The sequence below is a fragment of the Culturomica massiliensis genome, assembly GCF_900091655.1.
Classification (GTDB): domain Bacteria; phylum Bacteroidota; class Bacteroidia; order Bacteroidales; family Marinifilaceae; genus Culturomica; species Culturomica massiliensis.
In genome coordinates this window covers 57,672-115,342 of sequence record NZ_LT594620.1, presented here as the reverse complement: position 1 = coordinate 115,342, position 57,671 = coordinate 57,672, and the positions used below count along the sequence as shown (strand labels likewise).

42 protein-coding genes, 2 tRNA genes, 1 other RNA gene and 1 pseudogene (1 of these 46 only partly in view) are annotated in these 57,671 nt (G+C 41.3%); 24 read left to right on the top strand and 22 right to left on the bottom strand.

Annotation, left to right across the window (positions count from 1 at the left end):
- Nucleotides 1-340 precede the first annotated feature (340 nt).
- From BN8908_RS00890 to BN8908_RS00865, 7 genes are all read left to right on the top strand, one after another.
- A complete protein-coding gene (locus BN8908_RS00890) occupies nt 341-1,072 on the top strand; it encodes a hypothetical protein (protein WP_068688443.1) in 732 nt (243 codons plus the stop codon).
- A gap of 641 nt (nt 1,073-1,713) precedes the next feature.
- Nucleotides 1,714-3,168 (top strand): S41 family peptidase, encoded by a 1,455-nt coding sequence (locus BN8908_RS00885; protein ID WP_082989190.1) that lies wholly within the window; start codon nt 1,714-1,716, stop codon nt 3,166-3,168.
- A gap of 191 nt (nt 3,169-3,359) precedes the next feature.
- Nucleotides 3,360-4,649, top strand: a complete 1,290-nt coding sequence (locus BN8908_RS00880) for a serine hydrolase domain-containing protein (protein ID WP_068688439.1) — start codon at nt 3,360-3,362, stop codon at nt 4,647-4,649.
- Nucleotides 4,650-4,716: 67 nt separating this feature from the next.
- Nucleotides 4,717-5,589 carry a TraB/GumN family protein gene (locus BN8908_RS00875; protein ID WP_068688437.1) on the top strand — a complete coding sequence of 291 codons (873 nt, stop codon included), beginning with the start codon at nt 4,717-4,719 and terminating at the stop codon, nt 5,587-5,589.
- A 446-nt stretch (nt 5,590-6,035) separates the two neighbouring features.
- Nucleotides 6,036-6,530 (top strand): hypothetical protein, encoded by a 495-nt coding sequence (locus BN8908_RS00870; protein ID WP_068688435.1) that lies wholly within the window; start codon nt 6,036-6,038, stop codon nt 6,528-6,530.
- 74 nt (nt 6,531-6,604) lie between these two features.
- Complete coding sequence (locus tag BN8908_RS18390; protein WP_021987038.1) at nt 6,605-6,781, top strand: peptidase S41; 177 nt, start codon at nt 6,605-6,607, stop codon at nt 6,779-6,781.
- A 341-nt stretch (nt 6,782-7,122) separates the two neighbouring features.
- Nucleotides 7,123-7,863, top strand: coding sequence for a toll/interleukin-1 receptor domain-containing protein (locus BN8908_RS00865; protein ID WP_074042450.1), 741 nt, complete (start codon nt 7,123-7,125; stop codon nt 7,861-7,863).
- Here the strand turns inward: BN8908_RS00865 and BN8908_RS00860 are convergent.
- Complete coding sequence (locus BN8908_RS00860; RefSeq protein WP_068688431.1) at nt 7,835-9,202, bottom strand: SIR2 family protein; 1,368 nt, start codon at nt 9,200-9,202, stop codon at nt 7,835-7,837. The two genes, BN8908_RS00865 and BN8908_RS00860, sit on opposite strands and share 29 nt — an antisense overlap.
- Nucleotides 9,203-10,180: 978 nt before the next feature.
- On the opposite strand from BN8908_RS00860, the gene BN8908_RS00850 reads away from it, so the two are divergent.
- The 5 genes from BN8908_RS00850 to BN8908_RS18060 all read left to right on the top strand — a co-directional run bounded on the left by BN8908_RS00850 (nt 10,181) and on the right by BN8908_RS18060 (nt 15,405).
- The gene (locus tag BN8908_RS00850) at nt 10,181-10,915 is read left to right on the top strand and encodes a lipoate--protein ligase family protein (RefSeq protein ID WP_068688426.1); all 735 of its coding nucleotides are present in this window, start codon (nt 10,181-10,183) and stop codon (nt 10,913-10,915) included.
- Nucleotides 10,916-11,023: 108 nt separating this feature from the next.
- Complete coding sequence (locus tag BN8908_RS00845) at nt 11,024-12,340, top strand: dihydrolipoamide acetyltransferase family protein (RefSeq protein WP_068688424.1); 1,317 nt, start codon at nt 11,024-11,026, stop codon at nt 12,338-12,340.
- A gap of 23 nt (nt 12,341-12,363) precedes the next feature.
- Nucleotides 12,364-14,397 carry an alpha-ketoacid dehydrogenase subunit alpha/beta gene (locus BN8908_RS00840; protein WP_068688422.1) on the top strand — a complete coding sequence of 678 codons (2,034 nt, stop codon included), beginning with the start codon at nt 12,364-12,366 and terminating at the stop codon, nt 14,395-14,397.
- A 20-nt stretch (nt 14,398-14,417) separates the two neighbouring features.
- Complete coding sequence (locus BN8908_RS00835; protein ID WP_068688421.1) at nt 14,418-14,921, top strand: flavodoxin; 504 nt, start codon at nt 14,418-14,420, stop codon at nt 14,919-14,921.
- Between the two features lie 97 nt (nt 14,922-15,018).
- Nucleotides 15,019-15,405, top strand: a complete 387-nt coding sequence (locus BN8908_RS18060; protein WP_074042449.1) for a thiol-disulfide oxidoreductase DCC family protein — start codon at nt 15,019-15,021, stop codon at nt 15,403-15,405.
- Nucleotides 15,406-15,415: 10 nt separating this feature from the next.
- Here BN8908_RS18060 and BN8908_RS00830 read toward each other — a convergent pair whose 3' ends face one another.
- The 4 genes from BN8908_RS00830 to ffs all read right to left on the bottom strand — a co-directional run bounded on the left by BN8908_RS00830 (nt 15,416) and on the right by ffs (nt 17,588).
- A complete protein-coding gene (locus BN8908_RS00830; protein ID WP_068688419.1) occupies nt 15,416-16,705 on the bottom strand; it encodes a hemolysin family protein in 1,290 nt (429 codons plus the stop codon).
- Between the two features lie 487 nt (nt 16,706-17,192).
- A tRNA-Thr gene (locus BN8908_RS00825) sits at nt 17,193-17,264 on the bottom strand.
- A 149-nt stretch (nt 17,265-17,413) separates the two neighbouring features.
- Nucleotides 17,414-17,487: transfer RNA gene (locus BN8908_RS00820), tRNA-Thr, on the bottom strand.
- Between the two features lie 7 nt (nt 17,488-17,494).
- Nucleotides 17,495-17,588: signal recognition particle sRNA small type (gene ffs, locus BN8908_RS00815), an RNA gene on the bottom strand.
- A 200-nt stretch (nt 17,589-17,788) separates the two neighbouring features.
- Between ffs and BN8908_RS00810 the strand changes: the two genes are divergently transcribed.
- Together BN8908_RS00810 and BN8908_RS00805 are read left to right on the top strand one after the other, a co-directional pair.
- Nucleotides 17,789-18,385, top strand: a complete 597-nt coding sequence (locus BN8908_RS00810) for a hypothetical protein (protein ID WP_021987029.1) — start codon at nt 17,789-17,791, stop codon at nt 18,383-18,385.
- Between the two features lie 85 nt (nt 18,386-18,470).
- Nucleotides 18,471-19,520 (top strand): hybrid sensor histidine kinase/response regulator, encoded by a 1,050-nt coding sequence (locus BN8908_RS00805; protein ID WP_235837399.1) that lies wholly within the window; start codon nt 18,471-18,473, stop codon nt 19,518-19,520.
- On the opposite strand, the gene BN8908_RS00800 is transcribed toward BN8908_RS00805, so the two are convergent.
- Together BN8908_RS00800 and BN8908_RS00795 are read right to left on the bottom strand one after the other, a co-directional pair.
- Nucleotides 19,503-20,087 (bottom strand): 3'-5' exonuclease, encoded by a 585-nt coding sequence (locus BN8908_RS00800; RefSeq protein WP_021987027.1) that lies wholly within the window; start codon nt 20,085-20,087, stop codon nt 19,503-19,505. The two genes, BN8908_RS00805 and BN8908_RS00800, sit on opposite strands and share 18 nt — an antisense overlap.
- Nucleotides 20,088-20,090: 3 nt before the next feature.
- Entirely contained in the window at nt 20,091-20,630 is a 540-nt protein-coding gene (locus tag BN8908_RS00795; RefSeq protein ID WP_021987026.1) for a DUF5063 domain-containing protein, read from the bottom strand.
- A gap of 276 nt (nt 20,631-20,906) precedes the next feature.
- Between BN8908_RS00795 and BN8908_RS00790 the strand changes: the two genes are divergently transcribed.
- Complete coding sequence (locus tag BN8908_RS00790) at nt 20,907-22,154, top strand: DEAD/DEAH box helicase (protein WP_021987025.1); 1,248 nt, start codon at nt 20,907-20,909, stop codon at nt 22,152-22,154.
- 74 nt (nt 22,155-22,228) lie between these two features.
- Here BN8908_RS00790 and BN8908_RS00785 read toward each other — a convergent pair whose 3' ends face one another.
- The 3 genes from BN8908_RS00785 to BN8908_RS00775 all read right to left on the bottom strand — a co-directional run bounded on the left by BN8908_RS00785 (nt 22,229) and on the right by BN8908_RS00775 (nt 24,082).
- Nucleotides 22,229-22,708 carry a low molecular weight protein-tyrosine-phosphatase gene (locus BN8908_RS00785; protein ID WP_021987024.1) on the bottom strand — a complete coding sequence of 160 codons (480 nt, stop codon included), beginning with the start codon at nt 22,706-22,708 and terminating at the stop codon, nt 22,229-22,231.
- Between the two features lie 9 nt (nt 22,709-22,717).
- On the bottom strand, nt 22,718-23,668 hold the full coding sequence (gene ftsY / locus BN8908_RS00780; protein ID WP_068688417.1) for a signal recognition particle-docking protein FtsY: 951 nt from the start codon (nt 23,666-23,668) through the stop codon (nt 22,718-22,720).
- A gap of 126 nt (nt 23,669-23,794) precedes the next feature.
- Complete coding sequence (locus tag BN8908_RS00775; protein ID WP_074042448.1) at nt 23,795-24,082, bottom strand: nitrous oxide-stimulated promoter family protein; 288 nt, start codon at nt 24,080-24,082, stop codon at nt 23,795-23,797.
- 171 nt (nt 24,083-24,253) lie between these two features.
- Between BN8908_RS00775 and BN8908_RS00770 the strand changes: the two genes are divergently transcribed.
- A complete protein-coding gene (locus tag BN8908_RS00770; protein WP_068688415.1) occupies nt 24,254-28,117 on the top strand; it encodes a TIM-barrel domain-containing protein in 3,864 nt (1,287 codons plus the stop codon).
- 145 nt (nt 28,118-28,262) lie between these two features.
- On the opposite strand, the gene BN8908_RS00765 is transcribed toward BN8908_RS00770, so the two are convergent.
- The 5 genes from BN8908_RS00765 to BN8908_RS00745 form a co-directional block, all read right to left on the bottom strand.
- Nucleotides 28,263-28,691: a hypothetical protein gene (locus BN8908_RS00765; RefSeq protein WP_068688413.1), complete on the bottom strand. Its 429-nt coding sequence runs from the start codon at nt 28,689-28,691 to the stop codon at nt 28,263-28,265.
- A gap of 143 nt (nt 28,692-28,834) precedes the next feature.
- A complete protein-coding gene (locus BN8908_RS00760; RefSeq protein ID WP_068688411.1) occupies nt 28,835-29,263 on the bottom strand; it encodes a hypothetical protein in 429 nt (142 codons plus the stop codon).
- A 29-nt stretch (nt 29,264-29,292) separates the two neighbouring features.
- The gene (locus tag BN8908_RS00755; protein ID WP_068688409.1) at nt 29,293-30,486 is read right to left on the bottom strand and encodes a hypothetical protein; all 1,194 of its coding nucleotides are present in this window, start codon (nt 30,484-30,486) and stop codon (nt 29,293-29,295) included.
- 330 nt (nt 30,487-30,816) lie between these two features.
- Nucleotides 30,817-32,472 (bottom strand): tetratricopeptide repeat protein, encoded by a 1,656-nt coding sequence (locus BN8908_RS00750; protein WP_068688407.1) that lies wholly within the window; start codon nt 32,470-32,472, stop codon nt 30,817-30,819.
- Nucleotides 32,473-32,818: 346 nt separating this feature from the next.
- Nucleotides 32,819-33,664 carry an AraC family transcriptional regulator gene (locus tag BN8908_RS00745; protein ID WP_021987016.1) on the bottom strand — a complete coding sequence of 282 codons (846 nt, stop codon included), beginning with the start codon at nt 33,662-33,664 and terminating at the stop codon, nt 32,819-32,821.
- Nucleotides 33,665-33,815: 151 nt separating this feature from the next.
- Between BN8908_RS00745 and BN8908_RS00740 the strand changes: the two genes are divergently transcribed.
- From BN8908_RS00740 to BN8908_RS00715, 6 genes are all read left to right on the top strand, one after another.
- A complete protein-coding gene (locus BN8908_RS00740) occupies nt 33,816-34,928 on the top strand; it encodes an efflux RND transporter periplasmic adaptor subunit (protein WP_021987015.1) in 1,113 nt (370 codons plus the stop codon).
- 9 nt (nt 34,929-34,937) lie between these two features.
- Complete coding sequence (locus BN8908_RS00735; RefSeq protein WP_068688405.1) at nt 34,938-38,117, top strand: efflux RND transporter permease subunit; 3,180 nt, start codon at nt 34,938-34,940, stop codon at nt 38,115-38,117.
- A gap of 38 nt (nt 38,118-38,155) precedes the next feature.
- Complete coding sequence (locus BN8908_RS00730) at nt 38,156-39,523, top strand: TolC family protein (protein WP_068688398.1); 1,368 nt, start codon at nt 38,156-38,158, stop codon at nt 39,521-39,523.
- 4 nt (nt 39,524-39,527) lie between these two features.
- Nucleotides 39,528-40,106, top strand: a complete 579-nt coding sequence (locus BN8908_RS00725) for a TetR/AcrR family transcriptional regulator (protein WP_068688396.1) — start codon at nt 39,528-39,530, stop codon at nt 40,104-40,106.
- 239 nt (nt 40,107-40,345) lie between these two features.
- Nucleotides 40,346-41,194, top strand: a complete 849-nt coding sequence (locus BN8908_RS00720) for a helix-turn-helix transcriptional regulator (protein WP_235837398.1) — start codon at nt 40,346-40,348, stop codon at nt 41,192-41,194.
- A gap of 25 nt (nt 41,195-41,219) precedes the next feature.
- Nucleotides 41,220-43,952 carry a hybrid sensor histidine kinase/response regulator gene (locus tag BN8908_RS00715; RefSeq protein WP_068688393.1) on the top strand — a complete coding sequence of 911 codons (2,733 nt, stop codon included), beginning with the start codon at nt 41,220-41,222 and terminating at the stop codon, nt 43,950-43,952.
- Between the two features lie 506 nt (nt 43,953-44,458).
- Here BN8908_RS00715 and BN8908_RS00710 read toward each other — a convergent pair.
- The 7 genes and pseudogenes from BN8908_RS00710 to mnmE form a co-directional block, all read right to left on the bottom strand.
- Nucleotides 44,459-45,091, bottom strand: coding sequence for a hypothetical protein (locus BN8908_RS00710; RefSeq protein ID WP_068688391.1), 633 nt, complete (start codon nt 45,089-45,091; stop codon nt 44,459-44,461).
- A 30-nt stretch (nt 45,092-45,121) separates the two neighbouring features.
- Nucleotides 45,122-46,060, bottom strand: coding sequence for a HipA domain-containing protein (locus tag BN8908_RS00705; RefSeq protein WP_068688389.1), 939 nt, complete (start codon nt 46,058-46,060; stop codon nt 45,122-45,124).
- A 2-nt stretch (nt 46,061-46,062) separates the two neighbouring features.
- On the bottom strand, nt 46,063-46,392 hold the full coding sequence (locus tag BN8908_RS00700; protein ID WP_068688386.1) for a HipA N-terminal domain-containing protein: 330 nt from the start codon (nt 46,390-46,392) through the stop codon (nt 46,063-46,065).
- Nucleotides 46,389-46,607 (bottom strand): helix-turn-helix transcriptional regulator, encoded by a 219-nt coding sequence (locus tag BN8908_RS00695; RefSeq protein WP_021986457.1) that lies wholly within the window; start codon nt 46,605-46,607, stop codon nt 46,389-46,391. Before BN8908_RS00695 ends, BN8908_RS00700 begins: the two co-directional genes overlap by 4 nt.
- Nucleotides 46,608-46,649: 42 nt before the next feature.
- Complete coding sequence (locus BN8908_RS19110) at nt 46,650-46,952, bottom strand: hypothetical protein (protein WP_068688384.1); 303 nt, start codon at nt 46,950-46,952, stop codon at nt 46,650-46,652.
- A gap of 106 nt (nt 46,953-47,058) precedes the next feature.
- Nucleotides 47,059-47,244, bottom strand: a pseudogene (locus tag BN8908_RS18385) (N-6 DNA methylase); the annotation flags it as partial.
- A 168-nt stretch (nt 47,245-47,412) separates the two neighbouring features.
- Nucleotides 47,413-48,807 carry a tRNA uridine-5-carboxymethylaminomethyl(34) synthesis GTPase MnmE gene (gene mnmE / locus BN8908_RS00685; RefSeq protein WP_068688382.1) on the bottom strand — a complete coding sequence of 465 codons (1,395 nt, stop codon included), beginning with the start codon at nt 48,805-48,807 and terminating at the stop codon, nt 47,413-47,415.
- Between the two features lie 319 nt (nt 48,808-49,126).
- Here mnmE and BN8908_RS00680 point away from each other — a divergent pair, with 319 nt between their 5' ends.
- Nucleotides 49,127-49,732, top strand: coding sequence for a DUF4251 domain-containing protein (locus BN8908_RS00680; RefSeq protein ID WP_021986460.1), 606 nt, complete (start codon nt 49,127-49,129; stop codon nt 49,730-49,732).
- Between the two features lie 453 nt (nt 49,733-50,185).
- Nucleotides 50,186-57,671, top strand: the 5' portion of a protein-coding gene (locus tag BN8908_RS00675) for a S8 family serine peptidase (RefSeq protein WP_068688380.1). It continues 164 nt past the right edge of the window; 7,486 of the gene's 7,650 nt are visible here — the first part of the coding sequence; it begins with the start codon at nt 50,186-50,188; its stop codon lies beyond the right edge, outside the window.

Below are 57,671 nucleotides of genomic sequence, written 5' to 3'. Positions count from 1 at the left end.
ATTAACACTTTTTTATATATATATAAAATAATTATATTTGCACAATCAATCAAGGATTACGTTGTAGAATATATCGTATTTAATATTAAAATTCATCCCTGCAATAATTATTTACAGGATATTACATATAAAAAACGTTAGTTTTTACCGGCTTCTGGAAACTTAAATAACTTCATGGTGTGTAAAATAAAGCGTAAATACTCCTATTCACCTATAGGTTTTATTCCGGCTGGCAGACCCAAAACATCTAAGATTTCAAAAAGCAGATAGAAACATTGTCCCACGTTTTTTATTCATTATTACGAACTGTCGGGGACAGACAGTAACATAACTATTTAAAATGAAAAAAACATTATTAGCTTTTTTGACAGGTCTTCTGTTTTTATTTTCAGCATGCAGCAGTGACAACGGAGGTGATAAAGATGATGTAACTTCAGAAACGATTAGTGCCAAATGGAATGTAAGCAGCCAAAGTAATTATGAATCATTTGAGTTTAATAAAAGCGGTAATTACATTGTTGTAGCAAAATCCGAAGTAAGATCGGAGGATAACAATACGGTTACTTTCGGTACTTACACGATCAAAGACAATGTAATAATAATGTCAGATTTCGGTAAATTAACCGTTACTGATATTTCTTCAAACGCGATCAATTTTACACTGACATTAAATAATAGTTCGGACGCTGTCAATGTTTCAGCTTCAAAGCAGCCGGAAGTAGCCAATACAACAAAAACAGAATTACTATGCCGTACCTGGATCAGTACAGGTGAGCCAGTCGATGGTCTGGATGGCAGTATTACAGAAGAAGGTATTATTGTTATATTCAGTCAGGCAGGAACATATCTCGTATACAATGATGATTTTGTTGACGGAGTAGGACTTGCCCAGTGGAAGTGGAAAGGAAACAATGAAAATGAATTCTATTACTCGTGGGGCAATTGGAACGACAATTGGGAAAATACCCGGGCTGTCATACATGAACTGACAAAGGACAGGATGGTCGTAGTTGAAAAATTCCCGGACGAGGACGATGAAATAACCGTACTAAAGCCGCTTGAAAACCTATAAAGATACAATCATCATAATCCTTGTGTACCTATATTTTTTTATTCTTCATTCACAACAGGGTATACAGACAAATATGCTTCAAAGGCGTAACCGCCTTTGAAGCATACCGAATAATTTGACATTTTCGGAAGAAATAACATCAAAATACCCCATAAAACTCTGCCTTCCCTTTATATCCAGACAAGGTGTTCACGTGAGATTCACACATAAAAGCATATTGTTCGTTATTCGTCAAAAACCGATTGCAAAAAGTATATAAATACAGCATAGAATCGATATACTAAAAGGATAAAGCAATACGGTCAGTAATTAAAATGCGATCTTTCATTCCATGAAACCGGCATTTTTCAATTATTTCAATCCACAGAAAGTTTAATAGAATGTAATCTGAATTATTGATAATTTAAATTAAATTACTAATTTTAGCACACATGCCCGTTAGATAACATTTTTATTCCTGAACATTCGCCACCGGAGAAGCAAAGTAATTGACAGGAGTTTATCAATCCTTTCTATAGTCCGGAGAATGCATTCAAGAATATGAGAATAATAAAGACCGATGATCCGGTGATATTCTATTTGTAGTGTATAAAAAACAGGACTGAGTTCATAAAACTGTATTACAATTATAATCATCGCTTATGAAACTTTGCTTCTTATATTTCGTCTTATGGAGTTGCACTGTACTGGCCGTGCAACCGGTAAAGCTAACAAAAGTACAGATGCTGGAAGATTTTGAATTCCTGCAAAAAACAATAAATGATTATGCTGTATTTATTCCGCTTGTAGAAAAACGCATGGGAATCTCGGTCCGTGATCATTTAAAAGCCCTGCAACAGGAAATAACTTCCGAAACGACCCCGGAAGAATTTGCCGTTTTAGTGAGACACGGACTAAATATTTTATATGACGGACATTCCAATTTTTGCGGAAAAGACGCTCTCAAATGGAATGTTACATCGACATATAATTATTTAAAAGAGGTAAGTAATGCAGAATTAGGCGATACCCTGTATGCCGACTACTATGCCTCTGTCGTTGCTGACCGTATCTACCAAAAAAACAAGAGCAATATCTTTTTTAAATATGCTGACGGGAAATATTATGTCACAAGTCCTTTTACCGTAAACGGTATATCTATAAAATCCGGTGAAGAAGTCACAGCAGTAAATGGGACTCCTATCGATACTTTTGTAAACAACCTGTTTCCCAAACTGTATTATACAGGTTGGGATCCCATTCATAAAAAGCTATACAGCGATATGCTGCTAACCTCTTTGCCTCCGGCCGGATATGAAACCTGTATTTTTACCATCGGCGATAAAAAAACACCTATTGACACACGGACACAAATCCCCGGAGTAGAAAAAATAAAATACGGTTTACCCCGAACACCTTTGGTTACCCTTCTGGAAAATGATATACTGTATATCCGGATGCCCATGATGATGAGTTACGGGTGGTATGTGAACCAAATTAAGGAAATATATCATCCGAAAATCAAAAAGGTAATTTTCGATATACGGCTAAACGGCGGTGGGGATGACAATGTGTGGAAAAAAATTTTAAGCCATTTACTGAAAACTCCTTTTCAATATACCTACCGGGTGGAGATGAACCATCGTGAAAATCTGAAAAATGCAATTGCAAACTTCGGAGAAATTGAAATACAAGGTAATAAGATGACTGTAAGCCGCGACAGGACCATTCTCCCCGACAGTAACAGCGTCGGGTTTGACGGACACATTTATATCTTACAGGGCCGCTATACCTATTCAGCCGCATCAGCTTTTATTTCAGCCGCAAAACAAAACAAGAAAAAATTTACAATTATCGGGGAACCCGGTGCCATGATCTCGGGATACACCTTCCCGGGGATTGTTTTTGTCCTGCCACATTCAAAAATTGTTTATAAAATAGCCTTTTCAACGGATGTAACAGGAGGAACAACCGATCCTTATATGGATCAGCCGGACATTCTCATTACTGAAAACATCGACGATTACCTGGACCGCTTTTTCACTCATAACCCACAGGAAATAAGTTATCTTCAGGAACGGGATAAATGCATAAAGTACGTGAAAGGATTACAATAAAACAGTGTGGTTTAAAATATTCTGCCAACGGAACTTGATTTTTGTCAAAAAAATATTATAATACAAAAATACATGTTATTTCATCCTACATTTGTAAAAACAGGAATTCAATACGTATCCGGGTCGCATATATTATTCCGGAAACAGCCTTTTTCCCCTGGCACAATAAACGGTAATAAATAATTATATTTATGCAAAGATTAAAAACATACGTTATCCTAATCATCATAATTATTACAGGGATTTCGTTTACAGCCTGTACATTTTGCCGAGGGCTTCTATACGGAGGTCCCGGTATTACAGACCATAAACATTTCACTCAGGCTATCATACACAAGGGGGACTGCCCGTTTCATTTTGCCACAGGAGATGATCCTATATGCAAAAAGTTGAAATTCAAGGTATCTCACAAAGGAAAGTTGATCGCCTATGCACCGCTGGACACATTATTATCCTATACTCCGACAGTAGCTTTTGTAATTATTCGCAATGATTCCATTCTGTTTGAACAATATGCCCACGGATATGACCGTGACAAGATTTCAACTATCTTTTCTGTTTCCAAAACACTCACCTGTTTACTCGCAGAAATAGCTATTGATGAAGGAATAATATCTTCTATTGATGATCCTGTGGTAAAATATGTTCCGGAGTTAAGCGAATGTGATCCCACGTGGAATCAGGTTACGATACGTCACCTCATGGATATGCGCGCAGGAATAAAATTCGACGAAAACTACGCAAGCAGATCCCCTTTCGGTAAGATGGCACGAATGTACTATGGAAGTAACAGTCTGGGACAAATAAAAAAAATGAAATTTGAATCCCAACCCGGTACCACATCCAATTACCAAAGTATTTCAACGAATGTGCTGGGACTTGTCATTGAACGTGCAACCGATAAACCGCTGGCAAAATATATGGAAGAAAAAGTATGGCAACCGTTAGGAATGGAATACAATGCTTCGTTGAGTCTTGACAGTAAAAAACATCGTTTCCCGAAAGCGTTCGGCGGTTTTTCCGCAACAGCCATAGACCTTGCCAAAATAGGCCGCCTATACCTGAATAACGGGAACTGGAACGGTCAGAAAATCATAGATTCTACCTGGATCAACCAATCCTCCAGCCCTTATATTGAAAATTACGGTTATCAGCTCAGTTGGCGTACGATTCGGAACACAGTACTCGATACAACAAAGAAGGCTTTCTTTACAGATTCGCTGGCCGTCGTCGCAAGAATCAGAAAACTCGGAGGCAATCCGTCAGAACATACAATTGTAAAATTGGATAAAGGGCGAGGTGCAAAGAAAACGACATGGGTCGGATTTAATTATAATTCGGGAGCCTATTATGCACTGGGTATTCTGGACCAGGTAATATATATAAATCCGGCAAAGCGGATAGTTATGATCCGGACCGGCAAAAAGGACAAAATATATGATTACCCCTACCTCATGCACCGCTTAACAGATTATTTATAAAAAAGAAGATTTTTTGCAGATATTTAGTATATTGCCGATATAACAGTAAAACCTAATAGCAAATTCGATGAAAAAAAGATTGATATTCATTTTGGCCGCCTCAGTCATCCTTACTTTTCAAAGCAATGCCCAACTCCTTTGGAAGATATCTGGAAACGGACTGGAAAAGCCGTCTTATCTTTTCGGCACCCACCACGTAGCGCCTATTCATATTTGCGATAGCATCGCCGGTTTTAATGAAGCATTTAACAGCTGCAAACAACTATACGGCGAACTGGAACTGGATGATATACAAGCCGTATCAAAAGAAATTGCTAAATATACGCTGTTACCCCAAGACAGCCTGCTCGATAAATTATATACTCCGGAAGAATATAAACTGATAGATGAGGTAGTTAAAAAAAATATGGGCGTAAGTGCCGATCAACTGAAAATGCTGAAACCCGTCACCATATCGACCCAATTGTCTGTAATCATCAGTATGCAGGCTTTTAATGATTTTAATCCGACCTTACCATTGGATGCTTTCCTGCAAAAAAAAGCGAAAGAACAAGGCATGTCCGTAAAAGGATTTGAAACATCATTGTTTCAAGCCCAGATACTATTTGGCGAACCCCTGCCCCAACAAGCCAGTGCTTTACTGAAAACAATCAAACATTTCGACAAAATGAAACCTTTTATCATTGAAATGTGTGATGTGTATATGAAACAAAATCTGGACAGCATATTTAAGCTAATGCAAGATCCGGAATTAAGTTTTACTCCGGAAGAAATGAACAGATTGGTTAATAACAGGAATCACAACTGGAGCCAACAATTAAAAGATATTCTCCCGCAGCAACCCACCTTTATTGTGGTCGGAGGCGGACATCTTCCCGGTAGCAACGGGCTGATCGAATTGTTACGTAAGCAAGGTTTTACTGTCACTCCTGTCGAATAGACTCAGGTATCATCCAAGTAATTATTAACCTTGTATATAAGAAAATAATTTACAATCTCTCGAAACCGGCAATATTACATTCAGTATTAAATTAAGGCAGAACTAAAGAAATCGTTTCTCTATTATCAAAATTATCGTTTACATTACAGGATAGTATTCAATTGGAGAAATAATTTTTTATTCAGATCAATCGAAGCGCTATTGCATCTCTTCAGTCTCACGTTACTGAAAAATCTATAAGAATTTATCCGAACAAAAATAATGAGATAACAGTAATTCATTATCTTGCACACAAAACGCTTAACATTATTTAGATGATACGAACAGCCAATATTAATCTCCAAATTATGCCGTTATGAAAAAACGATATCCTTTTTTATTGTGCTTGTTGACATCAGTCCTATTGATAAGCCCTGCAAAGGCTCAAAATTACGATATTAAAAATAATGGCCGATATTTGGGGCGAAGTTTATCTTTTCCATCCCTCAGTCATACGGACAGACAAAGAAGTCAGATGGGAACAGGAATTAATTTCATTTCTCCCCTCTATTAAAAGGGAATTTACTGAAGATGAATTTATACAAACAGTTAATAATAAATTACTTTCAATATTAGACGACCGTTTTACACGAATACAAAAAATTGGAGGGGAAGTACCATATTACAATACCATTCAAAACAACAAAGAATTTGATTATATACGATTTAATGAATCTCAATTATCGAATATCGGTAGTTTAATCACTATTGACAGCAGCATTACTGACCAAAATTCTCAAAAACCGCTTGTCATCGACATTCGTATCAATAAAAAACTAAATACAGATTATCATACCAATACCTTTTTCGACTACTTTATATCAATGTTTTTGTCTGAGCCACTCATGTTAAGCCAGCAGATATCCCGAGAACACTTCGGATGGGACGAATGGAATGATTAGTGGTTTTATGAACCAATGTTGTTTTTATCGGTGAACAAACTCAAGGTACAGACGGCGAGGTTTCTAAAATTCACATGCCGGGTAATGGAGAAATCGCATTTACAGGCCAGCGGATTAAATTCGGCAATGGAAAAGATTTTTATGGAACAGGCATCTCTCCGGATATTGTGGTAAAAAATACAATCGATGGAGTGAAAAGCAACCGGGACGAGATTCTCGAGTGTGCATTAAAGTACATGACGGAAAAATAACAATACCTACGACCATGAAAGTAAACATAATAGTTTAAAATCAACATTTCAAATGTTAACCATCTTGAAAATGCCGTTTTTCTCCTCATTAATGATATATAAAGGATTTAAACGAAAAATTATTTGAAGGCATACTTTTCTTTTATTACTGAATATGATCTAAAATCAATATCCGACAAACACCTGTTCCAAAACGATCTTTCAATACTTTCCCGTATCGGATAAAGATATTATAACAGCCCTTTCAGCAAACTCGGGACAACCAAGTCAAGCAAAATACATATAAAGAAAAGTTTTCAATTAGTCAGGAACAGTTGATAACTATTTATTATCCTTGACCTATGATTTTTCTTTGTTTCTCAAGTAAGGATAGATATACTATTGTAGAATCAATAATGTATCATCTTAAAAACTATGGTTTATCGGTTTGGTACGATTATCATAAGTTAATTCTTGGAGACGACAGAGACTACCGAAACTTAATCGAAGGCATTGAGCAAAACAATTATGCAATAGTGCTATTAACTGAAAATGTTTTTGATTGTGTCTGTGCAAATGACGAATTAAATGTCATTCACCGGCAATATATTAATGGGCGAATACATGTGTTCCCAATTTTTTATAAAATTACAGCTTTGGAATTGCCTTTAAACTACCAATGGCTATGTAAACTTATTTATAATGAAGTCGATGACAAAACAGGAACTTTAATGACATGTAATCAAATTATATTAAAATACTTATTAGATAAAAATGCGTTATATGAAACAAAAGTATTGACAGATTATATAAAAATACCTGTCCAGGATACCTATATAAAAGAAATGATATCAATTTATTTCGAGGTCGATTATGACAATATAAATGTTCGAATGGCCATATTATACTCTATCTTTAAATATCTAACTTGTAAATATGATTCATTTCAATACCCTCATTATTGTTTACGGACTTTCAAAAGACTTTATGAATTAACCAAATTGAAAATTCAAATAGATTTTAAAGAATTATCAATATTAGAAAATTCTCTGTTATTAATGCTCAATACAATAGCTAATCAATATTTTGAAGAATGTCAATAATTATTTCTGCTATTATTTCAGGGTCTTTATTTGTTTTTAATTGATCGATATATCTTTCTAAATAAGGATATAGCGTAATATTGTCTTTTACTTCCTGCCATATTATTTCACTTTGATAACCGGTACTCCCAATAGGAATGATTACTTTTTTCTTAGACTTTGCTATTTCAAATTCTTCTTTTACTCCTATAGAATATTTTAAATCTACACTTTTTCCGAAGATAAAGATAACGGAACTTGAATCTTCTATAAGCATATTTCTGTGTCTGAATTTATCTTCAGAAGGCATTAATTCCTGAAAAGGTCTCATAATCAAATAGCGTTCAATATTGAAAATATTATTGGTCAGCATGTACTGCATCGCATGTCCCGCAAGATAATTTTCAATTTTTCTTCCCATTCCGGTTATAATTCTATAACCAGATGACAATATTTTATTTGATAATTCTTTGCATAATCTGTCTGCAAATTGATTTTCTTCTTCAGGCAAGACGTCGAATGAACCAGAAATAAAAACTTTCTTTAAAGTGACTCTTCTATTCAATTCTCTCAATATTGTATGAATATCGGAATATTCATCAATTAAAAGTGTTTTAATATGATATCTTTGTTCAAGATCTTTTATAAAATAAAAAAAATACGGATTATCTGGTTCATTTTTGATTATTGTATAATGATATCCCATACTATTTCCCAAACAATCATGTATTTTTTTTATGCAATTTAATACCAGAGAGTCGGTAAAGCTATAACCTAAAAATAGAAATGTATCTGAAACCAAAGCCTTTTTTAAAAAGGTAATCATTAACTCACGAGTTTTTTCATGTCCTTCAATATCGTCCTGGGTAATAACTATATTTTGTAAATCACTTATATCTCCATTAAGTTTGAATACATTGACAATATTATCATTAATATGAGTCAAATCATAATTAGAATGAATGGTTTTTGATCGAATGTGTCTTTTCTCTAAATTTTTTTCTATAACCTTATCGAAATTAGTCGTCCATATCTGTTTGAATTTACTTTCAATCAATATTTCTATTATCTCACTTTTATATTCAAGACGATCGATATTCTCTGAAATTACATCAGATAAGGCTGGTGCTCCAAATTCATTTACATAGTATTGGGCTAATTTAAATAAATCAATATCTTTTATATTTGAAAGCTTTAGTTGTTTGAGACAAGGAGCTAAAAGATTCTGCCATGCTGGATAACCTGCTTCTATTGATATACCAGCTCCAACAAAAAGTGAAAGATTTTCATCTAAAAGCTTTTTTGAAAGGATAGATAAGAACTGTTCTTTAGATATATTTTGAGATAATGATAGATGCATAATAAATAGTTATCAGTTATTCAAATTTCATTACTTAGTATGTGTACTTTTACTTGAACTCAAGTAAAGAAAAAGATAGTTATTATTTCCTTTACCGATTGTCAATCAACGAGCAAGTGACGTAAATACAATATATATACTTAAATACAACACCTTCAAATTACAGAATAATTCTTTTTTAGAATACGATTAAAATATAAACCCAAATTAGATTTCGCATAATAAAATTTATATTTGCATAAGCTATCATGCAACAAAATAACTCAACATCTGAATACAACTTCTGTAAATCCGGGGAAACTTTGTATAACACTTAATACGCTTGATTCAAGATAACAATAGATATACATACTTCTCTACATCCTATTAAGCAAATATATAATTTGTTTTTCAAATTTACATAAATAATTCTCCAATATTCAAAACAGTAACAAACATTTTCACTTCATCACAGAAAAATAAGTATAAATAATACAAAACATCTGATTTAACCTAGAATCTGATATTATTCAAAACGTACAATATTTGTAATCTAACGTTACAAACAAAACTGATAAATTATCCGCCAATGTTTCAAAAAGACGGCAGAAATATATAAGGATAACTATAAATGCTCAATAAGTTTATAATTACACAAGCACCAGGTAATCGTATTGAAGAAGAATTACCGGAAGGCCGGTATACTATATATTACTGGGATTGGCAAAAATAAATTTCCGGGGCTCTGAAAACCTGAAAAATCTTCTCTCTTCCGGTATTCCCCATTCACGCATAAATTTGAAATTTACAACCGAAATCAATTTCATATTTCTTGTAGCAGAAGTAATCATCTGTAAAGCGTTTTTCAATAGAAAAACGACCATTTTATGACACGATCAACAAAAAGGCTTTTTAGAAACAGCAACCCAAGCGGATAATATCCGTAAACACAATTACACTTTTATTTGTTCTTTTTGAATAAATAAGGTACAGAATAATATGAACACATTAATTATAAACAATCCTTTTACGGATATTTATTTCAACCTGGCAGCCGAAGAATTTCTGTTGAAAAACCGGCCGGAGAATATCCTTATGTTGTGGCAGAATACTCCGTCCGTCGTTCTCGGTAAACACCAACGGGTAGAAACCGAAATCAACCTGACTTACGTAAAGGATAAACAAATCCGGATAGCCCGGCGATATTCGGGCGGTGGTACGGTTTACCACGATCTGGGCAATCTCAATCTGACATTTATCGAAAATACAAACGTTCCGGACTTTGAAAAATACACCCGAAAGACACTCGAATTTCTGAATTCAATCGGAGTACAAGCTCAAAAAGACACCCGGCTGGGCATAAATATCGGACACTTAAAAATTTCCGGAAGTGCCCAGTGCATCTACAAAACAAGGTGTATGTATCATTGTACCCTACTCTATGACACGAATCTGACAGCCCTGACAGCCTCACTTGCTGTTTCCCGAATCTTACCGGCACCGAAAACCGGATACTCCGTCGCCTCTGTAAAAAGTCCGGTAACCAATATCAGTAAATATTTGCAGTATCCCCCAGACACCGACGACTTTAAAAACCAAGTCCTCGCGTTTTTCCTCAATACAATGCCTCAAAAACAGATTTACAATCTGAATCCCGATGAAATCAATCGGGTCGAACAACTCAAAAACGAAAAATACGCTACCACACAGTGGATTTTCGGTAAAGATTTCTAGGTAATTTATACCCGAACATTCAGGAACGGAAATTCGTTTAACAATAGTCATCAATTCCTAGTTATACTGAATTGATGTTAAATTATAAACATATAAAGTACCACTACCATGTCAATATTCGAAATAAAAATGCCTAAACTAGGCGAAAGCATCACAGAAGGCACCATTACCTCCTGGTCTGCCAAAGTCGGTGACACCATAAAAGAAGACGATATACTACTCGAAGTCAATACTGCAAAAGTAAGTGCCGAGATTCCGTCGCCCGTATCCGGAAAAATCGTCCAGATATTTTTCCAGACCGGAGACGTCGTCCCCATCGGCAAGGTTATTGCTACCGTCGATACAGACGGAAACGGCACAGATAACACAACCGAAGCTGCACCCCCTGAAAAAACAGAAACATCCGTTCCCGAACCAACGGCCACCACTACGGCTGCTCCGGCAAGTATTCCGGTAACAGCACAGGCCGCCAAATCAGAAACCGAAAGATGGTATTCCCCCATTGTACTTCAAATCGCCCAGGAAGCCAAAATCTCAAATGAAGAATTGGCTCATATCAAAGGTACCGGCTATCAGGGACGGTTAAGTAAAAAAGATATCAATGAATATATCGGACAAAAGAAAAAAAGTATATCTGCTACAACTCCTGTTGCCGGAACAAAAGCAGAAGTCCCGATATCTTCCCCGGCGGCTACTCCTTCTCAACATTCATCTACCCCTGATAATGCGGAAAACGAGATACGCCCTATGGACTACGTGCGCCGTCTGATTGCAGACCACATGGTAATGTCAAAAAACGTATCTCCTCATGTCACCAGCGTAATAGAAGTAGACGTTACAAAACTGGTACAATGGCGGAACAAGAACAAAGATGCCTTTTTCCGCCGCGAAGGTGTTAAACTGACATTTATGCCGGTCATAGCCGAAGCTTCAGCCAAAGCTCTGGCTGAATATCCACTGGTGAATTCTTCAGTAGACGGATACAACATCATACTGAAAAAGCACATCCATATCGGTTTCGCCGTTTCGCTTCCGGACGGAAATCTCATCGTACCTGTCGTACACGATGCAGACCACTCCAATCTGAACGGTCTGGCCGTAGCTATGGATACCTTGGCCCTAAAAGCACGGGACAACAAACTACTCCCCGAAGACATTGCCGGAGGTACTTTTACGATCACCAATTTCGGCACCTTCAAAAGCCTTTTCGGTACGCCGATCATCAATCAGCCCCAGGTTGCCATACTGGGAGTCGGTTACATCGAAAAGAAACCCGCCGTCATCGAAACACCGGAGGGTGATGCCATTGCCATCAGACACAAAATGTACCTGTCATTATCTTATGACCACCGTGTGATAGACGGTGCCCTCGGCGGACAATTTTTACGCAGGGTAGGCGATATTCTGGAAAACTGGCAAAGTTAACTTAACCTTTTAGTACAACAAAAATGAAAAAATACGACATAAAAAACACAGATAAGGAAACCCTGAAAAAATGGTTTTACCTTATGACTTTAGGCCGTGCTCTCGACGAAAAGGCTCCGGTCTATTTGCTGCAATCCCTGGGCTGGTCGTTCCACGCCCCCTATGCCGGACACGATGGCATCCAACTGGCCATCGGTCAGGTATTTAAAAAAGAAGAAGATTTTTTGTTTCCCTATTACCGGGATATGCTCACCGCCCTTTCAGCAGGCATTACGGCAGAAGAAATCATATTGAACGGCATTTCCAAAGCCACGGACCCCGGGAGCGGCGGCCGTCACATGTCCAACCATTTCGCCAAACCGGAATGGCACATTGAAAACGTTTCTTCCGCCACGGGCACCCACGACCTGCACGCCGTCGGAGTCGCCAGAGCTATGGTATATTACGGACACAAGGGGGTAGCCATCACCTCTCACGGGGAATCGTCTACTTCCGAAGGTTTCGTTTATGAAGCCATCAACGGTGCCAGTACAGAGTGTCTGCCTGTTATTTTCGTCATACAGGACAACGGATACGGCATATCCGTACCCAAGAACGAACAAACCGCCAACCGCAAAGTCGCAGATAATTTTTCAGGATTTAAGAATCTTAAAATCATTCACTGTAACGGTAAAGACGTTTTCGATTCGATGAATGCCATGACGGCAGCCCGGGAACATGCCATCAACACCCGTAATCCGGTTATTGTACAAGCCAATTGCATACGGATCGGCTCTCATTCCAACTCAGACAAGCATACCCTTTATCGGGATGAAAACGAATTGGCCTATGTGAAAGCTGCCGACCCGCTGTACAAATTCCGCAGAATGCTGCTTCGCTACAAACGGTTTACAGAAGCAGAGTTACTGCAAATTGAAGAAGAGGCAAAAAAAGAACAAAATGCCGCTCACCGCAAAGCTTTGGCAGCCCCCGATCCGACGGCCGACAGTATATTGAAATTTGTTCTGCCCGAACCCTATCAGCCTCAGAAATACAAAGAAGGTATCCAAAACCAGCCAGGAGAAAAGCAAACCATGGTAACCGCCTTAAACGAAACTCTGAAAGCCGAGTTCCGCCATAACCCGGACACCTTTATCTGGGGACAGGACGTAGCAAACAAAGAAAAAGGAGGCGTCTTTAATGTTACGAAAGGTATGCAGCAGGAATTCGGGGAAACACGGGTATTCAGCGCTCCGATTGCTGAGGATTATATCGTCGGAACAGCCGACGGGATGTGCCGCTTCGACCCGAAAATACATGTCGTCATCGAAGGTGCCGAATTTGCAGACTATTTCTGGCCCGCCGTCGAACAATATGTAGAATGTACCCACGAATATTGGCGGAGCAACGGAAAATTCACACCCAATATTACGCTACGTCTGGCTTCCGGAGGATATATCGGAGGCGGATTGTATCATTCACAAAACATCGAAGGCGCCTTGACCACACTGCCCGGAGCACGTATTGTATGCCCGTCTTTTGCTGACGATGCTGCCGGGTTACTACGTACCAGTATGCGCTCCAAAGGCGTTACCCTGTTTCTGGAACCCAAAGCCCTGTACAACTCCGTTGAGGCAGCCAGCGTTGTGCCCGACGATTTTGAGGTACCTTTCGGTAAAGCACGTATCCGCAGAGAAGGCAGCGATCTGAGTATCATCACTTACGGAAACACCACCCATCTTTGCCTGAAGGCAGCCGATCGTCTGGCAAAAGAAAACGGATGGAATGTTGAAGTCGTCGATATCCGTTCCCTGATCCCGCTGGATAAAGAAACAATATTCGCTTCCGTACAAAAAACAAGTAAAGTACTGGTTGTACATGAAGATAAGGTTTTTTCCGGCTTCGGAGCAGAACTGGCAGCCACGATAGGTACTGAAATGTTCCGTTATCTGGACGCTCCCATACAAAGAGTCGGTTCGACCTTTACTCCGGTAGGTTTCAACCCGATACTGGAACATGCCATTCTTCCCAGCGAAGATAAAATTTTCAAGGCAGCCAAAGAACTGCTCGAATATTAACAACAGATAGAAACAACACCATGAAAAAAATAGGCTTATTTTATAAGACAGACAGCTCCAAAACAGCTCTCGTTGCTCAAAAAATCCAGCAGGAATTCGGAAAAGGCATCGACATTATTCACATCGAAAAAGCCTGGAAAAAGGAATTTGAAAGCTACGATAATATTATCGCAGGTACTTCCACCTGGTTTGACGGAGAATTGCCGACCTATTGGGACGAACTGATCCCCGAACTGGAAACATTGAACCTGCAAAATAAAAAAGTCGCTATATTCGGTTTGGGAGACCAGGTTAACTACCCCGACAACTTTGTCGACGGTATCGGCATTCTCGCCGAAGCAATGGAAAAAGCCGGAGCCACAGTAATCGGCTATACATCCCCCGCCGACTATCAATTCAACCGGTCACTGGCACTGAAAGACAACCGGCTGTCAGGACTTGCCATAGATATCGAAAATCAATCCGATAAAACGGAAAAGCGTATCAAGGCATGGGTCAAGCAACTGAAACAAGAATTTGAGTAACACCCGAAAACGTCCTCCGATAAAACGCTTCCTAAAATCAAATGCTGTTTCCGGAGTCGTTTTTCTACGGAGGACGTTTTTTCTACTTATGTCATATATGCAAACAATATTATTCGACGGATATTGTAATCTATGCAGCTCCTCGGTCAGATTCATCCGACGCAGAAACTCTGCTGCATCCTTCCATTTCATCCCATTGCAATCAGATGCCGGACAACGTCTGCTCCAAAAAAACGGAATCAATATCAAAGACAACAGTACTGTCGTCTATATCAAGGATAACCGCTATTTTCTACGATCGAGTGCCCTTTTGCATATATGCAAAGACCTTGGAAAAGGCTGGCAATTAATTTACTATAGCCTGGTACCGATCCCTACGTTTATCCGCGACCCCGTTTACACCCTGCTGGCCCGTTTACGATACCGGATATGGGGCCGACGCAACCGTTGTTTCCTACCACCTCCATCATCCCGACCGGAATAGTAAGTATTGATTATTTTTCCATTTCACTACAGGTAAGGACAACCAGTATTTTATCGATACGTGCCCCATCCATATCCATAATTTCGAACTTAAAATCTTTCCATTCTACACATTCTCCGCTTTGCGGAATATGTTCCAGCAGTTTCAGCACCAATCCGCCCACAGTATTAAAATCGTTATCACTGGAATACAGGTATTCTTTTTCAAAATAAGATAAAAAGTCGTACAAAGTGCATTGTCCGTCCACCAGCCAACCTTCATTATCTTTCCGCTTGATGATATCCGGTTCGCTGTATACATCTTCAATCGTTCCGACTAAACCTTCCAGAATGTCTTTCAAAGTAATAATTCCCTGACAAGTGCCGAATTCATCACAAATCAATGCCTGACTGACGCGCTGTTCCTTCATCCGCCCGAGTACTTTATAGACATTCATACTTTCATGAAAATAAGTGGCAGGACTCAAAACCTGACCAATATCAAAATCCTCTTTATCAAAGCAAAATACAAGATCTTTCAAGGTAACAATCCCTTTGACATTATCGAAATTATGGTCAATCACCGGATAAACCTCATATAAATTTTGTTCCAATACCTCCCGGATCTGGGTGTTACTCATATTTATATCCAGAGCGACTACGTCCGAACGATGCGTCATCAGGGAACTGACCTTCAAATCCCCCAGCATAAATACCCGTTCGACAATATCCTGCTCAACTTCCTGTACAGCCCCGTCTTTTGTACCTTCCTGAATGATAGACCGGATTTCTTCCTCAGTTACTTTTCCCGAATCGGATTTAAGGCCCAACAGATTAAAAACAAAAGCCGTACTTTTTGCCAGCAACCAGACAAAAGGAGAAGCAACCAATGCTAACAGATACATCGGACGGGCTACAACCTTAGCAGCCCTTTCCGCTACACTCATTCCGATCCGCTTAGGAACAAGCTCTCCGAAAATTAAGGTAAAATAAGTCACTAACGCCACAATAACAGTCTGGGCTAACGGACGTGATACTGAAGCAGAAACACCCCATCCCATTAAAACTTCAGAGAAATCATCAGCCAACACGCTCCCCGAATATATACCGGTCAAAATACCGATAATGGTGATTCCGATCTGTATCGTTGATAAAAACTTATCCGGTTCGTTTACAAGCTTCAGAACCACCCGGGCCGATTTACTCCCTTTCTTTATTTCATTAGACAAATGGGATTTTCTTACGGAAATCAATGCAATTTCAGACATAGCCAAAACCCCGTTCAATACAATCAAAATTATAATTACAATTAACTCGTTCATCGTTTATTCAAAATTATCAATCCGCTATTTTAAATACATTCACATAAAACCTATATTACACAAAAGGAACAACAATCATTCCCAATGAATAACAGAGTTAAATCCGCAAAAACAAAACCAGCAGAAAGAGAGCAGTATGAAACAATACCGTCCTTTTATAGAAAAACCTTGATATACCTCCCTTACAGGCAGATATATCAAGGCAAATTATATGATCATCTAAATCTTCGAAGACAAATTAAACAATGGTTTACAGATACAAATATAGTAATGATACCTCTATCATACAATAGAGTATGCTCTCACTCTACTATTAAATTTAGTAAAAATCACTTAAAAAGATCGACAAAAAAAATCCCATTTATAAAATAAATCCGGTATATTCAGATTGATATACAGACACCGGATTTTGAAAAGGTCCGATTTTCCCCGCCTGAATAATACCGAAACGGGATAACAAAAAAGTCACCATTACTGGTGACCTGCGAGCTGTTAGTGAGATTTGAACTCACGACCTCTTCCTTACCAAGGAAGTGCTCTACCCCTGAGCTATAACAGCAAAATCAAAAGAACTGTTTCATCATCTGCCGGATTTTACATCCGTTTCTGATCTCCAAGCTTCTTGCCGGATAAGCTCCGCCAATTCGACAAATGCTTCTTAAACTTCTTAGCAGATAGACTTCGCCGATCCGCCAACATTTTCTTTTGAGCCTCTTGTCGGATTCGAACCAACGACCCCGAGATTACAAATCACGTGCTCTGGCCAACTGAGCTAAAGAGGCAGGTGGGTAAGCGAACTATGTCGCACCGCTACGACCATCTACCCTTGCTGCCTTCCGACCCTGGGGGGATTCGACAGGAGCTGGTCGCATAGGACTTACCCGGGCACAAAAGTAGTAAATTCCGGTTACCTACCAAAATTTTTTTCTTTTTTTTCTTACTACGATTAGCATTTCTTATACAACTCAATATTATTCAATTCCTTAAACGTTAAAAAAGAAATTACATGCAACCTCTTTTACTTATTTTTGGTATAAACAGTATAATTTATAAAAAACAAAAAGAAATTTAATCTAATATACTATGTACAACCTTTGGAATAATGAAGCGAACAATTACGATAGTAACAGTCGTTTCTTAGCCCGTTTAAATATAACACTGGCTTCTCACAATTGCAGTCCCGACAGCATGAAAAAAGTATTGGCAACAATTGCCAATCACTACGGTTATGACAGAATAGATATCATCACCATTCATCCAGACCGCACCTTTTCCGTTCCCTATGAATGGTGCCAAAAAACAGTTACTCCCCTGAAGAACAATACGAAAACATCCTGCTTTTATGCAAAAGAACTGGAAGATCAATTAAACACACTCGGTTATATCTACATTCAAACGCCGGAAGAAATACATTCTCCGGAATTGAAGGCTTACTTACAAGCTTATAACACGGCAGACCTGCTCATGCTACCCTTGTTTTCCCGCTATCTTTTTTCATTTATCGCCTTTTCGCATTGCAGCACCCCGGTATCGACCGATATAAAAACGATACCGCATCTGGAAATGCTGGCGGATATGATTGCAACGAATATGGAAAAAAACCTTACAATCCAAAAACTTTTCTTCCGGCTTCTTCAAACGGCCAAGATTTCTTCAACCCCTATTTATAACCGATTCTAAACAAACTATGGATATTAGCAGCAAAAAATATGCTTTATCTATCTTCATTCCCACAGTTCCGCTTTTTGAAAGAATAAGCAGAACTGTGGAAAAAGAACAATTCACCGTCATTCCCATCTGCTGCGAGCAAGAATTCGAGAATACCGATGCCGATTTGATATTATTACAATACGAAACACTTGTTCCCGGTCAATGTAATATCATACACCGAATCCGCCAAAACAAATCGACCCGGAATACACCGGTTATATTTATCGCTTCGGCAAACGACAGTAATATCATCGGCGAATGCCTCAATTTCGAATCCACTGATTTCGTCACTTTACCGTTACGAGAAAAAGAGCTTATTCTTCGCATCCGGCACCAATTATCGCTAATTGAAGCCCAACGGACCATTAAGCAACAAAACGAACAACTCCAACAAACACTGCAAGCCAGAGATAAACTGTATTCTGTCATTGCACATGACCTGCGTTCGCCGATCGGAACAATAAAAATGATCAATGCAGCCATCGAGACTGAAAAGGAAAAGATTACCAATCCCAGCATCCGGAAAAAATTCGAAATGATCAATGAAACAACGGAAGAAGCCTATAACTTACTGGAAAATCTATTACGCTGGACACGTAACCGGCATGGAAAAACAAAGGTCATTCCGACTCTATTCGACCTTTCTATAGCAACGCGTCAGGTACTGTCACTTTTCACCACCATTGCAAAAGCCAAAAATATCCGGTTAACGAATCAGCTTCTCCATTCCTTACCGGTATATGCGGATGAGGATATGATCAAAACAGTACTTCGGAATCTGATATCCAATGCTATAAAATTCACTTATCCGGATGGTAATATCGAATTGTATTCGACTGTCGAAAAAGATTATGTAACCATTGCCATCAAAGACAACGGGCAAGGTATCAAAAAAGAAGATCAAAAATATCTACTACAGGAAAATCATTCGGTCAGTACTTATGGAACACGCAACGAGAAAGGCAGTGGCCTGGGCCTGATCTTAAGCCAGGAATTCATCAAATTAAACAACGGAAAGCTTTATTTTACCTCGGCAGAAGGACAAGGAACGACATTCTACTTCGCTCTCCCCAAAGCAAAACCGCAATCACCCATGACACAATAACTCGTCATACATCCGCAGTGCTCCCCACGCATCCGTAGCGGCATATTTTACCTGCTGGGGAGTCAATTGAAGTGCTTCCCAATTGGTTACCCGTTGCCGTTTCGAAATCTTTACCCGGAAAATAATAGCCATCAGTTTAGAAAAAGACTTTTCTTTTATGCCATATTTTACGACAAAATCCTGTAAATCCACAAAAGATGCCGGCGTAAAACTTTCCCGCTCTTTCAACATACGCAAATCGTCCCGGATACCTACTCCGATTTTTTTGATACGAACATCGGCTAATAACCGGCGCAACGAAGGCGTAAAACCGAATTTATTCAAACGGAACAAATACACCCGTTCGGCAGCCGCCAATTGCAAAAGGCTGACTGGATATGTCTCTCCTTTATGGAAAGCCGGACGAGTTTCCGTATCAAATCCCAGACAAGAATGAGCCGATAAATAAGCAACGGCCTCATCCACCTCTCCCGCATTCTCAATCACCCGGATTTCTCCGTCAAAGGCAAAAACCGGAAATGTCTCAATTTCTTCCCGGGTAATTGTTTCCTGATATATTGTTTCCATTTTTTATTCTTTTTCTATTCCTTCTTCCACGATCCGATACACAACCTGATGAACAGCCCTCAACACTCCGGCACACGCTCTTCCCCAATACAACTCGAAATTATTATTCAATGTCCACAATGCCTCCCCGATAACCTCCGGAATTCCACATCTATACGATACGATAAAATTTTTCAAGTCCTGATAAATATCACAAACCTTCTCCGCTATAGAATGAATTACCGGAGCTTCACTGTACTGCATATTATCATCGAATACTTCCAGATATTCATCATACTCACCGAATAAACGGTGTAATTCCCCATACAAATAATTGTACTGCTCTTCAGTTACCGAATCTTCGGCCAAACCTTCCTCGTCACAATCACAAGCTGGCATCAAACTACCTTTCAGATAGATCAACGGAATAAATTTCTGAAGCCGGCAAAATACATCCTGACGCTCCATAGAAGGTATTGTCTCCACAAAATCGCAAAACTCTTTTGCTACAGCTACAAATTCAATAACTTCTTTACTATAACCGACATGCTGAAAATCTTCCATAATATTTCACTTTATCTTGCCCCGATTCCGTTTTCTTTTGGAACGGCAAAGTTACAAAAAAATTAACTTATATCCTTTCTATTGCATAAGAGATAAGGTTTTCAATCTGTTAAACTCCGCAAATGTTTCTGTAAATTATTGCAACATAGTCCATTTTCCTGATCTATATCAAATCAACCGAAAAAATGAGACCATTGTATCCTCAAATTAAAAATCCCTTCGCAGAAAAATCTTCAAATTATAATTCGTATCTTCGCCCTATAAAACAAAACTAGAATGAGATTTGACGAATTAGGCCTGGATGAAGCTGTTTTGCAAGGATTAGATGCTATGAATTTCCAGGAAACCACTCCCGTACAGGAAAAAACAATCCCCGTAATTTTAGAAGGAAAAGATATTATCGGTTGTGCCCAAACCGGCACCGGAAAAACGGCAGCCTATATTCTGCCGGTATTAAACCGGATGGTTACAGAACCACAATCCGATGAATACATCAAAGCCATTATCATGGCCCCTACCCGCGAATTGGCACAACAAATAGATATGCAGTTCGAAGGTTTTTCATATTTCGTTCCTGTTTCCACTCTGGCTATCTACGGAGGAGGGGACGGCAGTGTCTGGGACCAACAAAAACAGGGCTTGCAAATGGGTGTAGACGTTATCATTGCAACTCCGGGCCGACTGATCACACATTTGGAAATGTACGATATCGACCTTTCGCACGTACGCTATTTTATCCTCGACGAAGCCGACCGAATGCTGGACATGGGATTTTCCGACGATATCATGAGAATCGTCAAAAAACTACCGGCAGAAAGACAAACGATTATGTTTTCGGCTACAATGCCTCCCAAAATTCAGCAATTGGCTAAAACGATTCTGAACGACCCGACCGAAGTCAAAATAGCCGTATCCAAACCCAACGAAGCAATTACACAAGCAGCCTATATTTGCACCGAAATGCAGAAAATGGGACTCATTAAAGAAATGTTCGGGAAACCCGTCAAATCAAAAAGTATTATTTTCTCCTCTTCCAAACAGAAAGTAAAGGAACTCGCATATACCCTGAAACGTATGAAATTCAATGTCGCAGCGATGCATTCCGATCTGGAACAGGCCGAACGTGAAAAAGTAATGCTCGACTTTAAAAACAATAAAATAACCGTATTGGTAGCCACCGATATCGTCGCCCGGGGGATTGACATCGAAGACATCGGTATGGTATTGAATTACGACGTACCACATGATCCCGAAGATTATATTCACCGGATCGGACGTACGGCCAGAGCCAATGCAGAAGGATTAGCCATCACCTTCGTCTCAGAAAAAGAACAGGGAAAATTCCACCGTATAGAACAATTCCTTGAAAAAGAAATCTATAAAATCCCACTTCCTCCCGCTTTAGGAGAAGCGCCCGTTTATAACCCGAAAGCATTCAACGGCGGCAGGAAACCCAATTACAAATCCAAACGTAACGGGAACGGAGGTAAAAAAAGATTCTTCCGGCCCAAAAAACAAGAATAACAAAATTCTGTCTACAGATACATATTAAATAAAATAGCCTGTGTGATTTGCACAGGCTATTTTAATAATATCCATTATACCGTTTTTTCTTTCTTAAGCCTTTCCAACAACCCGTCAACTCCATCTTCCAGCAAATCCAAAACAAACTCAAAACCTCCACTCCCTCCGTAATAAGGATCGGGAACCTCTGTATGAGTATACTTGCGACAAAAATCCGTCATCCTGTATATTTTTTCCCGTTCTTTGTCATCGAGAGCCAAATGCCGTAAATCCGCAATGTTCATGTCATCCATTCCGATAATCATATCGAAAGCCGGAAAATCTGCCGATGCATAAAAATGCCGGGCACGGCTATCCAGCACATACCCTCTCTTAACTGCATGTTGTCTCATCCGCGAATCAGGCAAAGCACCGGAATGTCCACCGTATGTTCCTGCCGAATCAATCACAAATTCTTCCTCCAAACCAGCTTCCTTCACTTTAGCTTTCATAATAGCCTCCGCAGCCGGAGAACGACAGATGTTCCCCAGACAAACAAAAAGAACCTTCTTCACCCTAATTGCTTAATTAAACAAAGAATCTACGAATTCTTCCCGGTTAAACATCTGTAAATCTTCCATTTTTTCACCGATACCGATATATTTCACCGGGATTTTGAACTGATCCGAAATACCGATAACGACTCCCCCCTTCGCCGTGCCGTCCAATTTAGTCACCGCCAAAGCATTCACCTCCGTCGCTAAAGTAAACTGTTTGGCCTGTTCATAGGCATTTTGTCCGGTCGATCCGTCCAACACCAACAGTACTTCATGCGGAGCATCGGGAATTACCTTTTTCATTACATTTTTAATCTTTGTCAACTCGTTCATCAAGTTGATCTTATTGTGCAAGCGACCTGCCGTATCGATAATAACAACATCAGCCTTATCGGCTTTCGCCTTACTCAGCGTATCAAAAGCTACCGAAGCCGGATCCGCCCCCATATTTTGCTTTACAATAGGTACTCCTACCCGCTCAGCCCAAATAACCAACTGATCTACGGCAGCAGCCCGGAACGTATCAGCCGCTCCCAACACAACATGCTTCCCTGCTTCTTTAAACTTATTGGCTAGTTTACCAATCGTGGTTGTCTTTCCAACTCCATTCACTCCTACAACCATAATGACATAAGGTCCACCGCCCGCCGGCAAATCGAAAGCATCCACATCGGCTTTATTATTTTCCTTCAACAAATCGACAATCTCCTCCTTCAACACCTGATTTAACTCATCCACCCCCATATACTTATCCCTTCTGACCCGTTCTTCTATCCGCTCAATAATCCGGACCGTCGTTTCCACACCGACATCTGAAGTAATCAAAACCTCTTCCAAATTATCCAGCACCTCATCATCCACCTTCGATTTACCCACAACGGCCCTGGCCAGCTTCTTAAAAACACTTTCCTTAGTCTTTTCCAGTCCTTTATTCAAACTCTCCTTTTTATCCTTACCGAACAATCCGAACAATCCCATTTTTCCCCATTTAAATATTAACAATCAGGCTTTCTAATCCCTCGAATTCTCTCATAAACAGCCCTTAAAAAAAAACGCTACTAAAATATGAATTTTAAATCAATTTCTAACCATCCCTTTCAAAAATCAAAAAAAATGTTTTATCGCCACCCAAGGATGATAAAGCAACATCCGGGGACCGCTATACCGCATAACCTTCCTGATTTTCTCCCGCATCTCCGGCCTGTAACAATGTATCGTACAATGTTTACAGGATGTTTTACTCTCCCCGAACGGACAAAGTTCCAAACGTTTATGAGCATATTCCAGCAAAACACGACATTCCGGACACAATTCTGCATTTTTTTCCCTTTTGCGGCAATACAGACGGATCATTGTAGCAATAATCTTCTTCTCTTTCTGAATTTTATCCACTTAACAATCAGAATTTAATTGTATCGATAAACAGCAACGACCTTAATAATATTTTTAACGTAATACATTTTGTTTCTAAAAATTTTCACTTACTTTGCATATCAAGATCGTCGAATATTTCGGAGTGCAATATATTCAATTTTTATCACATTTAAATCTTACAGTAAAGTCATGAACAACGTCATTGGTAATTCTACAATAAGGAAAGTTTTTCTGCTTGCCTTCTTATTGCCTCTGATGCTTTCGTCCTCTCCGGTGCAAGCCGCGCAAAAGACCGAAAACGTTGGAGAAGTATCTCAACCCAATCCGGCTATCGTCGGTGCTCAAAAAATCAACCCGACCACCGTCGAAGTCTTGTTATCCGGCAACCGGATGATCACCTTTGACTTTTACGGAGATAACATTTTCCGGATGTTTCAGGATAACACGGGAGGTATCATCCGGGACCCGGAAGCTCAACCGGAAGCACAAATTCTGGTAAGCCGGCCCAGAAAACCATTATCAGAACTAAATTTGCATGAAACGGATCATCTGCTCACAATCTCTACGGGAAAAATCAAAATAGAACTGAATAAAAATACCTCTCTTTTCACTGTAACCAACCTGAAAACCAATTCGGTTGTATTGGAAGAAATTGCTCCTATCCAATTTGAAGCGAAAAAAGTTATTTTGACTTTAAAAGAAAATCCTCAGGAATATTTTTACGGGGGCGGCGTACAAAACGGACGTTTTTCACACAAAGGGAAAGTTATTTCTATTGAAAATCAGAACAGCTGGACAGACGGCGGAGTAGCTTCTCCTACGCCCTATTATTGGTCGACAAACGGCTACGGGGTAATGTGGTATACCTTTAAAAAAGGGAAATATGATTTCGGTGCCAAAGAAAAAGGTATCGTAACCTTATATCACGAAAGTGATTATCTGGATGTATTCTTTATGATCAACGAAGGAGCAATTTCACTGTTGAATGATTTTTACCAATTGACCGGACATCCGGTATTATTACCTAAATTCGGTTTTTATCAAGGCCATCTGAACGCCTACAACCGGGATTACTGGAAAGAAGACGAAAACGGAATTTTATTTGAGGACGGTAAACGGTATAAAGAAAGCCAAAAAGATAACGGCGGTATCAAGGAATCCCTGAACGGAGAAAAAGACAACTATCAATTTTCGGCCCGTGCAGTTATCGACCGCTATAAAAACCATGACATGCCCCTGGGCTGGTTATTGCCCAACGACGGCTACGGAGCCGGTTACGGACAAACTGAAACACTGGACGGGAATATCGAAAACCTGAAACAACTGGGGGATTATGCCCGTGAACACGGCGTCGAAATCGGATTATGGACGCAATCCGACTTACACCCGAAACCGGAAGTCAGCGCCCTGTTACAGAGAGATATTGTAAAAGAGGTGCGGGATGCAGGCGTACGCGTGCTGAAAACCGATGTCGCCTGGGTCGGCGCAGGCTATTCATTCGGATTGAACGGAGTGGCCGACGTCGCCCATATTATGCCTTATTACGGTAACGACAGCCGTCCGTTTATCATTTCCCTGGACGGTTGGGCTGGTACTCAGCGTTATGCCGGTATTTGGTCGGGCGATCAAACCGGAGGCGTATGGGAATACATTCGTTTCCATATCCCGACATACATAGGCTCCGGATTGTCCGGTCAACCGAATATATCTTCCGATATGGACGGTATTTTCGGAGGGAAAAAACCGATTATCAACACCCGTGATTTCCAATGGAAAACGTTCACTCCAATGCAATTAAATATGGACGGTTGGGGTGCCAATGAAAAATATCCTCACGCATTGGGCGAACCGGCAACTTCCATCAACCGCTGGTATTTAAAATTGAAATCGGAATTGATACCGTATACCTACAGCATCGCTAAAGAAGCCGTCGACGGCATGCCGATTGTCCGGGCCATGTTCCTGGAGTACCCAAACACGTATACATTAGGCAAAGCGACCCAATATCAATTTTTATACGGTCCTTACTTCCTGATTGCCCCCATTTATCAGGAAACGCAGGTGGATGAACAAGGAAACGATGTCCGAAACGGCATTTATTTACCGGAAGGCGTATGGATCGATTACTTCACCGGAGAAAAATACGAAGGCAATCGTATCCTCAATAATTTTGCAACTCCGCTTTGGAAATTGCCGGTATTTGTGAAAAACGGAGCCATTATTCCGATGACCAATCCGAATAATAATGTATCGGAAATCAACCGTAATCTCCGCATCTACGAAATCTATCCGTATGGCCATAGTTCATTTACGGAATACGACGACGACGGAGTAAGCGAAGCCTACCGGCTGGGACAGGGAGTAACCACCCGAATCGAGTCGCATGTTGACGCTAAAAACAATGCCACCGTGATCATACATCCCACGCAAGGCAACTTCGAAGGCTTCGTCAAAGAAAAGGCAACGGAATTCAGGATCAATGTCACAGCCAAGCCGAAAAAAATAACGGCAAAAATAGGTAAAGACAAAGTGAAATTGACAGAAGCACGCAATATGGAGGATTTCCTGAAACAAGAAAATGTCTGTTTCTACGATGCAACCCCGGATCTGAACAAATTTGCGACCCCGGGAAGCGAATTTGAAAAAGAAGTAATTACTAAAAATCCACAGCTTCTGGTTAAACTGGAATCCACGGACATCACTGCCAGTCCGACCGTTCTGACCATAGAAGGATTTGTGTTCGAACCGACAGACAATTACAGAATAAATACAGGCTCTTTAAGTGCTCCGTTGGCGCAAATTACAGAGGAAAATACGGAAGCTTACACATTAAAGCCGACCTGGAATAAAATCGCCAATGCTGATTTCTATGAAATCGCATTTAACGACATGCTTTACTCCACGATCCGGGATACCGAATTGCTATTTGAAGATTTAAATGCAGAAACTGCTTATTCTTTTAAAATACGCTCGGTAAATAAAGACGGCTATTCCGACTGGTCGGCATTTGACGCTACCACAAAAGCTAACCCCTTGGAATTTGCCCTCCAGGGAATCTTAGGTGAAACGACTGCCGAAAATCAAGGCGGCCAGGGAATCCAAAAGCTATTTAACTATGACGAAGGCGATGCATGGCACACAAAATGGGGAGAAAAAGCCGTTCCGTTCGATTTGACAATGGATTTACGAACCATCAACCAATTGGACAAATTCCATTACCTGCCGCGGACTGACGGAGGTAACGGAGTACTGCTGAAAGGTTCCGTTTATTACAGTATGGACAAAGAAAACTGGACCGAAGCCGGAACCTTCCAGTGGGAAAGAAACGGAGATACCAAAATTTTCACATTCGCCAATCGCCCGACAGCCCGTTATATTAAAATCTCCGTAACGGAAGGTGTCGGAGGATACGGTTCGGGCAGAGAATTATACGTATTCAAAGTACCGGGAACCGAAAGCTATCGTCCGGGAGACATCAACAACGACCGTCTGATTGACATGAACGATTTCACCTCATATATGAACTATACCGGATTACGCCAGGGTGATGCCGATTTCGAAGGATATGTCAGTAACGGGGATATCAACCGGAACGGCCTGATCGATGCTTACGATATTTCTGTCGTGGCCACCCAACTCAGAGGGGGTGTCGAAAAACAGACAACTGAGAAAGTAAACGGAAATATAAAGCTAAGTACGGCCAAACAGACTTATAATCCGGAGGAAATTATCGAAATACAGGTGAAAGGCTCCGACCTTCGTTCCGTAAATGCGATCAGCTTCGCTCTACCTTACAACCAACAGGATTATGAATTTGTCGGAGTTGGGGTACAGCACATGAAGGGTATGGAAAACCTGACCAACGATCGCCTCCACACCAACGGTATAAAAGCTTTGTATCCGACTTTCGTAAACATCGGTAATAAGGAAATGCTGGAAGGCAACGAAAATCTGTTTATCCTGAAATTCAAGGCCAAGCGGAAACTCAAATTCGACCTGAAAGCCATAGACGGGATACTGGTAGACAAACACCTGAACACCCACAAATTCTGATTTACCCTAAAAAATAATCCCGGAAAATTCCGGGATTATTTTTTATCTCTCAAAGACATTTAAAATTGATATCAACCTGACCAATCCACTCCCCAACCGTAAATTAATAATCGTAAACACGTTTAGCGTACTACATTCAGAACCGTTATTCTTTCGGTTCCGACCGGATAAGATACACAAACATCCCACCATCATCATTATAGAAAAACAAGGTATCGCCATTTATTTTATACGCCTGGGGACCGAATTCAAAAGAAGGGCCGTCTTTCCAACTGCCCGACATATACTGAAACATCATGATTTTATTGTCTTTCGTATAATAATAATTATTAGTCCATGATTTATAGCGCTCTCCGCTATCTTTTATCTCGTATGTCAAAAAACGACCATCGGATTCGTAAATATCATATCTATGCTCCTTATTGAGCTCGTCATACCGCCCCCACCAACCAATCAGCTCCGGATCGCGGGGCTGAGATTTATAAAATTCGAACAATTCAGCACCCTTATCATCATGACAGGCTGACAGAAAAAGAACAACAACCGATAAAAAAAGCAGATTCTTTATACACATCTTGATTTCAATTTAAATGACACATTCCATTATCTGATTGCTTTCCTCACATAAGTACTCGCGTCCGGGATATAATCCATCTCGGACTCCCCAATCGTAAATTAATAATCGTAAACACGTTTAGCGTACTACATTCAGAACCGTTATTCTTTCGGTTCCGACCGGATACGATACACAAACATCCCGCCATCATCATTATAGAAAAACAAGGTATCGCCATTTATTTTATACGCCTGGGGACCGAATTCAAAAGAAGGGCCGTCTTTCCAACTGCCCGACATATATTGAAACATCATGATTTTATTATCTTTCGTATAATAATAATCATCAGTCCATGATTTATAGTGCTCTCCGCTATCTTTTATCTCGTATGTCAAAAAGCGGCCATCGGACTCGTAAATATTATATGTGTACTCTTTATTGAGCTCGTCATACCTTCCCCACCAACCGATCAGCTCCGGATCGCGGGGCTGTGACTTATAAAATTCGAGCAATTCAGCACCATTATCGTCATGACAGGCTGACAAAAAAAGAACAACAACCAATAAAAAAAGCAGATTCTTTATACACATCTTTGTTTCAATTTAAGTGACACATTCCATTATCTGATTGCTTTCCTCACATAAGTACTCTCGTCCAGGTACAGTCCGCTCGGACTCACCAACGGCGACCACCAGCTCGACACATTGACTCCATACTCCTTTTTAGCGCAATACCAAACCAAAGTCGTACAGGTGAAACGCGAGGGAGCAGCCCATTTCGCTGTGAGGAATTCGCTCCAGTTCACATATTTTCTCCCTTCATAGCCTGCGGCACGGTTAGCCAATCTGGCCGGTTGGGACACCGGTGTTTTTCTTATCACCAACCGGCTCTTAAAGCCTCTCCATTTCCACCTCCAGGACACTTTCCGAATACCCATCACATAAGACTTTACACTCCAATAATCTAATCTTTCACTCATCACTCCCTGCTTAATCTGACACCCCCATGTAAAGTCATCAGATCTTTTAGAGTCCAAAGCCGCACCTTTCTTTATAATTGCCGTATGTCCCACTTTAAACTGGTCGTGGGCGAAATTCAGGAAAACCCAGGGAGCGCCATGCCTCGGCAACGCCAACATAAAATCCCCGACCCGGCCGTATTTTGCCACGGCAGCCCTGACCCTTTCAAAAGGGACTTTCCCTTTATCGGTTATCGATCCTTTTGTCTCCGGCTGCCCGACAGCAGATTCCGACAAAGATTCCATACGTTCCCTGATCTTGGCAAAAAAAGCTTTGTTGTCTTTTACCCGCAGATTTATACCCCTTGTGCCAATGGATTCCTCGCCCAGTACATGGACAATAATTTCATTGTGTTGCCGTATATATTCCTCCACTTCCGGATCGATCCGGATTTTTTCCGTCATTTGAGCCGCTTCGAAAACAGCCCAGTCCGAAAGAAATTCTGCCTGTTCCGCTTCCGGCAATGAAAAAAATGAAATCTGATTTCCATTTTCGCCCCATATTTCCATTTCTTTAAGCTTCTCCCGCAAAGGATTTACTTCTTCTCCGTTCACCACCCGGCTACTGATTACCGGTTTATGGGAATTCGTGGCAAAAACAGCCGTTTGGATAAGGTCACAATAAAGCTTTGCTTCACCGTTCAAGCCCGACAGATCAATATCGGCCAACTCTTTTTCTACAGTACCTTCCGGAATGGCATCCGTGAGACCGATATCCGAATCCTCTTTATTACATCCCCAAAAGGTTATAGTAATAAATATTAAACATACAATTCTAAAAAAATTTCTTTTCATCGTAATTCATTTTAAGTAATCGACAAACATCTATATCCGAATCATTGACAAAATTAGGTTCACCGAACCCTTTTCAGCAAATTTTCTTATGTACAAATCAATTACATCAAAACATTGAATTACAACTATTTAAATATTTATATATATGTACAAATGCAAAACAGACACCTGTTATCTATTTGTTTCTCTCCAAATTTTATAACACAAACAACTCTTCGGGGGACCGAAGAGTTGAGTTTATGAATAAGAACCGAAAAAATCCACCGGGAGTTTCCGGAAATTCAGTTTTACAATTGCTTAAAAGACATCACATCCGAAATCGGTATTCGGCTAAAATCCACGAATAAAATCGTCTAACGTCATTTCTTCTATCCTCATTTTTTCCTTCAGCCTTACTTTTTTCCTCGATATACTTGTTCTGGCAATGTGGTAAACTTCGGATAGCAATGAAATCGGCAATTCCATTTTTATAAGACAGCAAAAACGTATTTCCTCTTCCGTCAACTGCGGATAAACTGCCTTTATCCTCAAAGTGAAACCTTCAAAACAGGCATTCGTATTTTCTATAATAATACTCCACTCCTCCTCCTTCAGATGCATAGCCCCTTGCCTGTTCCGGCTTCTCAAAAGAAACGGAATCGTCATCTCATTCAACCGTTTATAATACTCCACAGTCAGGCTCAAACGTTCCATTTCGGCCTGCTCCTTTCCTTCCCTCTCTTTCAGTAATTTATTCTCTGCTTCTTGTTGCAGCAGCAGTGCCCGCATGATATTTTCCTCTTTCTGCCTGATATTCGCTTTCAGTTTTCTTCTGTGTCTTTCATTTCTGTAACTCAACCAGACCAATAACGACAAAACGAAGAAAACACCCATCAATATCCTGTAAAACGTAATTTTTTTACGGTTGAGTTCGGATTCTTTCAAATCGGCCTTTTCCCGGGCCCGTTGATAAGCCGCTATATTGCTCAGGTTATCGAAAAACAATTCCTTTCGTTCCAGATCCAAAGAATCTCTTTGCGCCACGTACAACTTGAGATATTTCAATGCTCCGCTCCGATCACCGCTTTCTTCCTTCAATCCTGACAAATCGTAATAAGCCGCCATTTGTGTCCGAATGTCCCCACTCACCAGAGAATAACTGAAATAATATTCGGCAGAATCTTTACGACCGAGTTTTAAAAAAGCATCCCCTTTCCGGTTGTAATACCGGTAAACGGCTAAACGATCTGTTGTCAATGCCAAAGCCCGGTCTATGTAATACAGAGCAGAATCCCCCCGATTCACAGACAAATAAGTCTGGCTTAGTTTCGCATAAACGGTTGCCAATCTTTCCTTGTCAGAAACAGGCATAAGCCGGACAGCCTGTTTCAGTACACCCCTGCACAATTCGTAATCGCCCGTGCCGTAATAATATCCGGACATCTCGATCAACGCTTGCCCCAGCAACAGAGAGTCATTCAATAATCCCGCATAATGCAGAGCTTCCAGTTTGGCCCTCTTCTCATCTTCACGCATCATTTTTACATGATACATCCTCCCCATAGAGGAACTTAAGAGATACCTGGTATCGAGATCGTTTTCCACCGCGTATTCCTGCGCCTTCCGGTAATGCACTGCCGCCCGCACCAAAAAGCCTTTCTCTCCAAGTATTTTACCTTTAAAATAATACAACTGAAACAATCTCGACGAATCGATTGCATGCCTGTAATAATCGATCGCCTCTTCGGCAAGGGAATCCAATTCAGTGAACGAATCATATCCGCTATGGTTTTTTATCCGCAAAAGGCCATATAACGCCCGTTCCTTCCGGGTCAAACTCCTGGGATCGATCTTCAGTAATACCGCCCGCGCCTCCATTGGATGATCATTATACATCTTTTCTATCCGGTAAAGTTCCTCTATATAACCGGAATAGAATACATCATAATAAAACAGAAACAATACGATTAATGCGGGCAATAGCAAGGCATACCATCTATATCTCATACAACAGCATTAAGGTTTGGACATCGATTCTCATACTGAACCATCACCCGGAGACAAGGTTGTCCCCGGCTCACAATGGGTAAGTCCCCCCAACTTTTTTTATCAAGCTAAATACAGCCCAACACCCACAATTTGTATCCGGCAGGAATATCAACATTTTACAAATATATGCCAATTTTTTGTCTTTCAAAACAAAATTATTTACATATAAAAATAATCAGTATACATTATTGCTGGAAAAATACTTTTTCTCTTATACATTTTATCAAATTCTTTAAGCCATACGATTTACTTCTCTATGGAATTTTTCAAAAACCGGAAAAGTCACAGGTAAACGGTTTTCTTATTATTTTATAAATTTTTCCCTGTATGCACTGGGCGAGATTCCCATCTGCCGTTTAAAATAGCGTCCCAAATAAGATTGATCGGGGAAATTCAGGCGGTTACTGATTTCCTGAATGGGAAATTCCGTATTTTGAAGCAATACTTTAATCTCCAGCAATACAAATTCATCAATCAGCTTTTTGGCAGATTTACCTGTAATAGCCGTGCAGATATCGGTAAGATATTTGGTCGAAATACAAAGCATATTTGCATAAAAGCCCGCTTCGCGCTCGGAATTACAATAAGAGTGAATCAAAGAAATAAAATGTTTCAATAATTCCTCCTGACGGTTATGGCCTTCCATATCCTGAACAGTAAACCAACGGTAGGTTTTGTCATACAAATCCATCAGCCAGATCTGCAATAAATTTTTAGCAATTTCATAGCGGAAACGGTTATTGAAATCCGCATAAATAGTCGCAGTAGCATTCATTAGTCCCTCGACGGCCTCCCAATGCAAAGACGGAAATACCTTACAGGGATTCTCCTTGATAAAATGGAAAAACCGGGGATTAAACCGAAAGGAAGCCTCCCGGAACATCGCTTCAGAACAGGCAAAATAAGCCATTTGAAAATCTTTACCGGCTGAAATAATATCGATAATATGACTCGGCAATAAAAATATGACCGTATAAGGGACAATATCATATTCGTGCAAATCGACAGTAACACGAGCATTACCTTGCCGGCAAAAAAGAATCACGGCACTCTCTATCTTGCACAATCGGTTGTAAAGCGATGATAAATTGTCACACCCCGTTATAAAAGGCTCTGTAAATGAGGTACGAAAAGGATTGCGCTGCTCCATAAATATTCTGTTTTTTAACAGCAAAATTACATTTTTTCAGATAAATATATAAAATTTACTCCGAAAATGAACAATGTTGCTCGTGTTATGAACGGATGTATTCGTGAACATTCCCGTACTTTTGCGCCGAAATAAATTTTAAGCGTCAAAAATGAACAGAAATGTATGTAAACTGAAACAGATGATCGTTTTCATCTGTTGTGTGATTATGGTGAGCTGTAAAACCGAAAAACCTACAATACAGGAGGCCGGTTATCAGGTAATGACAGTAAAACCGGCTGCACGGACTCTGCTGAATATGTATTCAGCAACAATCCGGGGGAGGCAGGATATTGAAATCTATCCGCAAGTAGGCGGTTTCCTGACTCAATTGTGTGTACAGGAAGGAGAACAAGTGAAAAAAGGCCAAACCTTGTTTATCATAGATCAGGTCGGTTACCGGGCTGCCTTGCAAACTGCCGAAGCCAATGTAGCTGTAGCAGAAGCACAACTGGCTACGGCCCAGCTTACCTATGCCAGCAAACAGGAATTGTTCAAACAAAACGTAGTATCGGAATTCGATTTGAGTACGGCCAAGAATGCCTTACTGGCAGCAGAAGCACAACTGGCTCAAATGAAAGCCCAGGAAGTAAATGCCCGCAACAACCTCTCTTATACGGTAGTAAAAAGTCCGGTAGACGGCGTAGTAGGAACTTTGCCTTACCGGGTAGGGACACTGGTCGGTTCGGCAATGTCCGAACCTTTGACAACCGTTTCCGATAATTCGGATATGTATGTCTATTTTTCAATGACTGAAAATCAATTGCTGAATCTGATACGGCAATACGGTTCTAAAGAAGAGGCTTTGAAAAATATGCCTGAAATCAATTTGCAATTAAACGATAAATCCGCTTACTCTGAAAAAGGAAAAATCGAATCCATCAGCGGAGTCATCAACCGTACCACCGGCACCGTAAGCCTGCGTGCCATATTTCCGAATCCGGACGAATTATTACACAGCGGCGGGACCGGTAATGTAATGATACCCTCGGAACAAAACGGTTGTATCGTTATTCCTCAGGCTGCGGCTTTTGAAATTCAGGACAAATCGTTTGTATACAAAGTTGTAGACGGAAAAGCCCAATCGACACCTGTCCGTGTAACCCGTGTAAACGGAGGTAAAGAATATATCGTCACGGAAGGCCTCGGCGAAGGCGACATAATCGTAACAGAAGGCGTTGGACTACTGCGTGAAGGAACCCCGATTAAAGCAAAACAAAATTAAAAACAAAAAATGAACATCAGAACTTTTATAGAACGCCCCATTTTGTCGGCGGTCATTTCTATCGCTATAATTGTCGTGGGTATTATCGGGCTGTTTACTCTGCCCGTCGAACAATACCCGGATATCGCACCTCCCACAATACAGGTAAGTACAACCTACTACGGCGCCAGTGCGGAAACCCTGCAAAAAAGTGTCATCGCTCCCCTGGAAGAAGCCATCAACGGTGTGGAAAACATGACTTATATGACGTCTACAGCCTCGAATGCCGGTACGGTAACCATTACCGTTTATTTTAAACAGGGAACGGACCCGGACATGGCAGCCGTAAACGTACAAAACCGGGTATCGAAGGCAACCGGACAATTACCGGCAGAAGTAACCCAGGTAGGCGTTACGACTTCCAAGCGCCAGACCAGTATCTTGCAGATGTTTTCCCTGCATAGCCCGGAAGATGCGTACGATGAAAACTTTCTGTCCAATTACATCAATATCAATCTGAAACCCTCAATCCTTCGTATTGCAGGCGTCGGCGATATGATGATTATGGGAGGCAGCTACAGTATGCGGGTATGGATGAAGCCCGATGTAATGGCACAGTACAAACTGATTCCTTCCGATATCACCCTGGTTTTAGCCGAACAAAACATCGAATCGGCAACCGGTTCGTTCGGGGAAAATTCCGACGAAACCTATCAATACACTATGAAATACAAAGGACGCCTGATAACCCCCGAAGAATTCGGTGAAATCATCATCCGTTCTACGGAAGAAGGTGAAATTCTCAAACTGAAAGACATAGCGGACATCGAACTCGGACAGGACTCCTATGCTTATAAAGGGGGATTGGACGGACATAGCGGTATCTCGTGTATGATATTCCAAACCGCCGGTTCGAATGCAACGGAAGTAAACCAAAATATAGACCGATTTCTGGAAGAAGCCCGGAAAGATTTGCCCCAGGGCGTGGAACTGACACAAATGATGAGTTCCAATGACTTTTTGTTTGCCTCTATCCACGAAGTCGTAAAAACTTTACTGGAAGCAATCTTGCTGGTCATTCTGGTCGTATATGTCTTTCTGCAGGACCTCCGTTCTACACTCGTTCCTCTGGTGGGTATCATTGTTTCATTGATCGGTACCTTCGCTTTTATGTCCATAGCAGAATTCAGTATCAACCTGATTACTTTATTTGCATTAGTATTGGTAATCGGCACCGTCGTAGACGACGCCATTGTAGTGGTAGAAGCCGTACAGGAACGATTTGACGTAGGCTATCGTTCTCCTTATATGGCCAGTATCGACGCCATGAAAGGAATCAGCTCGGCTATATTTTCTTCTTCCCTGGTATTTATGGCCGTATTCATTCCGGTTTCTTTTATGAGCGGTACATCCGGTACCTTCTACACCCAGTTCGGATTGACAATGGCCGTTGCCGTAGGTATATCCGCACTGAATGCCTTAACACTGAGTCCTGCCTTGTGTGCCCTGCTGCTACGACCTTATATGGATGAGAACGGGAACCAGAAAAATAACTTCGCAGCCCGTTTCCGGAAAGCATTCAATGTAGCTTTCAGTACCATCATCGAAAAATACAAACGGGGAGTACTGTTTTTCATCCGCCGTCGCTGGCTGGCAGTTTCATTGCTGATAGGTTCGGTGGTCGTGCTTGTCATCCTGATGAATACCACTAAAACCGGACTTGTACCCGATGAAGACCAAGGGGTAGTGTTCGTCAATGTCAGTTCAGCGGCCGGTAGCTCACTGAAAACAACCAACGACATTATGATCCGAATTGAAGAACGGGTGAAAGATATTCCACAGGTGAAACATGTACAGAAAGTAGCCGGCTACGGCCTACTTGCCGGTCAGGGAAATTCCTTCGGTATGCTGATTCTGAAATTGAAACACTGGGACGAACGCCCCGACAAAGAAGATAACGTACAGGCGGTGATCAGACAAGTATACGGCCGTACAGCCGACATCAAAGACGCCAGTGTCTTTGCCATATCTCCGGGTATGATTCCGGGATACGGCATGGGGAATGCCCTGGAACTACATATGCAGGACAAAATGGGAGGAGACATCAATACATTTTTCACCACAACCCAGCAATATTTAGGAGCTTTGAACCAATGCCCGGAAATCGCTATGGCCTATTCGACCTTCGATATCCGCTATCCGCAATGGACAGTGGAAATTGATGCCTCCAAATGCAAACGAGCCGGGATTACACCGGATGCAGTACTTGGTACGCTATCGGGATATTACGGCGGACAATATGTATCGGACTTCAACCGTTTCTCAAAAGTGTACCGGGTTATGATCCAGGCCGATCCGAAATATCGTCTGGATGAAGCATCTCTTAACAATACTTTCGTTCGGATGTCCAATGGAGAAATGGCTCCCTTGAGCCAGTTTGTCATGTTGAACCGGAGCTACGGAGCCGAAACATTAAGCCGCTTCAATATGTACAATTCCATTGCCGTAAATGCAATGCCGGCAGATGGCTACAGTACCGGCGACGCTATACGTGCTGTAAAAGAAACAGCCGAACAGGCTTTGCCGAAAGGGTTCGGTTATGATTTCGGGGGTATTACCCGGGAAGAAAATCAGCAGACAAACACCACCGTTATCATCTTTGCCATCTGTATTCTGATGATCTATTTGATTTTGTGCGGCCTCTATGAAAGTTTTCTGATTCCGTTTGCGGTTATTCTGAGTGTGCCTTTCGGATTGATGGGGAGTTTCCTTTTTGCTAAAACCATCGGACTGGAAAATAATATCTATTTACAAACCGGATTAATCATGTTAATCGGCTTACTGGCCAAAACAGCGATTCTACTGACGGAATATGCTTCCGAACGCCGGGCTGCCGGCATGGGCATAATTGCCGCCGCTGTCAGTGCGGCCAAGGCCCGTTTGCGCCCGATCCTGATGACGGCACTAACCATGATATTCGGTCTGCTACCCCTGATGTTCTCTACCGGTGTTGGCGCTAACGGTAACAGTTCATTAGGTACCGGAGCAGTCGGCGGTATGGTAATCGGCACATTGGCCTTATTGTTTATTGTACCGACTCTATTCGTCATTTTCCAGTTTATCGAGGAAAAATTCCGTCCCATCCAGACCACAACAACCCGGGACTGGCAAATCCAAGCTGAAATAGAAGAAAACCAAATCGAGAAATAGTACTTTTCAATACATGTACTAAATTAACACGAAACGAAATGAAGAAAATAATAATATCATTGACAACTGCCATTCTAGTGAGCAGTTGCGGCATTTATTCCAAATATAAGCCTGTCAGTGAAGTGCCGGACAACCTGTACGGCTTGACCGACAGTACCGCAACCGCCGACACCAATAGCCTGGGCAATCTCAGTTGGCAGGAAGTATTTACCGATCCGCAGTTACAGGTTTTAATCACTACCGGGCTACAAAACAATACCGATCTGCAAACAGCTCATTTAAAAATAAAAGAAGCAGAAGCTTCTTTACTGTCCGCACGCTTATCCTATTTGCCGTCATTTGCTCTGGCACCGGAAGGCAGTGTGAGTAGCTTTAACCACGGTAAAGCAACAAAAACGTATACATTACCAGTGGCAGCCAGTTGGGAAATAGATGTTTTCGGCCGGTTGACCAATACCAAGCGCCGGAGTAAAGCAGCTTACCTACAAAGCAAAGAATATGCCCGGGCTGTACAAACTCAATTGATCGCAAATATAGCAAACAGCTATTACACCTTGTTGATGCTGGATGCCCAATATGAAATAACTCAGGCGACGGAAGCCAATTGGAAAGAAAGTGTCGGAGCGACACGAGCCATGAAAAAAGCCGGGATGGTAACGGAAGCCGGCCTGGCTCAAACCGAAGCGACCTATTATCAGATCCATACGACGTTACTGGATCTTCGGGAACAGATCAATCAAGTAGAAAATGCTTTGTCCCTATTACTGGCAGCTCCCCCCCAAAGGATTCGGCGCGGTCGCCTGGCAGACCAGCAATTACCTGAAAGCTTTTCGTTAGGCATCCCTTTACAATTGCTTTCCAACCGTCCGGATGTGAAAAGTGCGGAATTATCTTTGGCCCAGGCTCTTTATACCACTAATACAGCCCGGTCGGCCTTCTATCCGTCGATCGTTCTGAACGGAAGTGCAGGCTGGACAAACAATGCCGGAACCCTGTTAACCAATCCGGGCAAACTGATTGCAACGGCAGTAGGATCATTGACAGCTCCCCTATTCAACCGAGGACAGAATATTGCGCAGTTACGCATTGCCAAAGCCCAACAGGAAGAAGCCGGACTCGCATTCACACAAACCCTGTTAAATGCAGGAAGTGAGGTGAACGACGCACTCATGCAATACCAAACAGCCATAGAGAAAACGACCTGGTATGCCCAACAGGTATCGGCTTTGGAAACAGCGGTAAAAAGTACCCGATTACTGATGAAACACGGCAATACGACTTATCTGGAAGTATTGACGGCCCAGCAAACTTTATTGAGTGCCCAATTGAATCAAGTGTCGAACCGATTTACTGAAATACAAGGTATCATTAATCTTTATCGGGCTTTAGGAGGAGGCCGAAGCTAAAGCAATGACATCTCAGATAAGAGAAAAAATCCTCAAAGCGGCTTTACAATCAATCACCCGGAACGGCATTCGTGCCTTCCGGGTAGAAGATTTAACCCATCATCTGAAAATTTCAAAAAAGACAATTTATCAATTATTTCCGAGCAGAATTGATCTGGTAAAAAAATGTATCGAAAAAATAAATGAACCGGTTCGGAATAAGATTTCTCTTTGCCTGAATGCTCACAAAGATAATCCGATGCTACAAATACTGAACTACACAAAATCTTTCGTTGACGGACTATACGAACCGGAAGAAATTTTCTGGCAAGAGCTGCAAAAATCAAATGAATTCCGGTATCTGTTCGAAACCGTCCGACAAGAATGGCTGACAGGGGGAGAAAAAATTTTAAATGCATGTAAAAATAAAGGTTATATCTGCTCCGATACGAATATACAGTATACAAACAGGCGTTTACAGACAAGTCTGTTCGAAGCCCGTCTGAATAATGAACCGTATTCCGGCCAGGTTCTCTTTTACAACATTTTCTTTCGGGGCATCGCAACCGAAACAGGACGTTTATGGCTCGAAAACAATGTATAAACCGGCCTTCCTCACTCCTTCCATACCGCAGATAAAAACCGGATATCGGTCTTTCTCCCTCAAAACCGGAAATCCGCCTATTTATCTCCGCATCCGGAAAAACGTTCTTTCAGGTAATAATAAATCGATATCCCGGATTTTCTAAAAACACATAAAATTCTGGCACTAAAACTTGTTATTTACGTTCAATTTCTATACTAAATGGATAATAAAATACGAATGCAGTAATTTTGTATAGCATGTTGACAATAATGAGTGATAATTTCCATATATATACCGATATTTCATTTCTTCCGGCAAACGAGCATGAAGCTTATTTAAAAGAAGGATTTAGTGGACTTTGTACAGGAGGCTCTGCCGTCATTGAAGTATTTTCAATCTGTCACCGAATATCCCCGAACGATCTTATAACCATTCTGCCTTCACAACTGGTAGCCATCCGTGAAATCAGCAAGGACTTTTCCATGACTTTTTTCAAAGTCAGTAAAACCATGTTTCTCGATATCATGAGCAGTTTAGGAAAAATAACTCCTGATTTTTTCTTTTATATGCGGAAGAATTTCCATATTCATCTAAATGACAGAGATGCCCAAAGATTCCTTGGTTTTTGCCGGGTAATCGATTATAGGGAAAGCAACGATGATTCCATTTTCTACCGGGAGACGATTTTGCATTTGTTACGAATTTATTATTGGGATTTTTATACGCATTTTCAGAAAAAAATAAGTCTCAAAAAAGATATCCCTTTAAATTCCAAAAAAGAAAAAATAGCCTTTAAATTCGCTATGTTGGTTTTCGAACATCACAAAACCCACAGGGAAATTGCTTTTTACGCCGACAAATTGTGTATATCGCCTCTATATCTGACTAAAGTCATACAAGAAATAAATGGTCAATCCGCCCGGGAAATAATCGCAGACTATATTATCGTCGAAATAAAAAAGCTTTTACGGGATACAAACCTTGAAATAAAAGATGTGGTTCGCCAGACCGGATTTTCCAATCAATCCTCCATGAGCCGTTTTTTCCGTCAACATACGGGTATGTCTCCTTCAGAATATCGGCGCACAATCCACATCATGCGCTAAACTGCCATGTGTAAAAAAGTATAAAATGAAACAACATAAAACTGCCTCTCCCGAAAACGACAAAATGTCTTTTGAAAAGGAAATGTCCGAATTACTGCATAAGCAAATCCTGTTCACAGAGAGTGTATACACCCGTTTGCCGATAGGCATCGAAATCTATGATGCAAAAGGTATTTTGCGGAGCATAAACGACTATGCACTGCATATGTACGGCGTCGACGACCGCAGGACGGTAATAGATAAAGTCAATCTTTTCGACAGTCCTTATGTCGATGAAGCACTTGAAGCAAAGATAAAATCCGGAGAGGATATCGTTTTGGAATTTGAATACGATTTTGACCGCATAAAAAAAGAGTATTTCTTGACCAACAATCAGAATACCATGATTTATGAAGTCAGAATCGTTTCCATACGCAATCAAAAAGAGGATATTGTCGGACACATGCTGTTTGCCAACGACGTAACCGGCAAAAAAGAAACAGAATACCGCACGGAAGAAAACAAGAAAAACCTGGAAATGGCCATGGAAGCGGCCAGCATGTCTTCCTGGGTATACGATGTGCGTAAACAAATATTCGGTTCGTTACATGGAAATCCTATCTTCAGAAACGGCATGACACTGGAAGAATTACAGCAAATGCTGCATCCGCAGGACCGTACCCCGATGACAGAACTTTTCACCCGACTGATAAATAAAGATATACAACAGGGTCAGATAACCGTACGCGCCTTCAATGAAGAGGAAGGACAGTATCGCCATTATGAAAGTAGAATGCGTTTATCCACAGAACATATGGGTAAATTACAGATTGTCGGCACCCAACTGGACGTCACCGAAAAAATACAAATGGCCAAAAAAGCCCAGGATTTGATCATAAAACGTGAACTGGCAATGAATGTCAGTGATATTGTCCATTGGGATTTCGACATACGAATCCGGAAATTCGAATCTTATAACGATCCGGTAAATGATTATGCCCCTGATAAACTGGTAACGGTGACAGAATATCTGGATGCAATACATCCCGAAGACCAATCGGTAGTCAACGATGCCATACAATCCATGTTGTCAGGCAAAAAACTCAACGTCAATTTCACCTGCCGCATACAAACGAAATACGACGACTCCTGGCAATATTGTAACGTCACAGGTGTTCCCTTCGAGTATGACGAAAATGGCGAAGTCATACGATTTACAGGTTTCCGGCAAAACATATCCAAACTTCACCAGCTAAACGAAGAACTTAAAGAGCGGAACTATAAAATGGAACTCATGTTCAAAACAGTCGGAATGTCTCACTGGGATTTCGATGTCGAGAGTAAACAGTTCCGGGCATTTAACGATCCGGTAAATGATTTCCATCCCCAAAAGGCTATTATGCCGGAAGATTACCTGAAATTCTCTCATCCCGAGGATACCGAGCATGTACGCGAAAAGATAGACAACATGCTTCAAAGAACGAACAAAGAGTTCAGTTTTCAATACCGTTCCAGAACAAAATGGGATCAAGAATGGCAAACTCTTATTGTTACCGGTATTCCCGTTGAAAAGAACAAGAAAGGACATGTCATTCGTTACACCGGTATCACGATCAACAATACAAAATGGGAAAAGATGGCTCAAGAATTAAAGGAAATGAAAAACAAAGCCGAACTTTCCGACCGACTCAAATCCGCATTTTTAGCCAATATGAGCCATGAGATACGTACACCGCTAAACGCCATCGTCGGGTTTTCCGAACTAATGGTCAATTGTGACGACCCGGCCGAAAAAGAAGAGTACTGGAACATCATCGACTCCAACAACGAATTATTGCTGCGATTGATAAACGATATTTTGGACCTCTCCAAAATCGAATCCGGCATCCTCGATCGCAAACGGGAAAAATTCAAGCCGGCTCAAGTATGCAGCGAATTATACACCATGATCCAACCGAAAGTCACAAACCCCAATGTCGAATTCCGTCTCGACAATTCTTATCCGGACTGTTGGATTTTTCTGGATCGTAACCGACTCAAACAAGTATGGATGAATTTCCTCACCAATGCGGTAAAATGTACAAAATCCGGATACATAAAAATGGGATATTCCATCGAAAAAGGAGGTATCCGGATTTATGTCGAAGACACAGGAGCAGGCATTCAGAAACAATTACAGGACAGGGTATTCGGACGGTTTCAAAAACTCAATGAATTTGCCCAGGGAACCGGACTCGGCCTGGCAATCTCCAAAGCAATTGTCGAAGCCGCAGGAGGAGAAGTCGGCTTCACTTCCGAGCCGGGGGTCGGATCGACATTCTGGGCATGGGTACCTTGTGAAATATCTATACTGGGACAGATCGATCAGGTCGTTCAACCTCAAACGAAATCACAATTTGTACAAAATGAAAACCCGGAAGAAAAAATAAAAATTCTAATTGCGGAAGATAATGACAGCAATTATTCACTGGTATTTCATATTCTCAAAGATTATGATCTTACCCGGGTTGAGAATGGCGTCGAAGCTATCGAAAAAATCCGTTACGAAAAATTCAATCTCGTTCTCATGGATCTGAAAATGCCGATCATGGGAGGTTTGGAAGCAACAAGAAAAATTCGGGAATTTAACACCGAAATACCGATCATTGCACTCACAGCCAACGCTTTCGACTCAGATCGCAGCAACGCTATCGAGGCAGGATGTAATGATTTCCTGGCAAAACCGGTGAAAAAGAAGCAATTACTCGAGCTGCTTTCAAAAACACAGTTGACAAAATAAAATGACAATAATATAGCAGCATTTTAAAACGGTTCACCAAATATCAATGTATTCAAAACATCTGACTCTGTACATTCAGATTTTTCCGACTGAACATACTATTGGCTGAAAAAGCTATGAGATTGGAATAAACCTCGATTTTACCAAAGGATATAAAAAAGTTACAATAATTTTTTAATTTCAGCATTTTAATGAAATACAAAATAAATATAAGCAATCCTCACTTGCCGATGCAGTGCATATATATTTCTAATTATCAATACCTTATATTTCAAGCAATACAAAGTGCTTTTTTACAAATAGACAGATTTCTACGATAAGTTTTTTATTTGATTATTATATGGTTACACGTACGTGTTGTACCGCAATTTTTAGTATTTTTTTGTAAGCCGTAAAATCAAACTGAAGAAATTGATTTTATGGCTGTTACCATACTTAAGCTACAAAATGGTTTGCAGGAACAAAGACAAGAAAAATGATTAAAAAGTGCTATCATAGCACAAACTTCACACCGGCTTAGCTTGTACAATTTGTGCAATATCTTCTAAATTCCCGATTTTTAAACTATATGGGATGTTAATATTGCACTCAAAACAAAAACGAAATTCTTTTTGATTGGCATATGACTCTCTTTTATCAAACGGACCTAATTCTTTTAAAACAATATCTTTTTCTGGATAATAATTTACTGGCCTACACTCCATACTCCACTGATTATTAATAGCTTGTTTAATACGTTTGATAAACTCATTGTGATCATATATTATAACCAATGTATCATAGCCAGATCCGATTTTATTTAATTCATCTGGATGTTTGAGCTTCAGTGTTTCTCTTGTTTTTATAAAATCAATCATCACCATACTATAAATTAAAAAGTCACAACAATCATGCTCTACATAAGTAATTTTTGAGCTTTCAGATAAAGGAATTTCTCTACCATCTTTTAATTGAATCTTAATAGAAGGATTTTTGGGAGAGACATACGAAGTCACATTTTCATACTTATCTCCAATTCCATTCACTGAGTCCATTTTTGCAAAGTCAGACATTGGACGAAGATATAACTCCCCATCTTTTATAAGCTTTGCCATATACTGATACTCTCCAAGCTTTGCCAAAAGTGTAATTTCTTCCATTACTACTCTGTTTTTATATATTATAAGTTATTATTTCAAAACGTCTAACTTATCTGCTATAATATGTTTATATCGTTCTTTCATTTCATCAGGTAAAAACGATATATCGATAAACTCGAACCACTTGTCGGCAACCCTTTCAAATTTAACAAATAAATTATCTATAATCTTCTTCTCTAAGCCGCTACTATTCATTGCAACCTCAAAATCAGAACGCTTTATTTTACGTTTCTTGCCATTGAGCATTAAGGCAAGTTCCTCTGTATCTTCGGGCATAACAAGAAATGTGGATATCATATCATATGCCGGAGTGAGCGCATAAGAGCCTTTTCGCAAACTGTAAAGCGAAAAGTTCTTCAAATGCATATCAGCATTGCCTGTAATCCACGAGAACAGAAGCTGTTCCCAAAAGTTCACCACATCGAGTTTGGGTGTAGCGGAGTGTTGTGTAATAATTTTGACTATCTGCTCATAAGAACCTTTGTATTTGTATTCTGTTAAGCGTTCCGATAACTGACACATATCTTCCATTGCCAGCTTCGCACCGTTTGCAGTTCTATCTATGCGTTTAGTGATATAGGCTAATTCTCCATCTTCAAAGCGTATAAGCGAATGAGGAACAACCTTTATTTTAGCTAATTCGGCTAGGTGCATTGTCAAATCCTCGACTTCAGAAAGATGATCAAATTGCTCTGTTTGAGGTTTTAGGATATAACGCCCCCATAATCCTACGATAGTAAACCGTTGTGGTTCTCCTTTTATTTTTTCTATATCGAGAGAGAGTTTTGCTTGTACTCCGGTTAGTGTAGTTTGAGAACGTACCACTTTTTCGGCTAATGATTCAATTTCATCTTTTGCGTATAGTAGAAGCGGAATATCGGTACTACCAAATATCTTTTTGGCACAACGAGGATGAAAGTCTTTTTCTCCATCAGTCAACTCCTGATAACAATATAGACATCTTTTCATAGCTATGCCTCTTCATTTAGTATAGGTTCAACACTCACCGCCCCTATGCAATCTTTGCAGCAGGCAAGCAGCAGCGACATTCTATCACGGCGATTGATTTTCCAACTCTTTTCCGCAATATCTAAGAGCCATCCTTCAGGTATCAATCCGTCAAAAAACGGAAAAAGTATCTTTTCCATGTATGGTTTACTTCTCAAAGGCAGAGTGAGGCTGATAGCTTCGGCTACATTTGATTGAAGATAATCAGCATCATACTGAAAAGTATAACCGTCCTCATCTTCGGTCAGAACCCCCGCAAAGAGGTTGTGGTTGTATATATTGGCTTGTCTCATTGATTTGTAGTTTTATCCATAGGAACAACCCCCACTTTTACTCCGAAGAGATTTAATACTTGATTTACTTTGTCAAGGCGTAAGGTCTCCTTGCCTTGCTCTAATTCTCGCACAAATCGTAACCCGACTCCCGATTTCTCCGAGAGTTCCACTTGTGTCAAACCGTGCTCTTTACGCATCGACTTTACATATTCAGATAAAGAAGCTGTATTCATATTATACCCTTTTGGGTACAAATATAATGTAAATAACCCAAATTATAACCTTTCGGGTATAAAACCATATATTTTAACAAACAATACACCCGATAAGGTATAATAGAGGTGCATATTACAGAATCGAAACATATCCTGTAAACATTCACGGAAGCCTATAAAAAACAAATAAGACAGAGCCCTTTCCATCTCTGCCTTATTACGTTTGCGGTCATAAACCTTTTTTGACTTGTACACCCCTGCAATACTTACGAGGCGTGTGTGATTTTCAACTTCTGCCAAGCGAGAGGCTCTTCCGTTGGCTTTGATATAATCACGCTGAGTAAATGTTTTTATCCTCGTCATTACATCTATTAGTTTGCAACAAAGATAGCGATCTATTTTATATGCTTGATGTAATTACTATGTAATAACTACTTTAGAGCTTTTACCATCTGATCTATACACTTCTTTTTTTACTCCATGTCGGATTGACAATCTTCTCGATATGTTCCGGCAAAAGCTTGTTTTGTTTTTTTACTTTTTCAAACTCTTTTGATGCATCAATACACAAAATATCATCTCCCTCCTTACGACACTTTTTTAACACCAAAATACAGGTTAGTCCCGTATGAATATTATCTGTAATTGTGATAAGTTTTAGTGATATTTATGAAATTTGTCTACTTACCGCATCATAGAATTTAAGATAATGATTTATTATTCCACCAAACACATAATGCTGATAATCAGTACTATAAAAACATATTGCTTCTTCTTTTAATTCCTAACACCGACTCTATAATCTATTGATATTTACAGTGTATTACTTCCCGATGCAGAAATGTTTAAAGATATTACCGAGGACTTCGTCGGTGGTGATTTCGCCGGTGATTTCGCCGAGGTAGTGGAGGCATTCGCGGATGTCCTGGGAGATGAATTCGCCGCTTAAACCCGAATCGAGGCCGGCAATGGCCCGGATAACGGCATCCCGCGCATGGGAAAGCGCTTCATAATGGCGAATATTGCTGACAATCACGTCTCCCGTGTGGAGTGCATGCGTATTTACGGTATTCACCAATTCGTCGGTAAGCTGTTCCAGGTTCGCGCCTGTTTTAGCTGAAATGGCAATGATTTTCTCGCCGGAGGTCAGTAATTTGATCGTTTCGAGAGTGGTCAATATATCCTGGGCTTTATCTGTTTTATTCAACACAATCAGTAATTCGGCTTCCGGAGAAATCTTTTCCTTTACCTGACTGTAATAACTTTCAAAACAATCCGCCCCACGGCTCAAATCCGTCAATAACAAAACAACACTGGCCTCCCCTATTTTGGCAAACGTACGCTCGATTCCGATATTCTCCACAATATCATCCGTATGGCGTATACCCGCCGTATCGATAAAACGGAAAGCTATTCCCTGCAAATTGATCGTGTCTTCGATAGTATCCCGCGTTGTTCCGGCGACATCCGATACAATCGCCTTGTCTTCTTTTAACAAAGTATTGAGCAAGGTACTTTTCCCCACATTGGTATTCCCGACAATCGCCACGGGGACCCCGTTTTTAATCACATTACCCAAAGAGAACGAACGGCACAATCGAGTCAATAGCTTTTCGATATTTCCGGCGATACGGCGTAATTCCGAACGGTCGGCAAATTCCACATCCTCTTCCGAAAAATCCAGTTCCAGTTCCAATAAAGAAGTGATATGCAGTAATTCGGCCCGCAATTTTATCAATTCTGCCGAAAAACCGCCTTTCATTTGCCGGAGAGCCATTTTATGCGCAGCCGAAGAAGAAGAAGCGATCAGGTCGGCTACCGCCTCCGCCTGTGAAAGATCCATTTTCCCATTCAGGAAAGCCCGCTGGGTAAATTCACCGGGAGCCGCAAGGCGTGCCCCTTTATTTACTAACAATTGCAATATACGCTGTTGAATATAAACAGAACCGTGACAGGAAATCTCTACGGAGTCTTCTCCCGTAAAAGAATGCGGAGCGCGAAATACCGCAACCAGTACTTCATCGATGACATCTTCCCCCTCCTGCAATTGTCCGAAATGTACGGTGTTAGGCAAACAATCCGCCAACTTTTTCCCCGAGGGAGAAATAAAAACCTCATCTGCCAAAGCAAAACACCCCTTTCCGGACAGACGTACAACGGCAATAGCTCCGGTACCCGGAGCCGTAGAAATAGCACAAATTACTGCTTCATCCAACATAACGCTCTTTTCCGCAAATTTACATCTTTCGTCGTAAAAGAAAAAATCGAATCGGCCGATTCGCCGGATAATTCACTTTTTTAATTTTAAACTTTTTTAAATAATCCGCCCAAACACATGGCTCATTTTTTGCGTATATGTGCATAAATTAAGTTCATTGACCTATTTAATACTTTTCGTAGCCTCTTTAAACAAAGGTTATTGAAGCCTTTAAACAGGTCCTCACGACTTAAATTACTCAATAGTTGGGAAGATATCCTACCGAACAGTGGCCGAGGATATACAATAATACATTAATAAACCAAATAAACTACTTACCATGAAAAAAGTAATTATTCTTCTATTGATGGGACTATTTTTATTCCCTGCAATGGAATTGCTTGCTCAACAACAAGTACAGTCTCAAACACAAATTCAAGAACTGACGAAAAAACAGATTCGTAAAATGAAACGTGACCAAAGACGTCACGCCCGCCAGGTTGCCAACATGGATGCTTTCAATGCTGCTGTAGGCGCAATAAAAGACAACAACTGGGTATTGATGGCCAATACTTTGTACGGCAGACGCGGAAATGCAATTCCGGTATCCGACAATACCAATTTTATCCAATTCAAGGACAATACGGTATACGTACAGTTGGCTTTCAACGGAATCGCCGGACCGAATGGTTTGGGAGGTATCACCGTACAAGGCAGTCCGTCACAAATCAAAAGCTCAACGGACAAGTACGGTAACATCACCTATTCTTTCTATGTCAACGGAACGGCTTTGACTGCACAGATCGTTATCAACTTAAGTTATGGTGATAATTATGCACAGGCTACTGTCTATCCGATGATGAACAACAATAACCTGACATTCTCCGGTATATTGGTTCCGACATCACAGTCCAGTATTTTCAGAAGCGGCTTTATCAGCTATTGATAAGTCATTCCTCGATTTGTTTTCAAAGACCCGTTACCGGGTCTTTTTTTTATTTACCACCTTTTGCGGCACCTTATCATTCGCCTTTACCTCACCTTTTTTTCTTTTCTCTATCCCCCCAAGACATTGCACATTTTTAACTCATTTCAAATATTTTAACTCAATTTGTTATGGTTTTATTAAGGTATGTTTTTCCCAAAACAACCGTTTTAGCAACAATTCGAGTGGATTTGTTATGGTACTTTAAAAGTAAATTTTAAGTCAAATTTCTTTTCTTGCGACAAATTCTAATAAACATTAATTTTTTCTAAAAAATTTCTGAAAACAGATGGAGTTGAATCTGAACATTTGTTTCTCTGTAATTAAAATTTTTTACATTAAAAATATATACAGTTCACAACCGAATTAATGCTCACAAATTAAAATAGAGAATCAACCTAAACATTTTAAAGTATGCGAAAAACGTGGTTTTTAAGTTGTCTCATTCTATTATCGGTATTCTGGTGCCTACCGATATATGGACAACAATTATCGAGTTATGTCAAAGACGGTGTAATCAGGGTCAAACTTGAGCCTGCCGTAGCACAACAACTGGGAAACACCCCTAAAACCAGAGGGGGGATCGTATCGACCGGCATCCAGCCGCTTGATAAAATCAATAAGGATATCAAAGCCGTAGAAATGAAACGGGTTTTCCCTTATGCGCCGAAATTTGAAGAACGTATGAGAAAACACGGACTTCATTTATGGTATGAAATCAGTTATGATGCAAAATTGACTCCGGAACAAGCCGCAGATAAATACAAAGGCATATCCGGAATCAAAATCGCAGAAATCGTAAGAGTCCAGGATTTGCCGAAATACAAATCCGTTCCGGCCAATCTCCCTTCCGGTCCCCGGACACGGGCCGGAGAACCGTTCAATGATCCGGGACTGGTAAATCAATGGCATTATCGCAATGACGGACGAGTACAGGGAAGTATTGCGGGCAGTGATATCAATGCTTTCGAAGCCTGGAAGATCACGACGGGAGCCCGCAATGTGGTTGTTGCCATTATTGACGGAGGTATCGACATCCAACACGAAGACCTGATCGACAATTTGTGGATAAACGAAGCCGAATTAAACGGAGAAGAAGGAGTTGACGATGATGGTAACGGATATGTAGATGATATCTACGGCTATAATTTCTGTACAAATAGCGGAACAATCAGCGCTCACCCGCACGGTACACATGTGGCCGGAACAGTCGGCGCTGTCAACAACAACGGCAAAGGTGTCAGCGGAGTTGCCGGAGGAAGCGGCAATAACGACGGCGTACGCCTAATGTCTTGTCAGGTATTTGACGACAAAGGACAGGGCGATTTCGCCAAACCGTTTGTATATGCAGCCAATGCCGGAGCTGTTATCGCTCAATGTTCCTGGGGATGGACGGCACCCGGTTTTTTCGAGCAAGCCGTTTTGGATGCTATGGATTATTTCACCGAAGAAGCAGGTCAGTATGAAGGCAGCCCGATGAAAGGCGGTCTTTGTATCTTTTCTGCCGGCAATACCCAATCGGAAGGAGAATTCTATCCGGGAGCCTACCCGACAGCCGTTGCCGTAACAGCCATGAGTGTAGACTTCAAAATGTCCAACTTTTCCACCCGCGGAGTCTGGACTGATGTCTGCGCCCCCGGAGGAGACATGGACCTGGGCGGCGAAGCATGGGGAGTATTGAGTACCTATCCGAACAACGGCTACCGTTATATGCAAGGTACATCTATGGCCTGTCCGCACGTTTCCGGTATAGCAGCCCTCGTCTTAGCAAAATACGGCGGCAGTGATTTTACAAATGCCGAACTGAGAACCCGCCTGACGGAATCGGTACACGATATATATCCCTATAATCCAGAATACCTGGGTAAATTAGGGAACGGATATATCGATGCTTATATGGCATTGGGACAAAAAAATACAAATCCGCCGGCAGTGATAAACGACATCAAGCTGATTGCATCTCAGGAAGATATTCACACCGAATGGAAAGTGCCGGCCGATCCGGACGGAGATCCCGTTTCACGCTGTATCGTATATTACAGTGAGCAAGCATTTACGGCATCCAGCGATTTATCGGCGCTCAAGTCGATGACTCTTGCTACCCGTTTCAACAAAGCCGGGGATGTTGTACATGTCATGATCCCGAATCTGAAAGCTGAAACCAATTACTGGATTGCCATCCGGGCATTCGACCGCTGGAACAATGCGTCCCCGCTATCCGAAGTTAAGCAGATAGCAACCAACGCCGGCCCCGTAATGGAAATTGCCAAAGACAAGTTCACACTCAAAATGGACGTTACCCAATCCTATGATGCCATCGACTCTATGGAAATCAAAAATACTGGAGAAGGTATGCTGAAATGGGAACTCGATATCAGAGGCAGCAAACAAAGTTTCACCCCCCGCAGTAATTCCGCCCTCCTGACAATGGCCTCACAGGAACAAGCCATATCAAACAGCTCCGTTTATCACGGATCGGTTACCGGCGTGGAAGAAGCTCCGGTGAAAATCATCGAATCCGGAGTGAACATGGACGAATTCCCCCGCAATATTAAATATTACCGGGAATATCTATACCGCATCGGAGAATCCGACACAGCACAGTGGAACTCTTTGGCTCAGTTCTTCTATATCAGTCCGGATTTTTTCCCGAATGGATTTAATTTAACGGGGATACAATTAAACGGTGTCTACAGCAAAGGACAGCCTATCCTGGAAATCTATCAGGGTGTCAGCAATTTTACGGCAGAAGACTGTTTGCTCAGCGATACACTGCCTGCCCGTAATCCGTTTATAGGCGACCTGGTACTCAGTGAAAACCTGTATTTCAAGCCCGGAAGCGGTTTCTGGGTGGTTTTTCATATGCCGAGAGGACATAAAAATCCATTGGCATGCGGACATGAAATCGAAAACTCAAATGCAGCCCAATACAGTTACTACAGTTCCGACCGGGGAAAAACATGGTCTACGTTAAAATCGGTATTGAGCGAAGGTAATCTGAGTCAATACGCCAACACGCAAACCTGGATTGTCAGTGCGGTCAGTCATTATCCCGACTGGACGAACTATATCACCCTGACCCCGGCTTCCGGCACGGTAAAACCCAGCGAAGCACAAAAGGTGTATGTCGCTCCCGAAAAGGTAAAACTTATCAACGGCGTATATAATTTCAATTTATCCGTAAACAGCAATTACAACCAGGAGCCCCAGAAGAAAGTTCCAGGTACACTGACGGTATCCGGTCATAAACCGAATTTGCAAAGTGCCAAAATCGTAGATTTCGGCAAAATTTTCGTCGGCGAGAAAAAAACGCTGGAGATCGAAATATACAACGCCGGATACGGTAAATTCAACGGTAAATCAGGCAGTTCCCTCTATGAATACGACGGCAGTATCCAATTCAGCCCCGCAAATAATTTCAAACTTACGGACGGGTATATACAATCCTTTGCAGCCCGGACAACACAGAAAGTCAAAATAGACTTCAAACCGGACCACGAAGATGTCTTTAAATCCGTTTTCAAACTGACCAGCAAAGAAGGACTGACTCATTCGATCACCCTGACGGGAACGGCAATCGACCCTGCTAAAATCACCGTTGATCCGACACAAATCGCTGTCGGTGATCTGGAAATAAATGCAGCTCCTGTAACCAAATCGTTCACGATCAGTAATACCGGATCGTATCCGCTGGAATACATTTTCCCGAAATTCACCGACGAAACCATCGAAGGATTGGGTAAAACATCCCACAAACACGGTTTCGAATACATCAGCAATATTCCGGGCTACAATGAAAATGCAGCCTGCATATTTCAATGGGAGGAGCTTCTCAATGCCAATGAAGTACAAAACCAATTGGTCGGCAACAGGGATTTCTGGACGGAAGGAGTCAATATCGGTTTCAAATTTCCATTCTACGACAAAGAATTCGAAACCGTATACATCGGCCAATACGGAGCCCTCTCGTTCAGCGGAGAGGAAGGGACATTACACTCCTGTATGATACCGGATGCCTCGCCCACCTGTACAGGAGGCCTGGATCTGATTTCCGCCCTGGGAAAACCCCTGACATTCTCTCCGGAAAGTAAGATAATGTATGCCAAACAGAACGGGAAATTTGTAGTCAGCTATGAAAATGTCATACCGCGGTACAGCAATGTTACGGTCAGCTTCCGCATCGCTCTTTCTCCGAACGGAGACATCGATATCGCCTACAAAAAATACGACCCGTATGAAGTGCATTTGTCCGACGGTATCTTCATTGCCTGCATCGATTATGATGTAAACGACGCCTTTGTCGTGGCGAGTGCGGACTTATCCCGCCAGGGAATCGACTTATGGCAATACATCGGAGACGAAACAGCAATAAAGATAACCGCGCCGGGTAAAAACATGATCCGTTCAATTTCCCCGTTATCGGGAGTAATCGGAATGAACGAAACCCAAACGATCGAAGTCACCTTCTCTGCAGACACCACGATGTATAAAGGAGAGTTGACCAACCTGCTGGCCCTGCTGTGTAACGACCCGAATAAATCGACTTCAATCATCCGCTTCGATGCCAATATCACCGGAGATTACTACCAACCCCATGTCATATTGGGCAACGACAGTCTGCTATTCGGAAACATCATGCAACACTCGACTTCAACCGGTGCGGTCAGTTTGATCAACAACGGAAAAGATCAGATCGCGATCACCGATATCACGCTGTCGAATACCGATTTCACAATAAACAAAACCGTTCCGTTTATCCTAAAACCGGGTACGTCCGAAGACCTTTACATTAAGGCAAACACGACGTCGAAAGGTAATTTCGAAACGCTTTTGACGATAAAAACAGAAAAGAACCAGGAATTGACAGCCCATATCCTGTCTAGCGTCGTCGCAGCTCCGGACATTACCGTAACACCGACCATATTTGCCGAAACTATGAAGAGCGGTGACAGCAAAACCGTTCATCTGGACATCAAAAATACAGGAGAAGCCGACCTGAATTACATGATTGTTCCCAACACCTTGTTTTTTCCGGCAAACGATACCCTGAAAGAAGGTGAAAAAGCAGAATACCTGTACAAGTCTTCTTTGGACTTCAACGATGTGACGAACCAATGGGAAGACATTACCGACTCTGAAATTTACTACGGAGAGAAATACTTCCGGACCAACGTAAGTTTTGCACAGGAATTACCGTTTTCTTTTACATTTTACGGTAAAAAGTACAACAAGATATATGTATACGGTCCCGGTTTCATTACGTTCAAAGACTTCCCGCCTTTAGACATGTGGCCGGAAGATTTCAGAGCAGACTTTACGCCTTATATAGCCCCTTACTGGGGACACCATTCTCCGGTCCCTGCCGAGTATTCTCCGACAGGCATTCCGGGTGGTATCTACTATAAGGAAGAGACCGACAGGGTTATCATTTCCTTCCTGAATTACGGCAACGTAGTGAGCCTCGGTCTGTGTTACCAAGCCATACTGTATAAAAACGGAAACATCAAATTCCAATACAAATTATCCGAAGGAGGTATACAGATTGGTGCATTCGGCATATCCGGCCTGGCTTACGAAGGAGCTTCCTACGACGATAAAGAACGTATGACCCTAGCCGAACGTTATCTGGACATGAACAGTGCCGTCGAATTTTATCCGGTACGCACCTCCAGCCTGAAAGCCGGAGAAAATGCCGATGTCGAGATGACAATCAATACAGCAGGCTTGATGGCCGGTCATCACCCGACGAAAAATGTCATCCGGACCAATGTTCCCAACAAAGAGGAAATAGAACTTTTATTGGATCTGACACTGACCGGAACCCCGCAGGGAAGCTGGCCTGAAAAATTGGAATACGCCGACATCACGGTAGGAACTTTTGTGACAACCCCGTATGATTTCTTTTTCCGGAATACCGGTACCGACTATTACCACATCACCGGGTTAAGCTGTAAAACCACCGATGCCAGCCCGGATCCCTGGGATATGCCCGATTTCGATATTTTGTACTGGTCGAAAGATGCAGTCGCCTGGCCTCCGACCCCCGATGGCGGTGAAGGAGCCCTTGTCAGTATCCGCGAAATGCCTATTGATACAGACAGCCCGCTCGAAATCGGTAAAAACCCGCAACGCTTCGTTATTCAGATATTCAATACGCAAAATGTAATGAATATGAACGACACGCTGGTGTTTACAACCGATCTGCCGGGACATGAAACGATACGCATTCCATTGCAATACGCTGTTGTGGATTCGGCCGAAGTTACCGTCGATCCGGCAAAAATCGACCTGTATGCACCGAACACTACGTTCAGTTGTGATACAACCGTTGTCATCAGCAATACGGGCAAATACAAACTCACGTATACATTGGATCTGGAATTCAAAGACAATACAACTCCGGCACAGGCAAGCCAAAGCAATAATGCTGCGCCTGCCATAACCAAAGGCTACATACTGGACTATCCGGTAGCACAGGCAACAATGGGTAGCACACAGTCGACACGCAGCGGTGAAGCCTATAACGACAGTTTGAGTTATAATTTCGACTTCGAAGGAAAAATCCTGGTTTTAGGCCCGCAAGCCAGTGCTCTCAGTGCGTACATCGTATGTACCGAATATACGGCACCGGAAAAAGGATTCAATATTTCCACCCTTAAATTTTACGGTTCTTTGATGAGCCTGGAAAGCGAAGATTTTGTTGCAGAAGTACGCACGGGCAACTCTTTCTCTGACAACAAGGTACTGACCAGCGGTACATTAAGAGCAACCGGCGGACCGGAAATAGACGGCGGCCAGCCTATCATCAACATAAAAACCATAGAATTCGACCATCCGGCCTATATCAATCCGGGAGAAAAATTCTGGGTATACATCTACATCAAACCCAATACCGGAATAGCATTGATGTCGGTAACCGACCCCGCAACAGAGGGACGGTTCACAGTACACCTGGAAGGTACCTGGGACGATCTGCTGTCACTCCAATCCCAATACGGCGTACTCGGCTTCTTACAAAAAATATATGAAAAAGAGGCCAGCAGCGCCTGGTTGACAATGGAAGGCGAAGAGAAAACCTTACAACCGGAAGAATCCGTGAAGATTTCCCTGCATGCCAATGCAGCTTTGACCAGAGGCGAAGGTAACAATCTGGCCAACCTGGTCATCAAGAGTAACGATCCCGGAAAACCGACAACCATCGTTCCGGTTACGTTAAAGAAAAACACGGCTCCGGTCATTACGCAATTGGATAAAACCATCCGTGTAAAAGAAGAGGAAGAAGCTACCGTCAGGTTTACAGTCATCGACAATGAAAACGACGACATGGAAATTTCTGTCATTGAAGACGAACAGAACATCGCCAGCCTGACCCGGGATCAAAACAACATCACGGTCACCCTGTCGCCTAAATACGGCCAAAGCGGAGATCATACTTTCACATTAAAAGCCGTAGACGAATTCACGAACGAGCGTCAGTTGAAAGTTGCCTATTATGTAGAAAAAGTAAACCGGGCACCGATCGTGATCCAGCAACCGGGCGACAAGACCGTGAAAATCGGCAAACTAGTCGAAGGTTTGGAACTGGGTACCGTATTTTCCGATCCGGACGGTGACGAACTGACTTATACAGCCATATCATCCCATCCGGACACTGTCGAGGTATTTGTGTCTGCAACCCATACTCTTGAATTTGTTCTCAAAGCCAAAGGCGAAGCGACCGTCACGTTGACGGCAAAAGATCCTGAATTATTACAGGCGACTACTACATTCAAGGTAACCGTTGAAGAAGAAGAGACCAGCGGCAGCGGTATTTTCGAAGCCCAAGTAAAAACTTACCCGAATCCGGCTACAAATGTTCTGAACATCCAATGTTCCGACGATGTCGATGGGGAAGTAATTT

Excerpts from the sequence above, each read along its gene's own strand:
- BN8908_RS00810 (WP_021987029.1), top strand. The coding sequence starts at position 17,789 with ATGTACAACCTTTGGAATAATGAAGCGAACAATTACGATAGTAACAGT.
- BN8908_RS00710 (WP_068688391.1), bottom strand. The coding sequence starts at position 45,091 with ATGGAAGAAATTACACTTTTGGCAAAGCTTGGAGAGTATCAGTATATG.
- BN8908_RS00835 (WP_068688421.1), top strand. The coding sequence starts at position 14,418 with ATGAAAAAAATAGGCTTATTTTATAAGACAGACAGCTCCAAAACAGCT.
- BN8908_RS00745 (WP_021987016.1), bottom strand. The coding sequence starts at position 33,664 with ATGGAGCAGCGCAATCCTTTTCGTACCTCATTTACAGAGCCTTTTATA.
- BN8908_RS00840 (WP_068688422.1), top strand. The coding sequence starts at position 12,364 with ATGAAAAAATACGACATAAAAAACACAGATAAGGAAACCCTGAAAAAA.
- BN8908_RS00770 (WP_068688415.1), top strand. The coding sequence starts at position 24,254 with ATGAACAACGTCATTGGTAATTCTACAATAAGGAAAGTTTTTCTGCTT.
- BN8908_RS00680 (WP_021986460.1), top strand. The coding sequence starts at position 49,127 with ATGAAAAAAGTAATTATTCTTCTATTGATGGGACTATTTTTATTCCCT.
- BN8908_RS00800 (WP_021987027.1), bottom strand. The coding sequence starts at position 20,087 with ATGGAAACAATATATCAGGAAACAATTACCCGGGAAGAAATTGAGACA.
- BN8908_RS00695 (WP_021986457.1), bottom strand. The coding sequence starts at position 46,607 with ATGAATACAGCTTCTTTATCTGAATATGTAAAGTCGATGCGTAAAGAG.
- BN8908_RS00755 (WP_068688409.1), bottom strand. The coding sequence starts at position 30,486 with ATGAAAAGAAATTTTTTTAGAATTGTATGTTTAATATTTATTACTATA.
- BN8908_RS00850 (WP_068688426.1), top strand. The coding sequence starts at position 10,181 with ATGAACACATTAATTATAAACAATCCTTTTACGGATATTTATTTCAAC.
- BN8908_RS00880 (WP_068688439.1), top strand. The coding sequence starts at position 3,360 with ATGCAAAGATTAAAAACATACGTTATCCTAATCATCATAATTATTACA.
- BN8908_RS00830 (WP_068688419.1), bottom strand. The coding sequence starts at position 16,705 with ATGAACGAGTTAATTGTAATTATAATTTTGATTGTATTGAACGGGGTT.
- BN8908_RS00765 (WP_068688413.1), bottom strand. The coding sequence starts at position 28,691 with ATGTGTATAAAGAATCTGCTTTTTTTATCGGTTGTTGTTCTTTTTCTG.
- BN8908_RS00730 (WP_068688398.1), top strand. The coding sequence starts at position 38,156 with ATGAAGAAAATAATAATATCATTGACAACTGCCATTCTAGTGAGCAGT.
- BN8908_RS00715 (WP_068688393.1), top strand. The coding sequence starts at position 41,220 with ATGAAACAACATAAAACTGCCTCTCCCGAAAACGACAAAATGTCTTTT.
- BN8908_RS00740 (WP_021987015.1), top strand. The coding sequence starts at position 33,816 with ATGAACAGAAATGTATGTAAACTGAAACAGATGATCGTTTTCATCTGT.
- BN8908_RS00750 (WP_068688407.1), bottom strand. The coding sequence starts at position 32,472 with ATGAGATATAGATGGTATGCCTTGCTATTGCCCGCATTAATCGTATTG.
- BN8908_RS00705 (WP_068688389.1), bottom strand. The coding sequence starts at position 46,060 with ATGAAAAGATGTCTATATTGTTATCAGGAGTTGACTGATGGAGAAAAA.
- ftsY (WP_068688417.1), bottom strand. The coding sequence starts at position 23,668 with ATGGGATTGTTCGGATTGTTCGGTAAGGATAAAAAGGAGAGTTTGAAT.
- BN8908_RS19110 (WP_068688384.1), bottom strand. The coding sequence starts at position 46,952 with ATGACGAGGATAAAAACATTTACTCAGCGTGATTATATCAAAGCCAAC.
- BN8908_RS00890 (WP_068688443.1), top strand. The coding sequence starts at position 341 with ATGAAAAAAACATTATTAGCTTTTTTGACAGGTCTTCTGTTTTTATTT.
- BN8908_RS18390 (WP_021987038.1), top strand. The coding sequence starts at position 6,605 with ATGCCGGGTAATGGAGAAATCGCATTTACAGGCCAGCGGATTAAATTC.
- BN8908_RS00865 (WP_074042450.1), top strand. The coding sequence starts at position 7,123 with ATGATTTTTCTTTGTTTCTCAAGTAAGGATAGATATACTATTGTAGAA.
- BN8908_RS00735 (WP_068688405.1), top strand. The coding sequence starts at position 34,938 with ATGAACATCAGAACTTTTATAGAACGCCCCATTTTGTCGGCGGTCATT.
- BN8908_RS00725 (WP_068688396.1), top strand. The coding sequence starts at position 39,528 with ATGACATCTCAGATAAGAGAAAAAATCCTCAAAGCGGCTTTACAATCA.
- BN8908_RS00845 (WP_068688424.1), top strand. The coding sequence starts at position 11,024 with ATGTCAATATTCGAAATAAAAATGCCTAAACTAGGCGAAAGCATCACA.
- BN8908_RS00700 (WP_068688386.1), bottom strand. The coding sequence starts at position 46,392 with ATGAGACAAGCCAATATATACAACCACAACCTCTTTGCGGGGGTTCTG.
- BN8908_RS00875 (WP_068688437.1), top strand. The coding sequence starts at position 4,717 with ATGAAAAAAAGATTGATATTCATTTTGGCCGCCTCAGTCATCCTTACT.
- BN8908_RS00870 (WP_068688435.1), top strand. The coding sequence starts at position 6,036 with ATGGCCGATATTTGGGGCGAAGTTTATCTTTTCCATCCCTCAGTCATA.
- BN8908_RS00760 (WP_068688411.1), bottom strand. The coding sequence starts at position 29,263 with ATGTGTATAAAGAATCTGCTTTTTTTATTGGTTGTTGTTCTTTTTTTG.
- mnmE (WP_068688382.1), bottom strand. The coding sequence starts at position 48,807 with ATGTTGGATGAAGCAGTAATTTGTGCTATTTCTACGGCTCCGGGTACC.
- BN8908_RS00885 (WP_082989190.1), top strand. The coding sequence starts at position 1,714 with ATGAAACTTTGCTTCTTATATTTCGTCTTATGGAGTTGCACTGTACTG.
- BN8908_RS00860 (WP_068688431.1), bottom strand. The coding sequence starts at position 9,202 with ATGCATCTATCATTATCTCAAAATATATCTAAAGAACAGTTCTTATCT.
- BN8908_RS18060 (WP_074042449.1), top strand. The coding sequence starts at position 15,019 with ATGCAAACAATATTATTCGACGGATATTGTAATCTATGCAGCTCCTCG.
- BN8908_RS00720 (WP_235837398.1), top strand. The coding sequence starts at position 40,346 with ATGTTGACAATAATGAGTGATAATTTCCATATATATACCGATATTTCA.
- BN8908_RS00790 (WP_021987025.1), top strand. The coding sequence starts at position 20,907 with ATGAGATTTGACGAATTAGGCCTGGATGAAGCTGTTTTGCAAGGATTA.
- BN8908_RS00795 (WP_021987026.1), bottom strand. The coding sequence starts at position 20,630 with ATGGAAGATTTTCAGCATGTCGGTTATAGTAAAGAAGTTATTGAATTT.